A 56,764-nucleotide genomic window follows, 5' to 3' on the forward strand; every position below is an offset into this window, starting at 1 on the left:
GTTCAGCCGAACCCGGTCGGCAGCGGAAACCTCAAATGTGACACCTGTGCGCATGCAGGACCGTCGCATATTCATGCGAAAATTGGAATCCTAAATCGGACTCCTTTGTCTCGATCAAACCACTAGCGGGCCGTTACAGGCGGCAGGAACCGCTCCGACAGACTGCCAACGCCGCTGCTGCAAGCAGAATTGTAATTCTCAACTATAAAGTTTCATCAACGGCAAGCAAACATAGGAGAATACATTATTATTAGCCAATCAGGCCGTCAGCAACTTGATGGAGCGAATACTCCGCCGGCTGCCGCGGGCAAACCTGCACACCCGTCCCCACGGACACCTCGGCCTTGCCAGATGGAAGTTACCTTTTACCGGGGATTATCCTTAATTTTCATTGATTTATTCAGACATGCCGAAACAGGCCATGTCTGTTGAGACGGCATTAACTCTGCTGGACGATCAACGCCAATACGCCATCCACGAGTCCTCAGAATTTACCGGAACTTTCCATTCTCGGTTTAGCACTCGAGATAACGGGCCTTTCGCCAAGTAAAGGGATAGCAATGAGAAATAGAACAGCTTCGGCACTCCGCGCGGTGCAAATGCCCGCGACGGATGTCAGCTTCACGCTGGAAGCTGCTCGCAGCCAGGTCGAAAAGCGCTTTCTCGAAGGCGGTGCGGCGCTGTTTTCCATTCAGGAAGCCCTGAACAAGCTTTTGGCATCGCTGGAGCACGCAACGAAGGCGCGGGAGAGCGAGAGCGGTAGCAACGCTGCGGAGGACCTCCTGCAGACGGTCAATACGCTGCAGAAGTTGCCTGACATGGAAATGACGCGCCAGCAGCATTTTGCCGTCCTTTCCGACACCGGCGAGAAATTGCGCACGCATGTGTCCGACATGCAGGAGACCATGCGCTATCTCCGCACCTTCGCCATCACGGTGAAGATCACCGGAGCCGGTGTCCCCGAATTCGCTGGCTTCGCCCAGGAAATCCTCGAGCGCATCCATTCCGGCACCGATGAAGTCAACAGCTTCGGCAATCAGCTCAATGCACTCGAGAAGGACCTCAGACTTGCCATGGCTTCGGGCACGGCGACATCGAAGGCCTATGACGCGACGGCGCCACGCGTGATCGATGCGCTCGAAAGAGATGCGAAGACCATCAACGCCCATCGCAAGGACCTTGCTACGATCGCAAGCCAGGTCGGCGCTATCGCCAAGAGCATCCAGGATAAGGTGACGACGACGTTGTCGGCGCTGCATATCGGCGATCTCACCCGGCAGCGTATCGAACACGTCGAAGCCTCATTCGCACTCCTCCAGAAATTGCTTGACGGCGACGACGGGCGCAAGCTCAGCGCGGATGCGCGCCAGCGGCTGGAAAATGTCGTCCATCATCTCACCGCCGCGCAGATGCGAGCAGCAGCCGAGGATTTCGGGCGAAGCGCCCACGACATCGTGAAAACGATCGCAAGCTTCAGCGAGGACACGCAGGAGATTCTGAGGCTTCAAGACGAGATGCCGCACACGGGTGCGGTCAGCAAGCTCACCCAAACGCTCAGGGAAAGCATGTCGATCGCCCTTGACATCGTCAAGCAGGTCGAAATGGGGCACGTCCGGGCAGATGGGATCAATCGGTCAACGCTCAACACCGCATCCAGCCTGTTGAAGAGCGTCGAGACCATTCGAGTGGTGAAGACCGATATCCACTACATGGCGCTGAACACCAATCTTCGCTGTAGCAAAATGGGTGAGGCAGGTCGGTCCATCAATGTCGTCACCGCGGAACTGCGCATCTTTGCCGCGAAGCTCGATGATTCGGCAGACGCCATCGTCATCGGGCTGAAGGCCCTCGAGGAGACCGCCGGCAATGCCGCTTCGTCGAAGGATGAAAATGCGCATCGGCTGGACGAACGCCTGAACGCCGCAGCGGACAACATCCGAACGGACGCAGACGTCATGGACGGCGAACTGAAGGTTCTTTCCGAGCACGGTCGCGAGGCGGCAACAAAGATGTCGCTATCCCTCGGCCAACTCGATTTCCAGCATGGTCTTGGGGAAACTCTGACAGAGTGCGCCGACGCGCTAAACGATATGGCAGGTCCCTACCCGGCCGATGTCTCCGATCTCGGCGACATCTTCGGGCCGCTCGAGGCCCGGATATTTAGTCTCTACACCGCATCGCGGGAGCGCGAGGTACATCGCAACATCCTCCCCGCTCCGATCGCCGCCTCTCCGGCAGCCTTGAAGCCCGCAAAGAAGACCCGCGCCGCTCCTGTCCTTCGCCGGGCTTAGAGCAGTTCCAGCAAAAGTGCGCAGCGGTTTTGCATCCGGAATGCGTAAAAACAAAAAGTTAGAGCGTTTTCGCGATTCGAAGAAAAGCGGAAATCCTCTAAGCAATGCCTGTCATTTAGCCGGGTGATATTTATTGGCGGCGTCGATAGCGGTCTTCTGCTGATCGTCCTCGATGCCGAGGTAGAAATCCTCGAGCTCGGGATCCTTGAGGCCCGCCCGCCGCGAGATGACATACCAGGTCGCGGCCTCGATCGGTTGCTGCGTCGTCCCGATTGCATTGATGTAGAGATGGGCAAGCTTGTTCTGCGCAACGACGTTGCCGCGATAGGCAGCGACCTTCATCCAGTTGAAGCCGCCTTGCAGATCGACAGGCCCGCCGGTGCCGCTGATCAACCAGAGGCCCATGTCTAGCTGCGCGGTGTCGAAGCCGGCGTTTGCGGCCCTTGCGAGCCACATGCGGGCCTGCGCCTTTTTCTCCGGCGCCACATCCGGAAGACCTATATAGAGCTGCGACAACGCATATTGGGCATCCGCGATGCCCTGCTCCGCCGATTTCTCGTAGTACGGCAAAGCCAGTTCCAACCCCTTCGCACCGGGATTATCCGCCGTCAGGCTCTGGCCCCAATTGAATTGCGCCGACGGCTGGCCCGCATCGGCAGCCTTCTTCATCCAGACATCTGCCGCCTTGCGGTCACGCGGCACATCGCGGCCCTCGATCAGGATCAGGGCATATTTGAACATCGAGGTGGCATCGCCCCCCTCGGCAGCCTTGCTGTACCAGAAGGCGGCGTTCTTCGTATCGCGTCTGACGCCCAGACCCTGCGCCAGCAATTCCGCGATCATCGTCTGTGCGGCCGGATCGCCAAGCTGCGCACGCGGCAGCGCCTTCTGGAATGCCGTTAGATAAAAGCCGCGCTGAAACGCGCCATAGGCTTCGTCGATCGGCCCCGTATAGGGCTTTTCCGGGGGCAGTGGAGGCAGATCCGCGCCCATCCGATCAAACAGGCTGACGCCCGACGACGGTTTGACGTCATCCGCGGCAGCAGGAGGTTTTGCGGGCGCGGTTGTCTCTCCCTTGTGAAAGACCTCGGGCTTCGGCTCTCCCGAGGGCTCGATATGCTCGGTGCGGAAGGCGCCGACATCGGGAGAGGTCGTTGTCCCGTCGGCCGATTGCGCCTTTGCCATCGACGGCAAGGCTGCTAGCCCGGCAACGAGCGCGACAAGGACAGAGCGAGTACGGTAGCGGAGCAAAAGCGACATGGAATGCTATCAATCTTCAAACCGTGGCGCTTTTTCGTCAAGAAGTGCATTGACCTCGGTGACCCTGGCGGTAACCGCCGTTGGATCGGCGAAAATCGCTTCGCGCAATGCCACGAATTCGACGCCCGCGAGCGCGACGTCCACCACCGAGCTCGGATCGGTGCCGCCCATGACGACGCAGGGAATTTCGATCATCGAGGCCCACCATTCGCCAAGGGCGATATTCTTCGGATGCGCTTCCGGTTTGATGTCGCCCTCAAGCTTGCCGAAGAAAATATAGTCGGGCCGCAGCTCGCCGACTTCGAGCGCACCGTGCCTGTCGGTGGCGCTGCCGCCGCCGACGATCATCTTCGGAACATGGTTCTCCACGGCCTCGGCAAATTCCGGTAGTTTTCCGGCGATGTGCAATCCATCCGCCTTGACCCGGCCGGCCACGCGACTGTCCCCGGAAATCAGCGCTGCAGCCCCGGCTTCCTGCACCAGCGGCACGATCTTCTCCGCGTGTTTCTGAAAGCTGGCGTCGTCGAGCCCGTATTGCGGAATGATCACCGAGGCGACATCGCCGCCCTTGAGGGCATCGGCGACCATCGCCGCTTGACTGCTGGCATCCGCAATATCTGGCACGATCAGGACGAGGCGGCAGCGGTTTTCAGCGATGGTCATGACAAGCTTCCGGTTTCTGCGATGTCCAGCCACAAGTGGCGGCGCGCGCTATGCTGACCTGTGAGTAATTCCGTTGGCACCGGCTGACAAGAGCGGACGCCACGAAAACGAAGGCACATCTGCTCGCAACCGGCCTCACCGCGATCGGATTGGCGCGAATTCACGCGCAATGGATCAATTCTTACTGGCATCGCTGCGCTGCACAAATCACTTGCCGCAAATATGTCTTTGACGTAACTTTCGCCCATGTCGAACACGGATCCCTTCGCCGCGATTTCCGACCGTAACCGCCGGCATCTGCTGGAGGAACTCCGGCGCGCGCCGAAGACGGTAAACGAGCTGGCGCAAGGCCTGCCGATCAGCCGCCCGGCAGTGTCGCAACATTTGAAGGCGCTCCTCGACAGCAACCTTGTTTCGGTGACCTCGGAAGGCACGAAACGCATCTACACCGTCAACAACAGCGGCTTCGACAAACTCAATCTGTGGCTGGATCAGTTCTGGGCCTGAATAGGCGGAATGGCTGGAAGTCAGTTTGGTTGAGTTTGCGCCAACCCCCACACCTCACACTTGAAGTTGGCGCTCAGTCTCAATTTCTGTTGGATCACCGCATTCCCGGAAAATTGGGCTCTCTTGCCCTTTTTAATAGCTTTGCCGCGAACCTGTGCGCGGTGACCATCTCAACATCTCAAATCAGTGCACTGATATCGTCAGTTTCTGGATCTGGTCTTTGATCCGGAGCTTCATGCGTTTGATGTCCGCAATCTCACGGTCATCAATAGAAGGCGACGCCATCGCAAAATGCAATTTCTCCTCTAAGGCGATATGCTTTTTCTGGAGTGATTCAAGATGAGCTTGAACAGTCATTTTTGACCCTTCCTTCCTCTTGCCTTCCCCAGCCATCCATCGCTGGAGTTCTAGGCACTAACGTCATCAGTGTGTCATAATATCCCGCCGTTGTCGAAGGCGAAAACATGACTTGTCCGAGGCAAATTCGTGATCAAGGATAACTTCCCGTTACCACTATTTGGTGATAGGAGCTTGCGGAATTCATCGGCTGGGCGGACACGAATCCGTGGGCGTTATTGGGGATTGTGACATGCCGGATCAGGAACAGGCGGAAGTCAGGCTCATCGTGGCGCGGCTGCGCCAGGAGCATGAAGACTTCGACGTCGCCATAAATGCCATGATCCAGACCGGCTGCGACCAGTTGCGCGTTCAGCGCATGAAGAAGAAGAAGCTCGTCATCAAGGACAGGCTCAGCAAACTGGAAGATCAGATCATTCCTGACATCATTGCTTGAGAGGCCCGGCTTTATTGATTGAGAGGACGCACGCCGCCATGACAGAGAGACCGCCTGTAGCCATCATCATGGGCAGCCAGTCCGACTGGGAGACGATGAAGAACGCCGCCGATACGCTGGAAGCCTTGGAGATCAGCTATGACGCGCGCATAATCTCGGCACACCGCACGCCGGACAGGCTCGTGGCCTTCGCCAAGAGCGCCCGCGACGAAGGCTTCAAGGTGATCATCGCCGGCGCGGGTGGCGCCGCCCACCTCCCCGGCATGGCCGCCGCGATGACCCCGCTTCCGGTGTTTGGCGTTCCCGTTCAATCGAAGGCTCTTTCGGGCCAGGACAGTCTTCTCTCTATAGTGCAGATGCCGGCTGGTATTCCGGTCGGGACACTGGCGATCGGCAAGGCCGGCGCCATCAACGCAGCCCTTCTCGCGGCCGCCGTTCTCGCGCTTTATGACGAAGACATCGCCGAGCGGCTTGACAACTGGCGCGCCGGCCAGAGCGCTGCGGTCGCCGAATATCCGATGGATAACCTATGACCGCCAAGACGATCGGCATCATCGGTGGCGGCCAGCTCGGCCGCATGCTCGCCATGGCAGCGGCACGACTGGGCTTCCGCACTGTCATCCTCGAACCGCAGGCCGATTGCCCGGCGGCCCAGGTCGCGGATCGCCAGATCGTAGCCGCCTACGATGATCCAGCCGGGCTGGCAAAGCTGGCTGCTGCATCGGACGTTGTAACCTACGAATTTGAGAATGTGCCTGTCGAGGCAGCCGAGCGGCTCGCAACGGAGGTGCCCGTCTATCCGCCACCGCGCGCGCTGGAAATGGCGCAGGATCGCCTGACCGAAAAACGTTTCCTCAGCGACTGCGGAATCCAGACCGCCCGCTATCACGCGATCGACAGCCAGGCCGACCTAGAGGCAGCCTTGACTGATTTCGGCGGCCAGGGCGTCCTGAAGACGCGGCGGCTCGGTTACGACGGCAAAGGCCAGCGCGTCTTTCGCTCGGTGGACGACAACTCTGCCGACAGCTATGCAGACCTCGGCAGCGTTCCGCTCATTCTCGAAAGCTTCATCCCCTTCGTCCGCGAGATTTCGATCATAGCCGCCAGGAGTGCGGATGGTATGGTTGCCTGCTACGATCCCGCCGAGAACGTTCACCGTGCCGGAATTCTCCACACATCCACGTTGCCGGCCAAGCTGTCCTCGGACGCCGCCCAGGCAGCACGCAGCGCCGCCGAAAAACTGCTCGCCGCGCTCGACTACGTCGGCGTCATCGGCATCGAATTCTTCGTATTGGCCGACGGCAGCCTGATCGCCAACGAAATGGCGCCACGCGTCCACAATTCCGGCCACTGGACCGAGGCGGCCTGCGTTGTCTCGCAATTCGAGCAGCATATCCGCGCCGTTTCCGGCCTGCCGCTCGGAAATCCTGCACGCCACTCGGATTGCGTCATGCAGAATCTGATCGGCGATGACATATTATCGGTGCCGGACTGGCTGAAACGTGACAATGTGCTCGTGCATCTCTATGGAAAGACCGAGGCGAGACCCGGTCGCAAGATGGGCCATGTGACGCAGCTTCTCTAGGGCGGGAGCAAGGGTTATGCCCGGGAAAAAGCCCTGTTAGCCGGTTGACATGGCCAGAGCGACACGGTATTTGCTCCCCACCCTAAAAGAGCGCGCCGTGAGCGCGCTTTTGATTGTTAAAAGATACGGGCGAATGAGACATTCCCCCTAAACACCGCGGATCAAAAAAATGAAGATCAAGAATTCGCTGAAGTCGCTCAAGGCTCGCCACCGTGACAACCGTCTGGTTCGCCGCAAGGGCCGCGTCTACATCATCAACAAGCTGAACCCGCGCTACAAGGCTCGTCAGGGCTGATCAGCCGCTGATGACTTCCCCCGTACGCCTTGGCTTTCGGGCTGGTGCACGGGGTGCCCGGCCTGCGGCCGCTTGGGTATCACGTCAAATTTGCTTGGATCTTCAGTGCTGGCGGGCTATCATGCCCGCCATGCGCTTTTTTGCTTTGTCACGCTCGGCCCTGCCGATAATCCTGCTGCTGATTTCCGCAGCCCCGCATCAGGCCATGGCCGCCGATCCGGCAACTGTCGAGCAGAAGGACCCCGACGCCTCCCCCAAGCAGAGGCTCGATGATCTCTTCCTCGCTCTGAAACGCCAGCGTGATCCGGATCAGGCGAAGATGATTGCCGACCAAATCCGCGTGGAGTGGGCCGATTCGGGCAGCGCCACCATCAATCTCCTGATGCAATGGGCGACAAAGGCCGTCGCCGAAAAGCGCAACGCCGCCGCTCTCGATTTCTTCGACCAGGTGATCGCGCTGAAGCCGGACTATGTCGAAGGCTGGAACCAGCGGGCGACGCTGAACTATACGATGGGCGACTACGCAAGATCGATGGCCGACATCAACCAGGTGCTGAGGATAGAACCCCGGCACTTCGGCGCACTCGCCGGCATGGCTGCAATCCTCGGCGAAACCGGCAAGGGCGAGCTGGCGTTGAAGGCCTGGGAACGTTTCCTCGAGATCTATCCCGCCGACAAAGCAGCACAGGACCAGGTCAACACGCTATCCGAAAAACTGGCCGGCAGCCCGACCTGAGGGCACGAACCAAACCGCGCTGGCCTGCGCATAGATAGAAAATAAACGCCTCTCTCGACACGTCATCCGCCTCGCACATGCGTTTACCGCACATGATCGCTGTCCTATTCATTATCCTTTTGCTCATCGCCGTCGCCATCGGCTACTCCACCTATAAGGCGCGCGCCATCGAGCAGGCCTTTCCGAACGTCGGAGAGCTGACTGACGTCGGCGGATTCCGCATGAATGCGGTGCATCTGCTGCGCCCGCGGGGTGCCGATCTTCCGCCGCTGGTCTTCATCCATGGCGCCAGCGGAAATTTGCGAGACCAGCTGGAGGCCTTCGAGGGGCCCTTGCGGCGCCGGGCCGAAATGCTGTTCGTCGACCGCCCCGGCCACGGCTATTCCGAACGCGGTGGACCGGAAAATGCGTTTCCCTCCGGCCAGGCTGACGCGATCGCGCGACTGATGGACAGGCGCGGCATAGCGAATGCCATCATTGTAGGCCATTCCTTCGGCGGCGCGATCGCCGCCGCCTTTGCTCTTCGCCATCCGCAAAGGACCGTCGGCCTGCTCTTTCTTGCCCCGGCGACCCATCCCTGGCCCGGCGGCATCGACTGGTACTACACGCTTGCGGCAATGCCGGTCATTGGCTGGTTGTTCTCCCATGCCTTCGTCATCCCGGCCGGGCTCCGCCGCCTGGAGCAAGGAACGATCGGCGTCTTCCGTCCAAACGCACGGCCGGCCGGATATGTCGAAAAGACAGCCCCTGCCCTGGTGCTGCGGCCCCACACCTTCCGCAACAATGCCGCCGACGTCGCCAACCTGCTGGATTATGTGAAGACGGAAGCACCGCGATACCGCGAAATCACGGCGCCGACCGTCATCATCACCGGTGACAGCGACGACATCGTGCTCGAGGAATTGCACTCCCGCGGCCTCGCCCGCGATATTGCCGGAGCCGAGCTCGTCACCATCCACAATCTCGGTCACAAACCGGAATACATCGCAACCGACGTCGCGATCGCCGCCCTTGAGCGACTGGCGGGCAGTCCGCGCGACCTCCAGCATATTGCCCGAGACGCCGAGGAGCGTATCGCCGGCATCCTGCCGGCGACCTGAAGGCAGGCGTCGCGGATCGTCGACTAAGCCGCGAGCCGCAAACCTCCATCGCAGACGATCGTATGCCCCGTCATGAAGCCGTTCGAGATCAGGAATGTGATTGCCTTGGCGACATCGTCAGCCTGACCCACCCGACCGACCGGCGTCTTTGCTGCATACTCGGCAAACACGCCCTTCTTCTGATCCTCCGGCAGGAAGTCCCACCACGGCGTATCGATTACACCAGGCGAGACGCAGTTCACCCGCATCGGCTTTAGCTCGACCGCAAGCACCGGCACAAGCGCCTCGATTGCCGCATTTGCCGCCGCCAGACCGGCCGTGCCTGGAAAGGCGGCTTGCGCCGAGACCGCCGAAACGAAGGTGATGCTTCCGTCCCCAGGCAGGAATGGCAGCGCCGTCTGCGCCGTCGCGAAATGCGGAAAGACCTTCTGCTCGAAGCCGCCACGAACCTCCGCCACTTCGACGCTTGCGAACGGCCCGCCACCCCTTGCGCCGCTGAGTGCGAGGACGAGATGATCGAAGCTGCCGATCTCCGCAAAGCCGCTGCGGAGGCTTTTCGAATCGGCGCCGTCCATGACGATTGCTTGAGCCGCGCCTGCCAGCGAGTCATTTGCGGATCTCAGCCTCGCCGGATCCCGGCCGGTAATAGTGACCTTGAAACCAAGCCCGATGAGTCGGCCTGCGGTGGCAAGACCTACGCCCGATGATCCGCCGACGATGACCACGTGTTGCAATGACATGATTGCTGTCCTTTGAATGAATGTGAAAACCACGTGCGGAACCCAGTTTTCCTGGCCGCACGTCCCCAATTTGCACAGGGGGAAAACCGCAAACAGTTCTGCTTTTATCCTAGCATCAATCCTGATAGGATACCCGTATGAGCGAGAACTTGGCCACCATCGAAGCCCGTCGTCGAGAATCGGGAGATTTCCTGCGGTCGCGGCGCGAAAGACTGGCACCCGCAAGCGTCGGCCTGCCGGAAGGCTACCGTCGGCGAACCCCGGGACTTCGACGCGAGGAGGTTGCCATGCTCGCAGGCGTTGGGACCACCTGGTATACGTGGCTCGAACAAGGTCGCGACGTGAGGCCTTCCGCTGAGGTGTTGACGGCATTGGCCGATACCTTGCGGCTGGACACGGCGGAGCGACGCCACCTCTTCATCCTCAACGATCGCCCGCCGCCCGAGACCGCAGCAACCGACCCAGGCCGAGTATGCGAACCGCTGCAGAGGATGCTGGCGAGCCTCACGCAGCAGCCGGCCTATGTCGTCGGCAAGCGCTGGGATGTACTGGCGTGGAACCGCGCCGCGGCGATGCTCTTCGGCGACTACGGCAAACTGCAAGGCGACGAGCGCAACATCATGCATCTCGTCTTCGCCAACGAGGAACACCGGAAACTACTGGTCGATTGGGAAACGGTCGCCCGGATGTCGCTGGCGATGTTTCGCTCCGACAACGCTCGCTACGCAGGCGATCCGGATTTCGAACGTCTCGTCTCGACGCTGAAGAAGGCAAGTCCCGAATTTCGCGAATGGTGGCAACGCCATGAAGTCCTTCGCCCGCTGACCGGCCACAAACGCATTCGACACCCTGAACAGGGGTTGATGTCGTTCGAGCACACCAGCCTTTCTGTGACGGACCAGCCGGACATGAAGTTGGTGGTCTATACCCCTGTCGAAACGGATGGAACCATCGGCAAGCTTGCGGAACTGCTCGGCCAGGCAAGCCCCAGGGAAGCCCCGCCATGGGGCCAACCCTGGACACCATCGCAAAATTTGGAGCCGTGACGACGTCGCCGGTACGAAGCCCAAACCCATCGGACGCGCCCAATTTCAGAGGCTTTGAGCAGACATGCCGCTCACGGCCTCGAACGGAGCACGGCTGTATTCTCCGAGCGACTGGCGTACCGCCTGCAGCATGATGGTCGCCAGCCTTTCCGTCGCGGGGCTCTGCTCAGCCTCTGCCCGGTGCAGGACCAGATCAAGCTTCGGCAGCGGCGGCAGGCCGGCTTCCCCCGATGACATGGGCCTGACCCTGTCCGGCAGGCCGAGCGGCGTGCGAATGGTGATCCCGAGGCCGGCAGCCGTTGCTGCCCACAATCCGCCAAGGCTCGGACTGACGAAGGCTACTCGCCAGGCGATCCCCGCATGATCGAGCGCCCTGGTTGCGGCAGTCCGCAACAGGCACGGCATCTCCAGCGTTACGAGCGGCATCGGCTCGCTGCTACTCGCATTCCAGTCCACTCGCTCCGATGTAGGCGCCACCCAGCACATCGGCACCTCACCGATACGTTCGCAATGCGCTGTTCTGACGCCGTCGCTCCAGGCGAGCGCCAGATCCAGCCGGCCCGACGTCACGCGCTCGACGAGTTCCGCGTTGCGCACCACGCGCGCTTCGATCCGCACTTTCGGATGCGCCCGGGCAAAGCGCCCCAGCACCTCCGGCAACAGCCGTTCCCCGAAATCTTCCTGAAGGCCAAGGCGGACCCAGCCCTCCAGTTCGACGCCCTGGACCGCCGCTGCCGCCTCATCATTGAGCTCGAGCAGCCGGCGGGCATACCCGAGCATGGTCTCGCCGGCCTCGGTCAAGGCCAGCCCGCGACCTGCCTTCCGGAAGATCGGCGTTCCCGCTTGGTCCTCCAGCTTCTTGATCTGCGAGCTGACGGCAGAGGTAGAGCGGCCGACACGATCCGCAGCTTTGGCGAAGCTCCCAAGCTCCATTCCAACGACAAAACTCCGAAGCACATCAAGATCGAAGACAACGCGGCCCATGAAAACAGTCCGTATTTTTGGGACGGTTCGTCCACTATTATCTTATTTTCAGGATGATGATGACGTGGGATAGTCCGATCGTCAAGTTTTTGACGCGCCAACATAGGAGGCAGTCGTGCCCGTTACCCGCATTTCACTTCTCCGTGGCAAGTCGCCCGAATATCTGAAGGCACTGTCAGACAATTTCCATCGGGCGATGGTCGAGGTCTTCGACGTGCCCGAGGCCGATCGCTTTCAGGTGATTCATCAGCTTGAGCCGGGCGAACTCGTCTTCGATCGCAATTATTTCGGCGGCCCGCGTTCCGATGATTTCGTCTTCTTCGACGTCACCATCGGCAAGCCGCGCAGCGCCGAGGTCAAGAAGGAATTCTACCGCCGCATCGTAGCGCTTCTTGCCGACGCACCCGGCGTCCGACCTGAGGATGTCATGGTGGTCGTGACCACGACGCAGCGCGAGGACTGGTCGTTCAGCAACGGCCGCGCCCAGATGACCGAGCCGGCGTAAATCGATGAGCGGAGACTGGAAAATGAAACGGATCCACCGCGCCGGCGAAGCCACCCGACAATCCCCTGACGGCATCGCCAGCAAGTTATTCTGGGTCGAAATGCTCGCCGAGGGAGCAGGCGACAGCGAGCTCGGCGCCATGCGCGCAACGCTCGAACCCGGCACGGTGACGCGCTGGCACACCCACCCACGCGGGCAGATCCTTTATGCTCTGTCCGGTGTTGGACTGGCACAGCGCGACGGCGGCGAGATCGAGGAATTGCGGGCGGGAGACTGCATCACATTTGCGGCCGACGAGCGGCATTGGCACGGCTCTGCGCCGACCTCCACCTTCGCCTATATCAGCATTCAGGGCGCCCGAGACGGCAGTGCGGTGACGTGGCTCGAACCGGTCAACCGGAACCGACAGGAGGAAATATCATGATCGCGATGCAATACAGCTTCACTCTACCGGCGGACTACGACATGTCGATCATCGATCGTCGTATCGACGACAAGGGCCCGTTGCTCGATAATTTTCCGGGCCTCAAGTTCAAGGCATACCTGACCGCGAGGATAGGCGACACGACAACGGCAAGCCGGGAAAATCTCTACGCCCCTTTCTATGTCTGGGAAAAGGAAGCGGGCTTGAACGACTTCGTCTGCGGACCGGGTTTCGCCGCCGTCGCCGGCTCCTTCGGCCGCCCTCGGATCAGGACCTGGATCGCCTGGCAGACCGCCATCTCCACTCATATCAACGCCGCACGGTTCGCGACACGTGAGCTATTCGACATTGCGCCATACGACCCGCTGGACGAAATGCGAAAGCGCGAAAGTGAGGCGGTTGCGCAGGATGTGCAGGCCGGTGGCGCGCTGGCATCTGTGGCGGCATTCGAGCCGACCAGCTGGACCCGCGTGCGCTTCAGGCTTTGGGATGAACTCCCAGGCACCGCGTTGGCGGCAGGACCTCTCGCCTATCGGATAGGGCACCTGTCACTGCCCCAAAGCGTCTGAACGAGCGCGGGGAAAATTGGTGTCACCGGGACAAGGTCTTTCTTCCATCAGCAATCCGGGGCTTCTATGGATGGGAACATTCCAATCCTCTGCAGCAAAAGAGTGCCCCATGGTCGATATTGCAATGATCGAAGCCGCCCGCACCCGCATCGGCGGACGCGCAAAGCGGACGCCGCTTCTCTCCTCGCCATTCCTTGACGAGATTGCCGGCCGTCGCCTTTTCGTCAAGGCCGAGTGCCTGCAGCATTCGGGGTCTTTCAAGTTTCGCGGCGGCTGGTCGGCCGTCTCGGGGCTCGATCCCGCTGTCCGCGAAAAGGGCGTCATCGCATTTTCCTCCGGCAACCATGCTCAGGGTGTTGCACTTGCGGCAAGAATGCATGGCATCCCCGCGGTGATCGTCATGCCGATGGACGCCCCGAAGTTGAAGATCGACAACACACGCGCCTTCGGTGCCGAGGTTGTGCTCTACGATCGCCAGAACGAGGACCGCGACGCGATCGGCGCGGCGCTCTCGAGCGAGCGCGGCCTGACGCTGATCAAGCCATTCGACGAACCGCTTGTGATCGCCGGCCAGGGAACGACCGGGCTGGAGATCGCCGAGCAGGCGGCCGATGAAGATATCGGCGCGGCCGAGGTGCTCGTACCCTGCGGCGGTGGCGGCCTGACCGCCGGCATCGCGCTGGCGCTCGAAGCGCGCTCCCCTTCTTTCAGGGTGCGGCCTTGCGAGCCGGCGGGCTTCGACGACACGACGCGTTCCCTTGCCTCCGGAAAGATCGAGAGAAACGCCACCCTGCTCGGCTCGATCTGCGATGCCATCATCACCCCTCAGCCTGGCAACATCACCTTTCCGATCATGCAACGTCTTTGCGGTCCCGGCGTCGTCGTAACCGACCGGCAGGCCTTGGATGCCATGGCGCTCGCCTTCACGCGCCTTAAGATCGTCATCGAACCCGGCGGGGCTGTCGCCCTGGCAGCAGCGCTTTTCCACGGCAACGAGATTGTCGGGGACACGGTTATCGCTGTCGCCTCAGGGGGCAATGTCGATGCCAACGTCTTCATGGCAGCGCTTGACGGCTATCGCGATCGCTAAGTCAAAGACACAAAATTGGTTGTGCCGATGGAAATCGGCGCAACGCTGTTCCGAAGCTGGACAGCTTAGACCTGATATCCCGTGATCTTCCCGAATATCTCCAAAATCTGAAAACGATTTGATAAGTGCGACTTCCGAAAGCGGGTGGCACGTATATTAGTATTGCCTACAATATAGTAATAAACACCGCGCCGTGGGGCAAACAAACACATCGGAGATTTTGGAGCGATCTGAGGCATGAAGCCTCAGGCGGAGGAGGGAAATATGGCATTGCAACATCTGGATACTGGCGACAACAGCAACATTGATCTTGGTGACATACAGGGCGATATTCTGATCGGCCTGCAGAAAGACGCACAAGTCTTCGTCTTCTTCAAAATCGACGATATCCCGACATTCAAGAAGAAGCTGACGGCACTGCGCCCGTTGATCACCTCGACCAAGACCGTGATCGACCGCGAGCGACAGATTGGCGATGCCAAAGCCGCCAGCAATCATTCGAGGTTGCCGCTGTTCGGATGCAATGTCGGATTCACCTATCCCGGCCTCGGCAAGCTGATGGGCAATCCCAATTTCGGTGATGCCGCACCCACTCTGGATCCCTCGTTCAAGGGTGGCGCCAAGGCGAGCGCCGCGACACTGAAGGATGACACCAGCGTATGGAAGGTGCCGTTCACCAACGGCAGCATCGATGGTGTTTTCCTTGTTACCGGGCCGGGCCTTGCCGGAACCCGCGCCCATGCGGACGCCATCATCGCCGAGCTCGACGACACTGTCACCATTCTCTACGACGAACACGGCCAGACCCGCCCGCAACGCGGCCACGAACATTTCGGCTTCCTCGACGGGGTGTCGCAGCCCGGCGTTCGCGGCCTGACGAAGCGAGAGAACCCGCTCGACAAGGAGCAGGGTCTACCGGGCCAGGACCTTATCCATCCCGGCGAGTTCGTCTTCGGCTATCCGGGCCAGGTCCCACCGGTCGCCGGTGGCGGCATTACCAAGGAGACCATCGGCGATATCGTCGCGCCGCCCTTCCCTTGGATGCTGAACGGCTCCTACATGGTCTTCCGCCGGCTGGAGCAAAAGGTGCTGACGTTCCGCGATTTCGTCGAGACGGAAGCCGCGACGCTGCAAATGGATTCCGGAATGCTCGCTGCCCGCATGGTCGGCCGCTGGCCGAGCGGCGCTCCGCTATCCCTGGCACCACTGCAGGACGACCCGGCGCTCGGCGGCGACAAGATGGCAAACAACGACTTCGAGTTCGAACAGGATCCGTTCCAGCGGCGCTGTCCTTACGCTGCCCACATCCGCAAGACCTATCCCCGTGACGACCTGAATGATGCACCTGGTATACCCGCTCTTGCCGGCGAAGGTGGCGAAGCTTCCGTCCAGACCAGACGCCTGCGCCGCGCCGGCATTCCATTCGGGCCGGAAGTCTCCGATGACGACACCCTCGGCGCCGAGCAGTCGCGCGGATTGATGTTCGTCTGCTACCAGACGTCGATCGTCGAACAGTTCGAGTTCGTGCAGCAATCCTGGGCCAACAATCCCGACTTCGTCTTTGGAAAGGTCCGGCCCGGACCGGGTGGCGTCGCCGTTCACCCGGGACATGACCCGATCATCGGGCAGGCCGGTGGCCCTCGCCACATGGACGAGCCGATCCCCAACTATCCCATAGGCAGCAAGCACAAGACCATGGACATCCCACAGCAATTCATCATCTCCACGGCGGCGGGCTATTTCTTCATGCCGTCGCTCAATGCTCTGCTTTCGGGACCACTGGTTTCCTGACGTGCAATAACAGAAAGCCCGCCGTCTCGTTTGAGCCGGCGGGCTTTGCATTTGGTGGCGCTAGCGAGTGACCGGCTTAAATGCCGCTCTGCCCATCCGAGCCGATATAGGCGATCCGCAGCATGTTGGTGGCGCCGGGTGTTCCGAGCGGCACACCGGCCGAGATGATGACGCGATCGCCGGGCTTGCCGAAATCTTCATCGGCAACGATGCGGCAGGCGCGGTTGACCATGTCGTCGAGGTCGGTCGCATCATGGGTGACAACGCAGTGCATGCCCCAGACCACAGACAGGCGGCGCGCCGTCTGAACGCTCGGCGACAGCGCCAGGATCGGCACCTGTGGACGCTCGCGAGAAGCGCGCAGCCCGGTCGTTCCCGACGACGTGTAACAGACGATGGCCGCAAGCTTCAGCGTCTCGGCGATCTGTCGTGCAGCTAGCGAGATCGCATCGGCGCTGGTGGCTTCCGGCTGCGGGCGCTGGGCGTAGATGACGCCGGGATAATGCGGCTCCCGCTCGATAGTACGGGCGATCGACGCCATCATCGACACTGCTTCGACCGGATAGTCACCGGAAGCCGATTCAGCCGACAGCATGACGGCATCGGCGCCCTCAAAGACAGCGGTGGCAACGTCGGAGACTTCAGCGCGGGTCGGAACCGGCGCAGAAATCATCGATTCCAGCATCTGGGTGGCGACGACGACCGGCTTGCCCGAACGACGGCAGGCGCGGATGAGCTGCTTCTGGATGCCTGGAACGGCTTCGAGCGGCATTTCGACACCGAGGTCGCCACGGGCAACCATCAGCGCATCGGAAAGCTCGATGATTTCCTCGATATGTTCGATGGCCTGCGGCTTTTCGATCTTCGCCATGAGGCCGACGCGACCACGGACGATCTTGCGGACTTCGATGAGATCTTCAGGACGCTGAACGAAAGACAGCGCCACCCAGTCGACATCGTCAGTTGCCAGTACGGCATCGAGATCGGCCCGGTCCTTGTCCGTCAGGACGCCGGCGACCAGCAATGTGTCAGGCAGGCTGACGCCCTTGCGATCGGAAATGCTTGTACCCGCTATCACGGTAGTCACGATGCTCTTGCCATCGCACTTGTCAGCACGAAGGGCGAGCTTGCCATCGTCGATCAGCAGGCGGTCGCCCGCCTTGACCGATTCCAGAATTTCCGGATGTGGAAGGAAGACGCGGGTGCTGTCGCCGGGCGCATCGTTGTTGTCGAGCGTGAATGTCTGGCCGGGCTTCAATTCCACCTTGGTGGCGGCAAACTTGCCAACGCGAAGCTTCGGACCCTGCAAGTCGGCGAGGATGCCGATCGGCCGGCCACAGCGGGCTTCGACCGAGCGAATACGCTGGATCAGCGTGCGCATCATGTCATGGCTGGCATGGCTCATGTTGATGCGGAAAAGATCGGCGCCGGCTTCGTGCAGCTTCTGGATCATCGCCTCTTCGGAAGAGGCGGGTCCCAGCGTGGCGAGGATTTTTACTTTTCTATTGCGTTTCATTAGTTCTGGCTTTCTTGGGCTCCCGGAGTATCGGAAAGCTGAACCATCCAGCTAGCCTGACGCCCCGTGTCGTATTCCTTGAATCCCATTTTCTGGTGACCCCGGGCGTAGCAATCCTTCACGCCCGTGATCTTGAATTCATTCTCGGCCACGCACATTTCGACATCGCCCGTCCAGCGCCCCCCCCGGGCAGCGTCTTCAGCGTATAAATAGTAATATCGGGACTGCAGCGGCCCCTCGATCAACGTTGCGCACGTGGTCGCCGGAACCTGCCACCATCCCTCGGTAACCCAGCCCTCCTTGGCGCGATAACCGATCGCCACGCCCACAAGATTCTGCGTCCCATTACACACGCGAAAATCGGCAAGAGCGACATTCGGCAGGAAGAATGGCGAGGCAGCGGCAAGGGCGAAAAGGGCGAGCCGGGCAAGCGGCCGGGACCGCGAAACGAAACTAGGCGCGACTGGGCTGGACACGGCTTCCAATGGGCTCCATGGTTGATCGTTGTCTCGTCTTCTTGCGCTGCCATCCCCAGAATGTCAACGCAATGCTAATCGATTATATTGGTTTACCGGCCAGCGAAATGTTGCTGCGCCAACGGCGCCTGGCGAGCCTGAGCTTGCGCCCTCCGACGACACATGCGATCAAGCAGCGGCTGAAATGCGGCAAAACGGCAATCCCATATGAGCGATTTCAATTCTTTCGAAACGATACCCGGAGATCGTGACAAAGGCATGGTCATTCTCGGTGATCATGCGATGGCCCGGCTGCCGGAAAAATACGGTCGCCTGGGGCTGCCGGAGACCGCCTTCGCCCGCCACATCGCCTACGACATCGGTGTCGAGGGTCTTTGCCGGATGCTGGCCGAACAGCTTGGCGTCCCTGCCGTTCTCGGCGGTTTTTCTCGCCTGTTGATTGATCCGAACCGGGGCGAGGACGATCCGACACTGATCATGAAGATATCCGACGGCGCGATCATTCCGGGCAATCACCCGATCAGCGACGCGGAATGGAACCACCGTATCGAGACGTATCACCGGCCCTACCACGACGCGGTCGCAGACACGATTGCCGACGTGGCCAAGGCAACGGGCAAGGCCCCGCTGGTGTTGTCGCTGCATTCCTTCACCCCGTCCTGGAAGGGCGTGCCGCGGCCTTGGCATGCGAGCGTGCTTTGGGACACGGATCATCGCGCCGTCGCTCCGCTGCTTGAAAAGCTTCGCGCGGATAACGATTTGTTGATCGGTGACAATGAGCCCTATGACGGCGCCTTGAAGGGTGACACCCTCTATCGCCACTGCATGGTATCCGGCATACCGCATGCGCTGCTCGAAGTGCGCCAGGACCTGATCGGCGACGAAGCCGGCATCGCTGTCTGGGCCAGGCGGCTGGCGCCTATCTTCGAGGTGATGAACGCGGACCCTGCTTTGCACGAATACAAGGTGCATGCCTCGCGTACCGGCCCTTACGAGCAAGCCGGAGGAGAAACCCGATGACCACTCCCAGTAGAGAACAGCAGATCGAACTCGAGGCGGCCGCCTTCCGTAGGCTTATCATGCATCTGCGCGAGCGCAGCGACGTCCAGAATATCGACCTGATGAATCTCGCCGGCTTCTGCCGGAATTGCTTGTCCAACTGGTATCGCGAGGCCGCTGAGGAGGCTGGGCTCGAGGTCTCGAAGGACGAATCCCGTGAGATCGTCTACGGCATGCCCTATGAGATCTGGAAGAACCTGCACCAGGGCGAGGCCAGCCCTGTGCAAAAAGCCGCATTTGAGCTGAACAAGCCACAAGAATAGAACGGCGGCGAACGAAGAGGCTTGACCTCCGGCCCAGTTCGCGGCACGTCAACGGCCCATCGAATTTTTGAAATCTACGCAATCAGGAGACAATGATGTCTGATGCACATGGCGTCGCCCGCGACCAGCTTCGCGCTTTTGTCGAGCGCATCGAGCGGCTGGAAGAAGAAAAGAAAACCATCGCCGACGACATCAAGGATGTTTACGGCGAAGCCAAGGGCACCGGCTTCGACACCAAGATCCTCAAGAAGGTCATCGCACTCCGCAAGAAGGACGAGCAGGAGCGGATGGAAGAGGACGCGATCCTCGACACCTACCTTCACGCGCTCGGAATGATCGAAGCACCGCCGGAAGAATAAGCGGGGCTTTATCTGCCGACCGGCAGCCAAGCTGAAACGAAAAAACCGCCGGATCGCTCCGGCGGTTTTCATTTATATCAGCTCAATTCGATTACTGGACCGAGTTGAATTTCTTGACGGCCTGGAAATTCACGGCCGAACCGTTGAAGCGTGCCGGATCGATCGATGCGGTCTGCTGCTTGAAGCCTTCGGTATAGACGGCGGTCGGCTGGGCCCGCAGCGTCTGGCTGATAAAGCGCGGCGCCTTGACGGAACGCCCGCCGCTCGTCTCGAGGCGAGCCTTGGTCAGCGCCCACTGGGCAACCATCTTCTCCGTCAGCTTGGGCTCGGTTCGAAGCGTTGCACGTCCGGCGTCAGCAGCAGCAGCATCCTGCTTGCTCGGGCGGCCACCCTTTGTCGGGATTCCGGCTGCAACATTGCTCTCGTTGATTTCAGGCCGATCGAAAGCATCGTTGAAGCGTACGCCGGCCGTGCTCGGTGTCGGCAGGAGAGCCGCCATCTGCACCGGCGGCTTGGCCGGCTGCGGAACCTTTTGCGGCATGACAGCGTTTATGGCCTGCGCAGCATCGTTGGAAATGGTCGGCACGCTCGATTGGACATTCTGGTCGGCGCGTCGCTGCTCGAGTGCTGCGACGATCGACGGCGAAAGAGTTGCCTGATCAGCCGCGTCATCTTGCGCATCCGGGTCGGCGTCGGCCGACGCCAGCAGATTTTCCGCAACTTCCGGCCGTTCGACCGGGACCGGTACGGAAGCATCGGCCAGACGATCATCCTGGCCAGATGCCATCGGATCGGCAGCTGCCGTTTGGATTTCGGCATCGCCCGCAACGCGGCGCTGGCCAAGAAGCGATGGGACCGGAACGCTATAGGAGCTGAGATCGGCAAACTGCTGAGGCGGATTTGCACCGTTGGCAGGTAGCGCTGCTGCGAGCGCCTCCTGGCCGGGATTGGAGCCGGTCGACATCAGTGCATTCGCCACTTCGCTTCCGGCAGGCGGATTGCCGAAGGCCGGACGAACCAGCGGGATCGGCGCATTCACGCTTGCAACAAGGGTCGGCTGCTCGGCTGGTTCAGGCGCTTGCTGGGCAGGCGGAGCCTGCTTTGCAGTCGCCGGAGCCGACGTTGCCGGTGCTTCGCTATCCGAATTGTCCTCATCCTCGTCGGCACCGCCGCCGCCAAACAGCGTCGCGAAGAAGCCGCGATGCTTGGCAGGCGAAACGCTGGCAACCTGAATGTCTTCCGAAGCCATGCGGCGCTTATAGTCGGCAACAGCCTCCTGATAACCAGGCAAAGGCTTGCCGTCGGCAGGAATATGCATGGTCTTGCCGTTCGGGAACAGGCGAACCAGATCCTGGCGATCCATGCGCGGCCAAGCGCGAACGCCGCCGACATCCATGTGAACGAACGGCGAGCCTGACGTCGGATAGAAACCGACGCCGCCGACCTGCAGCTTCATGCCGATTTCGCGGAGCTTCGCCAGCTTGACGTCGGGAATGTAGAAATCCATCGCCCTGCCGAGCATATGCTGGCTCTTCTTCGCAACGCCGGTATGAGCAGTGCGGGTGCGCAGCATCTCGTTGGTATCGGGCGAACGGAAGCCGCAGACCACGTTGATGAATTCGTGCGAGCCGCTCTCCCGATAGACCTCCCAGATGAGGTCGAACAGGCGCGGATCCATTTTGGTCGGCTGATTCTTGCGCCAGTCGCGCAAAATGCGGTTCAGCTGCTCGAGGCCACGAGGGTCGAACTGGCCGTTTCGCTTATAGGTGATGACGGCTTTTTCGCCGGTGTGAACGTAATAGATCTTCAAGCTGCGGGTGTCGCCGGCCGCCTTGAGAGGCGTGCCGACAAAGACCGGAGTGGAAACGGCGGCCGCAAGCAGGCCGACAGTTACTGCCTTGGCCACCTTCCGGCATATCGCGGAGCACACAGAACTCCATATCAAGCCAAGAGGCTTGGTAGTTTCATTCAAATCCGACAACTCGATTCCCCGTCCGACAGCAAATGTCGCATCATGTTCCCAATGGCTGTCAATTGCGGTGACACCATGGCAAAAATGCCACACATGTTCAACCACTTATTACATAGTGAACGATGCACTAACAAGTACTTTACGAGGAGTAACAAAATATGCTTGCTCAATCCTTAAAAAATCATCAGGCGGCGTGCTTCTGAGGATCGTCTGGATCAATACCGTAGTCTTTCAACTTTCGGTAGAGCGTCGATCTTCCAATTCCCAACTTGCGCGCGACCTGGCTCATCTGTCCCCGATAGAATTTCAGGGCGAATCGGATGAGCTCCTCCTCCACGTCGGCAAGCTTGCGCACGTCCCCTGAGGGGCCGGTGCTCGCGATGATATTGTCCGGTCCGTAGAATTCGACGCCTTCTGCCGATGCATAGGAAGGCGTTGGTGTCTCTTGTGACGGATGTTCCAGGGTCGGGCGCTCATGCGAGGGAACGACAGAAAGCCCCCCTTCAGCCGGCACCGGACGACGACCGTCCCCTGCCAGTGCCAGATGGTCGGGCGTCAGATAGCCCGGCAGCTGCGCCGCGATCTGCGGAAAATCGGCTTCCAGCAGTTCCGGCCCCTGCGACAGGACGACGGCACGGAAGATGGCATTTTCCAGCTGGCGGATGTTGCCTGGCCAATCATAAGCCGTGAGCAATGCCATGGCGCCGGCGCTTATGCCAAGCGGATGACCGATCTTCTGCTCGGCCGAAAAGCGTTCGACGAAGACCCTGACAAGATGCGGAATATCTTCCTTCCGCCGACGAAGCGCCGGCATGGTGATCGGAAAGACGTTGAGGCGATAGTAGAGATCTTCGCGGAAACGCCCCGCCTTCACTTCCTCGATCAGGTCCTTGTTGGTGGCCGAGATCAGCCGGACATTGACCTTGTGCGGCATGCGCGCGCCGACGGTCTCGATTTCACCTTGCTGAACCGCGCGCAAAAGCTTGACCTGGACGTCGAGCGGCAGGTCGCCGATCTCGTCCAGAAACAGCGTGCCGCCGTCGGCTTCCATGAATTTGCCGACATGCCGCTCGTTGGCGCCGGTAAAAGCACCCTTCTCATGTCCGAACAGAATGCTCTCGACGAGATTATGCGGGATGGCGCCACAGTTAACGATGACGAACGGCTTGCCGGCGCGGTCGCTGCCGGCCTGGATCGCGCGTGCCACCAGTTCCTTGCCGACGCCCGATTCACCTTCCAGGACGACCGGAATGTTCGATTGTGAGGCGCGCTGGGCCAGGTCGATGATGCGGATCATCGCCGGACTGGACGAGACGATGTCGTCGAAGCCGATGGCGCCAGAGCGTGACTTGCGCCCGGCGCGAGCCTTGGCCTCGCGTTGATCGAGTTTGAGCGCGTTGGAGATCGCGCTGGAGATTCTTTCCGGCGAAACCGGTTTGACCACGAAATCGAATGCGCCGGCGCGCATGGCCTGAACCACCGTTTCGATGCCGCCCTGCCCCGTCTGCACGATCACGGGAATATCGGTCCCCATGACGTGTAGCGCCTCAAGGAATTCGAGCCCGTTCATTTCCGGCATCATCAGATCGAGAACGATAACGTTGATCTGGCCACTGTTGCGCTTCAGAACTTCCAGCCCCACGCGGCCATTCTCTGCCAGATGCGGGATATAACCGGCTCGCTCTACAGCGTTCTTAAGCAGACGTCGTTGAATGGGATCATCCTCAACGACAAGAATCTGCGCGCCCCCTTTGGCGTCATTATATATGGTCATCTTGCCTCACCTCATGCGAAACCTAAGATGAGACTTTGCCAGACAGGACTGAACATCCTGTTTTGAGAAATAATCGCATTTTAATCATTGTGACGAAGGTGGAATCCGTACCAGACCGGCGCTTTTAGCGGAAAAAACAGCCTTGCAGCCACCATTCCAGCCGATTAGACACTGACATGACCGTGTCAGATGAAGAAAACCAGAGGAACTCGAAGCCCATGAGCCCGCACTCGTTCCACGCCCGCCTTAACCTTTCCGCCGAAGCTTCGGCGGCAAATAACGACGCGGCACTCGGCGACCTGCCAACCTGGAAGCTGCAGGATCTCTACCCCTCGGCGACATCAACGGCCTTCGTTGCAGACATGGAAAAGGCCGGCAAGGCATCGATCGCCTTTGAGGAAAAATGGAAGGGCAGGCTTGCCGGCGCTGCTACGAGGATCGGCGAGGAAGGCATCGGCGCCGCGCTCAAAGAGTACGAGGCGCTGGACGATATGATGGGCCGCATCGCCTCCTTCGCCGGCCTCACCTATTTTTCCGACACCAGCAATCCGGCCAACGGCAAACTGTATGGCGACGTGCAGGCACGATTGACGGAATATGCCGCCCACCTGCTCTTCTTCGCCCTCGAGCTTAACCGCATCGACGACGCGGTAATCGACGCCTGCATGGCGCGGGACCCGCTCGCCGCGCACTATCGTCCATGGCTTGTGGACCTGCGGCAGGACAAGCCCTATCAGCTGGACGACAAGCTCGAACAGCTGTTCCTCGAAAAGTCGATGACTAGCAGCGCCGCCTTCAACAGGCTGTTCGACGAGACGATCGCCGAGCTGCGCTTCGAGATAGACGGCAAAAAGCAGCCACTGGAGGTCACGCTCAACCTGTTCCAGGACGCTGATCCGGAAACTCGCAAAAAGGCGGCGATGGCGCTGGCCGAAACCTTCAAGGCCAACATCCGCACGTTCACGCTGATCACCAACACGCTTGCCAAGGACAAGGATATTTCCGACCGCTGGCGCGGCTTCGAAGATATCGCCGACAGCCGCCATCTGGCCAACCGCGTCGAACGCGATGTCGTCGATGCGCTTGCCGCCGCCGTGCGCGACGCCTATCCCCGACTTTCTCATCGCTATTACAGGATGAAGGCGAAATGGCTCGGCATGGACCAGATGAACTTCTGGGACCGCAACGCGCCGCTGCCGGAAACGCCGACCGCACTGATCCCATGGAACGAGGCACGCGACACAGTCCTTTCGGCCTACGACCGCTTCGCCCCTGAAATGGCAGCGATTGCCAAGCGCTTTTTCGACGAGCGCTGGATCGATGCACCCGCACGGCCCGGCAAGGCGCCGGGCGCCTTCGCCCACCCGACTGTCCCATCCGCCCACCCCTATGTCCTGGTCAATTACATGGGCAAGCCGCGCGACGTGATGACGCTCGCCCATGAACTCGGCCATGGCGTGCACCAGGTGCTTGCCGGCGCCCAAGGGGCGTTGATGTGCCAGACGCCGCTGACCCTTGCCGAGACCGCCTCGGTCTTCGGCGAGATGCTGACCTTCCGAGCCCTCCTCGAGCGCACCACAGACAAGCGCGAGCGCAAGGCGATGCTGGCGCAGAAGGTCGAGGACATGATCAACACTGTCGTGCGCCAGATCGCCTTCTACGAATTCGAGCGCAAGCTCCATACGGCGCGAAAGACAGGGGAGCTGACCTCGGAGGATATCGGCGATCTCTGGCTGTCGGTGCAGTCGGAAAGCCTCGGCCCGGCAATCAAGATTTCCGAAGGCTATGAAACCTATTGGGCCTACATCCCCCACTTCATCCATTCGCCGTTTTACGTCTACGCCTATGCCTTCGGCGATTGCCTGGTGAACTCGCTCTATGCCGTCTACATGAAGGCGGAGAAGGGCTTCCAGGAAAAGTATTTCGAGCTGCTGAAGGCCGGCGGCACCAAGCACCACGCCGAGCTGTTGAAGCCTTTCGGCCTCGATGCGACTGATCCGTCGTTCTGGAGCAAGGGCCTGTCGATGATCGAGGGCCTCATAGACGAGCTCGAGGCGCTTGATAACTCCTGAGTGCAACGCCGAAAGGCAAAGGACAATCAAAGTCTGATATGGCCGACAGCAAGCCCTACGCTCTCTTCCGGGATGACACGACCGGCAAGGTGATGGTCTTTGCCGATCCGGCGGAGATCATCGTTGCGCGCACGCGCGCCGGCGTTTTCGAAAGCCTCGACCGGATGGAGCAAGCGAAGTCACGGGGCAAATGGCTTGCGGGCTACATGGCTTACGAAGCGGGCCACGTTTTCGAAGATAAGCTTGCAGGCTTTGCAGAGGAAAATCGAGAGACGCCGCTGATGATCTTCGGCGTCTTCGATGCGCCAGCGGAAAGCGACCACCCTCTTGCGGAGGCATCCCAGCGCATCGAGAACGACGAATTTCTGAGCGACGCCCGGGCCGCATGGGATTTCCCAAACTATAAGGCGCGCTTCGACAGGCTGCACCAGCATATCCGCCAGGGCGATTGCTATCAGGCCAACCTCACCATGCCGATCTCGGCAAGATGGAATGGCGACCCGCGTGCCGCCTTCTGGTCGCTGATCGAACGCCAGCCGGTCAAATACGGAGCACTCATCAATCTCGGCGGCCCGATCATACTGTCGCGCTCGCCCGAGCTGTTCTTTCGCACGGACGAGGACGGCTGGATCGAGACGCATCCGATGAAGGGAACCGCACCGCGCGGGACGAACCCAACGGAAGATGCCGCAATCGTCGAGGCGATGCGCAACGACATCAAGACCCAGGCTGAAAACCGCATGATCGTCGACCTGCTCCGCAACGACATTTCCCGCATTACCGAAGTGGGCACGCTCGACGTCCCCAAACTCTTCGACATCGAGACCTATCCGACGGTCCACCAGATGGTCAGCCATATCCAGGCCAAGCTTAGGTCCGGCCTCTCGATCCGCGATATCTTCGCCGCGCTCTTTCCATGTGGCTCGATCACCGGTGCCCCAAAGATGCGCGCGATGGAAATCCTCCATGATCTCGAGATCGGCCCGCGAGACGCCTATTGTGGCGCCATAGGGATGATCGCCCCCTCGGGCGCGATGCGCTTCTCCGTCGGGATCCGCACCATAACCCTGTTTGAAGATGGCCGGGCGATCTTCAACGTCGGCGGCGGCATCGTCTTCGATTCGACCGCTGAGGCCGAGTACGACGAATGCCTCCTGAAGGCGCGATTTGCCGTGGGGGATCGATGGATCGAACGCTAGGCGATTTTTCATTGATCGAGACGCTGCGTTTCGAGCCTGCGTCGGGCTTCGTTCGCCTGCGCCTGCATCTGGCCCGCCTCGACCGATCCGCCCGCCGGCTCGGATTTCCGGCCCCGAAAAATATCGCTATTAGGCTGGCCGAAGCGGTTGCCGGCGCCACCGGCCCGTTGCGCGTCCGGCTGACCTTCGACCGGGAGGGCCGCATCGACATCACGTCAGCCACCTTCACGCCGCTTCCCGCTGATACCGTCTGGCGCGTACAAATCGCGCGCACCCGTCTCGATTCGGCTGACAAGCTCCTGCGCGTAAAGACGACACGCCGCGCAGTCTACGAGGCGGCCCGCGCTGAATATCCGGCAGCCGATGCGGACGAAGTCCTGTTGCTCAACGAAAGGGACGAGATCTGCGAGGGCACGATCACGTCGGTCTTTCTCGACGACGGTTCTGGCCTGCTCAGGACACCCCCAATCTCCTCGGGCCTTCTCGCAGGTGTGCTGAGGACGGAGCTGATCTGCCAGCGTAAAGCCCGCGTCGGCCGCATAACCCCAGCCGATCTTGCAAACGGCAGGCTTTACGTCGGAAACTCGCTGCGCGGACTGATCCCTGCCCGGCTAATACAGAATATCGAACTCACACGGAATTGAAGAACCATGTTCATCCTCTCCCTGACCTATGTCAAAAGCAACGACGAAGCCGACAAACATATGGAAACCCATATGGCCTGGGTTGGCGAAGGCTATTCGAGGGGTTGGTTTCTCGCCTCAGGCCGCAAGGTACCACGCACGGGCGGCGTCATCTTTGCCCGCGGCGAGCGCGCCGAGCTCGAAGCCTATGTCGCAGCCGATCCCTTCACGGTCCACGGAATTGCGGAGTACGAGATAACCGAGATTGCGGTAACGAAGGTGGTTGAGGGGCTGGAGGTGTTCAAGGGGTGAGGTTGGAGCGAGGAGCCGCCTGCCTACCGTCAAATATCTCGATAATCTCAATGTCGCTTTCTCTGAGGCGGTAGATTATCGAATAGACCGAATTGCTGACAAGCAGTCGGCGGACATCGTCTCTGTGCGTGCTCATGCCGAGCTCGGGCCGCTCCGAGAGCAAATTTACGGTATGCAAGATGCGAACTGCCGTCAGTCTTGCCGCTTTGGGATTGTGTTGGGAAATGTAGGAGCGAATTGAGATCAGATCGTCTCGTGCGAAAGGTGCCCAGACAATTCTCATCGTTTTGCGCTAAATAAATCCGATTTCGGGGGTTCTATTTCGTCATCCGTTCCCCAAGATTCCAACCATCGCGACATTGCTTCGTGGGAAACGAATTCGCCGGCATCAGCAGCAAGAACTGCCTCATCGATTGCCGCGGATTGTATATCCTGCCGCAGCAAATAGTCTGCCAACGCCTCCTTAGCCAGGGCTGAGGCGTCACGTTTCACGGCACGCGAAAGTTCATCCAGCTTACGCATCATGGGATCGGGAACGTGAAATGAAACGACATTGCCAGCCATGAGGAACCTCTCGCCTGCTCTTGGAGCCGAACCGATATTCGGCATTCCATTTCTTTATACCTATCTGACTTGACGACATAGACGAAACAAACAAGTCAACGGGCCTATTCCATCAAGGCACTTTAATGCGCTAGAGAGTACCCGGTTGATCTAACAAACCGGAACGACCCTTTATTGTGACAGGCTTTTATGATTAGAGCCGTTCAGCTCGCATTTCGCGCGAAGATTCATTGAAATTCATAGGCCGAAGGGCCTTCGCTCTTCGAAGGAGAAAAGAATGACGGACGAAAACCATCCGGTATATGCCGAAATTACTGGTCCGATCGTGATGATCGGCTTTGGCTCTATCGGTCGCGGCACCTTGCCCCTGATCGAGCGCCACTTCAAATTCGACAAGAGCCGAATGGTCGTCATCGACCCGCGCGAAGAACCCAGCGACATGGAGATCTTGAAGAAGCACGGCGTCAGACATATCAAGGAATATGTCACCAAGGACAATTATAAGGACCTGCTGAAGCCGCTTCTGACCGAGGGTGAAGGCCAGGGCTTCTGCGTCAACCTCTCTGTCGACACTGGTTCGCTCGACCTGATGAAGCTCTGCCGCAAGCTCGACGTGCTCTATATCGACACTGTCGTGGAGCCGTGGCTCGGCTTCTACTTCGACAAGAACATGAAGAATGCCGACCGCACGAACTATGCGCTGCGCGAAACCGTCCGCCACGAAAAGAAGAAGAATCCGGGCGGCACGACTGCCGTTTCCACCTGCGGCGCCAACCCGGGCATGGTCTCCTGGTTCGTCAAGCAGGCGCTCGTCAACCTTGCTAACGACACCGGTCTCAAGTTTGAAGAGCCGGATCAGCATGACCGCGAAAGCTGGGCAAAGCTGATGAAGAAGCTCGGCGTCAAGGGCGTCCATATCGCCGAGCGCGACACCCAGCTCACCAAGCACCCGAAGCCGCTCAACGTCTTCTGGAACACCTGGTCGGTCGAAGGCTTCATCTCCGAAGGCATGCAGCCGGCCGAACTCGGCTGGGGCACGCATGAAGAGTGGATGCCGAAGAACGCCAAGAAGCACAAGAAGGGCAACAAGGCCGCGATCTATCTCGAGCAGCCGGGCGCCAACACCCGCGTTCGCACCTGGTGCCCGACCCCCGGCCCGCAATACGGCTTCCTCGTTACCCACAACGAATCCATCTCGATCGCCGACTATTTCACGGTGCGCGACAAGGACGGCGAAGTCACCTATCGCCCGACCTGCCACTATGCCTACCATCCGGCCAACGACGCCGTTCTGTCCCTGCACGAGATGTTCGGCAATGGCGGCAATCCGCAGCCTGTTCATCACGTTCTCGACGAGGACGAACTGGTCGAAGGCATCGATGAGCTCGGAGTGCTGCTCTACGGCCACGAGAAGAATGCCTACTGGTTCGGCTCGCGCCTGTCGCTTGAGGAAACCCGACGTATCGCGCCTTACCAGAACGCCACCGGCCTGCAGGTGACCTCGGCCGTCCTCGCCGGCATGGTCTGGGCGCTCGAAAATCCGAAGGCCGGCATCGTCGAAGCCGACGAGATCGACTACAAGCGCTGCCTCGAAGTGCAGACGCCCTATCTCGGCCCCGTCGAAGGCCACTATACCGACTGGACCCCGCTGACGGGCCGTCCGGGTCTCTTTCCGGAAGAGATCGACACCAAGGATCCCTGGCAGTTCAAGAACGTCCTCGTGCGTTGATTGCCTTTAATATTTGAACCTGAAAATACCCGCACCGGTCGTGCGGGTATTTTTGTTACGCCCTGCGGATAAATCTGCGCGTGTCGTCCTCAAGCCTTGCTTTCGACAGGTCGCCGCGCCATGTTTTCCGCAAATCGCGCGGCAAACCAACCGTTCAATAGCGGGAGACATCATGAAGACCACCACCAGCCTTGCCCTCTTGGCCGTATCGCTCTCACTCGCCTCTTGCGTCAATTTTGGACCCCCGCCAATTCGGCAGCAGGCAGCCATCCGTCCTGCGTCGCAGGGAGTCGAAGGCACCTGGGCCGATCCCAACGGCATCATTTCGACCTTCCAGGGCGGCGCCTTCAGCACCCGTACCACAGACACCAACCAGGTCCTGGCCTCGGGCACCTACACCAACACCTCCCCGGGTCTCGTCGAGATCAACATGACTTCCATGGTCCGCAAGACGCAGTCCAAGGTCAATTGTGCGCTGGTCAACTCGGCCCAGCTGAACTGCACGTCCGATTCCGGCGCTCAATTCTCGCTTGCACGTCGCAGCTAAGCGGAAATCACTCCAAACAAGACGAAAAGCTCCCGGACGGGAGCTTTTTTGTTTTACGCCCCTTGGAAAGAAGCCTGTTGGGGACAGCTTTCCCTTGCAGCGATGCAATTACGATGAAAACATCCAATCCGGAGATGTAGTCAGGCCGGTGAACCTACCTTCGACAACAGGAGAAACAGATGAGCAAATCCGTCGGGCTCGGACTTTTGACCCTATCGCTTCTGGCGCTGAACGCCGGCGCTGCATTCGCCGATTACCAGCTCAACATTCTGCACATCAACGATTTCCACTCGCGTGACGAATCGATCAACAAGTTCGACGCCACCTGCACGGCCGACGAGGAAACGAAGAAGGAATGCTTCGGCGGAGCCGCGCGTTTGAAGACGGAGATCGATGAGCGGCGCAAGGCGCTGGCCGGCCAGAACGTCATTCTTCTCGATGCCGGCGATAATTTCCAGGGCTCGCTTTTCTACACGACGTACAAAGGTGCGGCCGAGGTAGAGTTCCTGAACGACATGAAATTCGATGCCATGACCGTTGGCAACCACGAGTTCGACGATGGAGAGAGCGCGCTTGCGCCCTTCCTCGACAAGGTCCAATTCCCGGTCGTCACCGCCAACCTCGTGACCGATGATCAATCAAAGCTCGGCAACCGCATCAAGCCCTCGGTCGTCCTCGATATCGGCGGCCAGAAGATTGGCATCGTCGGCGCTGTCACCAACGATACCGCGGAACTCGCCTCGCCTGGCCCGCATGTGAAGATCACCGACGACGTCGCCGCGATAAATGCCGAGGTGGACAAGCTGAAATCACAGGGCGTCAACAAGATCATCGCACTGACCCATGTCGGCTACACCAGGGATATTGCCGAGATCGCCAAGATCCCAGGTGTCGACGTGGTCGTCGGGGGACACTCCCATACACTGCTGTCCAATACGGATCCTAAGGCTGCAGGTCCCTATCCGACAATGGTCGACAATCCCGGCGGCTACAAGGTGCCGGTGGTCACCGCCGCTTCCTATAGCCGCTATCTCGGCGACATCGTCATCACCTTCGACGACAATGGCGTGGTCAAGGAAGCCAAGGGCGACCCGATCCTGCTGGACGCCTCCGTCACCCCCGATCCGACAATGCTTGCCCGCGTGCAGGAACTCGCCAAGCCGATCGAGGAGATGCGCAAGAAGGTGATCGGTGCGTCGGAAGGCCCGATCGAGGGTGCGCGTGAGGTCTGCCGGGTCCAGGAATGCTCGATGGGCAATCTCGTCGCCGACGCCATGCTCGACCACACCAAGAACCAGGGTATCGCTATCGCCATCCAGAACGGCGGCGGCCTTCGCGCTTCGATTGGTGCCGGCAATGTGACGATGGGCGATGTGCTGACGGTTCTGCCGTTCCAGAATACCGTCGCCACATTCCAGCTGACCGGCGCAGACGTGCTTGCCGCCATCGAGAACGGCCTCAGCCAGATCGAAGCGGGAGCCGGCCGCTTTCCGCAGGTATCCGGCATGAAATTCAGCTTCGACAAGACGAAACCTCCCGGCAGCCGCGTGGTCTCCGCCGAGGTCAAGGAAGGTGACGGATATGTGTTGCTCGACCCGAAGAAGGTCTACGGCGTCGTCAGCAACAACTACATGCGCGCCGGTGGCGACGGCTACAGCGTGTTCGCGTCCAACGGCAAGAATGCCTATGATTTCGGCCCGGATCTCGAACAGGTCGTGGCGGACTATCTTGCCGCCCACAACCCCTACAAGCCATACCTCGACGGCCGCGTGACGCAGGTCGAAACGGCAGGCTCGACTGTCCAGCCGGAAGCCCTGCAACCGACCGAAAAGCTCATCGCGCCGTCTGGCGAAAAGCCGGCAGCGGCACCCGCTCCGAAAACGCCGACACCCGCCGTGACAACCCCGCCTCCAGCAGCGGCCAAGACGACGGTAATCGAGGCGGTCAAGACGCCGACCACGCATGTCGCCGCATCGGGCGATACGTTCTGGGTCCTCGCAAAAACCTACTATGGCGATGCGACGCTGTGGCGGAAGCTTGCGGCAGCCAACCGCAACATCAACCCCCGCCACCTGCCGGTCGGCCACGAATTGAAGATCCCGGCGAAATAGGGACGATTGGTCTCAATGCTCAAGGCCGGCCCGGGCTTTCCCGGGCCCGCTTTTGTTTCTAAAAGATAAACCGTTCGCCGCGTGCTGCGTAGAACGCTGGAGAACTTGAGAGCTTTGGGACCTATTTCGATGACAGCAGAATCCGCAGCGATGCCGGCCGACCATCCCTCGATCAACATCGGCAAAGTCGGCGTCCTCATCGTCAACCTCGGCACCCCCGACGGCACCGACTATACTTCGATGCGCCGCTATCTCAGGGAATTCCTGTCCGACCGCCGCGTCATCGAATGGTCGCGCTTTCTCTGGTACCCGATCCTCTACGGCATCGTGCTGAACACCCGGCCGGGAAAGGTCGGCAAGGCTTACGAGCTGATCTGGAACAAGGATCTGAACGAGAGCTACCTCAGGACCTATACTCGCAACCAATCGGACCGCCTGAACGAGGCCCTCGCGGACCTGCCGAACGTCACCGTCGACTGGGGCATGCGTTACGGCCAGCCGTCGATCGCCTCGCGCGTCGAGGCGCTGAAGGCTGCCGGCTGCGACCGCATCCTCGTCTTCCCGCTCTATCCGCAATATGCGGCAGCGACCACCGCGACTGTCAACGACAAGGCCTTCGAGACGCTGCTGGCGATGCGCTGGCAACCGGCACTTCGCACCGTGCCGCCCTATCACGATGACCCCACCTATATAGATGCGCTGGCAAATTCGGTGACCGCGCATCTGGCGACGCTCGACTGGGAACCAGAGATCATCCTGACCTCATTCCACGGCATTCCCCAATCCTATTTCAAGAAGGGCGATCCCTATCACTGTCAGTGTCTCAAGACGGCGCGGCTTTTGCGCGAGCGGCTCGGCTATTCGAAGGAAAAGCTGATGGTCACCTTCCAGTCCCGCTTCGGCCCCGAAGAATGGCTGCAGCCCTATACCGACAAGACAGTCGAACGGCTGGCGAAAGAGGGCGTGAAGCGCATCGCCATCATGAACCCCGGCTTCGTCTCCGATTGCCTGGAGACGCTGGAAGAGATCGCAGTGCAGGCCGAGGAAAACTTTCACCACAACGGCGGCGAGAAATTCACGCACATTCCCTGCCTGAACGACAGTGCGGATGGCATGCGCGTGCTCGAAAAGGTCGTCAGACGCGAGCTGATGGGGTGGGTTTAAAACAGGGCGAAACCGCGTTGCAAATAATGTAGTAACTACCCACATCTTATAAGTGTGAATTGCACAAGACCAATCCTGGTCTGAAGGAGTTTTTATGGGTGGTTTCGATATTGTCGTCGTTGCATTTGTCGTGCTTGTCATCCTTGTCCTGTTTTCAGGCATCAAGACCGTACCGCAGGGATATCGCTACACGATAGAGCGGTTCGGACGATACACCAGGACGCTCGAACCCGGCCTTAACTTGATCCTGCCCTTCGTCGACCGCGTCGGTGCAAAGATGAACGTCATGGAACAGGTCCTGAATGTTCCGACGCAGGAAGTCATCACGAGGGACAACGCCAGCGTCTCTGCCGACGCCGTGACATTCTTCCAGGTCTTGAATGCTGCCGAAGCCGCTTATCAGGTTTCCAACCTCCAGAACGCCATCCTCAACCTCACCATGACCAACATTCGTTCCGTGATGGGCTCGATGGATCTGGATGAGCTGCTGTCGAACCGCGATACGATCAACGACAAGCTGTTGCGGGTCGTCGACGAAGCTGTCCGACCGTGGGGCATCAAGGTTACCCGCGTGGAACTCAAGGATATCCAGCCGCCCCGCGATCTGATCGACGCGATGGGCCGGCAGATGAAGGCTGAACGCGAGAAGCGCGCCCAGGTTTTGGAAGCGGAAGGCTCGCGAAATTCACAGATTCTGAGGGCAGAAGGCGCCAAGCAGGCGGCTATCCTGCAGGCGGAAGGCCAGCGCGAAGCGGCGTACCGCAATGCCGAGGCCCGCGAACGTGCGGCTGAGGCAGAAGCCAAGGCGACCACGATGGTGTCCGCCGCGATCGCTGCCGGCGACGTGCAGGCAATCAACTATTTCGTCGCCCAAAAATATACCGAGGCGCTGACCGCGATCGGCTCGGCGCCCAATTCCAAGATCGTGCTCATGCCGATGGAGGCCTCCTCGATCATCGGATCGCTCGCCGGCATCGGCGCTATCGCGCGCGAAGTCTTCGGCAACGACAGCGACGGCAATCCGCAGCCGCCTCGCCCGCGACCGCAGACCGGACCGGTCCGCACCACGCCCTCCATCCCTCCCCAATCGACAACGCGAGGGAGCTGAGCCATGCTGCTAAGCCTGTTCATCAAGCTGGGGCCTTGGAGCTGGTGGGTGATCGGCCTCGTGCTGCTCGCAGCCGAGTTGCTCGTCCCCGGCGTCTTCCTGGTATGGGTCGGGCTTGCTGCCATCATTGTCGGCGCCCTGTCGCTGCTGCTCTGGGAAAGCGCATTCTGGGTGTGGCAGCTGCAGGCGCTGATCTTCGCAGCGCTCGCGGTCATCGCAGCCATTCTCGGCCGCCGCTACGTCTATAATAATCGCTACGCTTCGGATGAACCGTTCCTCAACCAGCGCAGTGCCGGCCTCGTCGGGCGAACGGCGACATTGCAGGAGCCGATCACCGAAGGCCGGGGCCGCATCCGTCTCGATGACACCTTCTGGTCTGTCATGGGGCCGGATTTGCCTGCCGGCACACAAGTCAGGATCGTCGCCAGCAATGGCCGCGACCTCACGGTCGAACCAGTCTGATCATCCCGTGGTCGGCGAGCCGATCCCGTGGTCGGCGAGCCGATCCACCCGCGGTTAGGCAACGCCGATCCGCAGGAGATCGTGGAAATGTACAAGCCCTATCGGTCGCCGATCTTCGTCGACCACGATCAGCGCGGAGATGTTGTTGTTGTTGAGCAGCGATAGCGCGCTTGTTGCGAGCGCTGTCGGCTTCACGGTTTTCGGCTCGCGCGTCATGATGTCGTCGACGTTGAGTTCCGAAAGGTTTCTCGTGAGATTGCGAGCCATGTCGCCTTCGGTGACTATGCCGCACAGGCGGCCGTCATCGTCAAGCACCCCGACGCATCCGAAACGCTTGCGCGACAGCGTGGTAATCGCCTCGGGCAATGGCGTACCGAGAGGCACAAGAGGCACCCGGTCGCCCTTGTGCATGATGTCGGCCACATGCGAAAGGCTGGCACCAAGCTTCCCGCCCGGATGGAATACGTGGAAATCGAGCGCCGTAAAGCCACGCGCCTCGAGCAAGGCGATGGCAAGAGCGTCGCCGATCGCAAGCTGCATCAAGGTCGAGGTGGTTGGCGCCAGGCCATGCGGGCAGGCCTCCTGTTCGCTCGGTAGCAGCAGCACGAGGTCAGCCTCGCGTGCAAGCGAGGACTTCTCGCCAGAGGTCACGGCAATCAGCGGAATCGAAAAGCGGCGCGTGTAGGTGATGATACTGCGAAGTTCAGCACTTTCTCCGCCCTTTGAAAGAGCGAGCACGGCATCGCTCGGGGCTATCATGCCGAGATCACCATGATTTGCTTCGGCAGCATGGACGAAGGAAGCGGGCGTGCCGGTCGAAGCGAACGTGGCGGCCATCTTTGCCCCGATATGTCCGCTCTTGCCGACACCAGTGACGATAACGCGGCCCGGAATGCCCGCTATCAGTTCCACGGCCTTGGCAAATGGCTCTGCAAGGCCGTTGCCCAGCGCATGCTCGAGCGCCTCAAGACCCCTTCGCTCGGTCTCGATGGTCCGTATCGCCGACTCGACCGCACCGTCTTTCACGAGTTTGACTGCTCTTTTATTCATGGGTGAGCGTTACCGCTTTTCTCGAAATCTGTCCACGCAGGAATGCCCGGCCTGCCTCCAGATGGCGTTTGGGGCCGCCAAATCAAGATTTCTGCACAGTTTTCCGCCGGATGGGCATCTTCGCTGCGACATCGACAGTATATTTCCCGTTCCTATCACAGTGATTCCACATCAGCCATTCGTCCCGCACCGCGGCATAATCTCAACGAAGCGTTAACCACATCACTTTACGGTTGGGTAACCACTTCGACGCATGCCGGATTAGGAACGCATGAGCATCTGGAACGACAAGGCGGGCGGACGCTCCCTGCGGCTGACGGCTTGCGCCGCATCGGCCCTGCTCGGCTGTAGCGTCCTCGCCATGCCTCGACAGAGCTTTGGCCAGTCCCTGACCTCGACCCAGGCAACGACGACGACCGCTCAATCCGCCAACCCGGATCCCTACGGAGCGTCTTCGACAGATGGCGAAATAGCACCGGGTTCGTCCGCCAAGTCAAAGACGACCAAGACTGCGGCGAGCACTGCCAGCGACACCGCGGATGCCCCGCTCAACCCGCGCCTTCGCCTTGATGGCACCGACACGTTGACGACCGGCTCGATCCTCGACGACGACATGCGGCGCATCAATACGCGGGACAGCAGTGTCGACAACGTCAACGTCAAGCAGCGAGCCGACCGGGATGATCCACAAGGCATCCAGCTCGGCAGCTTCACGCTCCGTCCATCCGTCAACCAGTCGATCAATGTCGAGGACGAGCGCACCGGCAGCACCGACGACAAGCGCACATACCTGCAGACCGACCTGCGCAGCACGCTGACCTCCGATTGGTCGCGGCATCAACTGACGATCACCGGCGACGGTCTATGGCAAAGGAATTTGAGCGGCACCGGCGAGGAGCAGCCGAATGTCGACATCAATGCCGATCTTCGTCTCGATCTTCCGTCCGAAACGACTGCGCATGTGACCGCCGGCTACCAGTTCTTCCGGGAGGATACCGACGATCCGAACGCGATCTCGGGCGCTGCAAAGCAATCGGGCGTCAACCAGTTCGACGGCGGCCTGTCGGTTGAACGCGACTTCGGCATCCTGCGCGGCACGACGGCGCTGGCATTGACGCGCACCATCTATTCCGACGCAGAGCTGTCCGACGGCTCCACGGTGACCCTCAGCGACCGCAACCAGACGGCAGGCGTCCTCAGAGGCCGTATCGGCTACGAGCTGTCGCCCGCGCTCATTCCGTTCGTTGAGGCTGACCTCGGACGCACGATCTACGACGACAAATTCGATTCCTCCGGATACCAGCGGTCCGGCCAAAGCTATGGCGGCAAGGCCGGCATCGAGCTCGATCTCGGCGAGAAGCTGAAGGGTGAGCTTGGGATAGGCTATCAGCAGACCAATTTCGACGACTCGCGTCTTGCCTCGATCGGCTCTCCCACCATCGACGGCAACATAGCCTGGTCACCGCAGCGCGGCACTAACGTCAATATCGGCCTCTCGACAAGCGTCCAGCCGTCAACGACAGCGGGCGACAGCGGCTACGTGGCCTACCAGCTGACGGAAACGATAACACACGAGATGACCGACGATCTTGTCGCCAAGCTGACCGGCGGCACGATCTGGCGTGACTATCCGTCCAACAGCACCTTCGATGACGAGACGGTCTATGACGCTGCTGCGGGCCTGACCTGGAGCGTCAACCGCTATCTCGATCTGACCGGCAATGTCGGCTATGAGCTGACCTCGAGAAAGTCCGGTGACGATACAAGGCAGTTGCGTGCGGGCCTCGGTCTTACCGTCAAACGGTGATTGCGCTTGCAGCAGGCCTGATGCGCCGCGCGATTCTTGTCGAATGCGCGACGCCTGTAATGCCTATTTCAGAGCCTTGAGCAGCGCCCGGAAACCTTCTTCGACCGTCGGTCGAATGTCGTCGCGGGCAAGTGCGAAAGCGACGTTGGCAAGGATGAAGCCATCCTTGGCGCCGCAGTCATAGGTCTCGCCCTTGAAGTGGAAGCCGGCGAAATCCTGCTTCTGGGCGAGCTTCAGCATGCCGTCGGTGAGCTGGATTTCGTTGCCGGCACCTCGCTCCTGGTGTTCCAGAATCGAGAATATCTCCGGCTGCAGGATGTAACGTCCGTTGATGAAATAGTTGGACGGCGCGGTGCCCTTGGCGGGCTTTTCCACCATTTCGGTAATCCGGAAGCCGGAACCGATGGTCTCGCCGACGCCGACAATGCCGTATTTGTGGGTCTGGTCAGGGGCGCATTCCTCCACGCCGATGACGTTGCCGCCGCTCTGCTCGTAAAGATCGATCATGCCCTTCATGCAGCCGGTCTCGGCGCGCATGACCATGTCTGGCAGGAGTAGTGCAAAAGGCTCGTCTCCAACGATTTCGCGAGCGCACCACACCGCGTGACCGAGGCCGAGCGGCTCCTGCTGGCGCGTGAAGCTGGCGGTGCCGGCCTTTGGAAGCAGGCCGCTCAGGAGTGTCAGCTCGGCCTTCCTGTTGCGCTGGCGCAACGTCTGTTCGAGCTCGAACTGGATATCGAAATAGTCTTCGATCACGTGCTTGCTGCGTCCCGTCACGAAGACGAAATGCTCGATGCCTGCTTCCATCGCTTCGTCGACGACATATTGAATGACGGGCTTGTCGACGACCGTCAGCATTTCCTTGGGCACTGCCTTCGTTGCCGGCAGGAAGCGCGTTCCAAGGCCGGCCACCGGAAATACGGCTTTACGCACTTTTTTATGCTGTCCCACACATACCTCCTGGGCCGAACGCATCGGGATAATTCAAGGCTCATCAGACACCCGGTAGTATAAAATTCCTACCGTTTTGCAAAGGGTGACCGTTACTCTGTTCCATGGTAAAGATTTTGTTGACATCATGCGAATAGAATAAGGCCCAGATGGAACGTCGCCGTTCCAAGGCCGAATGATTCGAGTGACGGACACGACCGCCGATGACCCAGAACAGCAAACGCTCCTTTCGAAGTCTTGCCCTGGCGCTCGCCCTTGGTGCCCTTGCGGGGTTGGTGCCCTATAACGCCAACGCCGACGCTGGGTTCCAGAAATGGATTTCCAACTTCTATGAAACCGCCGCCAGAGCCGGCATCAGCAAGGCGACATACAACAAGGCCTTTGCTGGAGTGAGCGACCCCGACCCGGTTGTGCTGGAAAAGGCGGCCAACCAGGCCGAGTTCAACACCCGGATCTGGGACTACGTGGATTCACGCGTGAACCCGTACACTGTTGCCGTTGGTCGCAAGATGGCGGTCAAATACGGTGCGACACTCAAGGCAGTCGAGCGGCAGTTCGGAGTGGACCGGAATATCCTGCTCGCGATCTGGTCGATGGAATCGAACTACGGTGAAATCCTTGCCAAGGACGACCGGCTCCATTACGTCCCCCGCGCGCTCGCGACACTTGGCTATGCTGACGCCAAGCGCGGCAAATATGCCCGTGCCCAATTGATCGCGGCGCTGAAAATCCTGCAGAACGGCGACATCTCGGCCGACGGCATGACCGGCTCGTGGGCCGGCGCCATGGGGCATACTCAATTCATTCCGACGAGCTACCTGCTCTATGCGGTCGACGAGGATGGCAACGGCCGTCGCGACATCTGGAATTCAATCCCAGACGCGCTGGCCACATCGGCCAATTTGCTGATGAAGAACGGCTGGCAGACCGGCAAGACCTGGGGCTATGAGGTCGTGGTGCCGAAGGGCGGCGGCGATCAGGCTGGCAAGACCCACACGCTTGCGCAATGGGCCGCACTCGGCTTCGCCAGGCCCAACGGCAAGGCCTTCCGCTTGCCGACCGACCGCGCGCAATTGAAAATGCCGGCCGGGCCGGATGGCCCCGGCTTCCTGATGGCGGCAAATTTTTTCACCATCAAGCGCTATAACGCAGCCGACAGCTACGCCATATCAGTCGGTCTTCTCGCCGACGAGATCGCCGGCTATGGCGGCATGCAGCAGACATGGCCGCGGCCCGACGGCACCCTCGACGTCAAGCAGAAGTTCGAGCTGCAGACCCGCCTGAAGGCGATGGGCTATTACAGCGGTGTCGTCGACGGCAATTTCGGCTCCGGCTCCAAGGCGGCAATTTCAGCCGTTCAGCAGCGCATGGGCCTGGACGCGGATGGCGAGCCGTCCATGGTCCTCTTGAATGCGCTCCGCCGCTGAACCGACGCCGCCCGATCGGAAATGACAGATGAAGAGCCCGCGCGCCTGCGAAAAAGTACCGTTTGCGAGAGCCTTTCTCGCGAGCTTTCTAGCGGTATGTTTCACCCTGTCGTGTCTCGTCTCCGCGGCAGAGGCGCAGCAAAGGGTGGAGCAGCGACGTTCGCTGCTGGAAATGTTGTTCGGCAGGCCCGCATCCCAGCCTGAATACATTCCCGAAGCTCCCCCGCCCCGACGCACTCAGCGTCCGCGCGTCAAGCGCAGCACACCGCCTCCGCCGCAGAAGACAGTTGTTGCCCGGCCGGAGGAGCCGGCACCTGCGGAAAAGCTCGATAGCGCAAAGAAGGTTCTCGTCATCGGCGATTTCCTGGCGAGCGGCTTGGGCGATGGACTGGCAGACGCCTTTGCCGCATCCCCCGGCGTCGTCATCGAGACGCATGGCAACGTCGCCTCCGGTCTTGTCCGCCAGGACTATTACGACTGGCAGAAGCAATTGCCGCAAATGCTCGACGAGGCAAACCCGGCGGTGGTCGTAATCATGATCGGCGCCAACGACCGGCAGCAGATGGTCGGCGACCAGCTCAACGAAAAATTCGGCAGCGACGTCTGGTTCATCGCCTACGAGGCACGCGTGCTGGCATTCGCCAAGATCGTCACCTCAAGGCATATTCCGCTGCTCTGGGTCGGTCTTCCCACCTTCGGTTCCCCTTCGATGACCGCCGATTGCGTAAAGCTCAACCAGATCTACCAGAGCCAGGTCGAAAGCGTAGGCGGCGAATTCATTGATATCTGGGACGGGTTCGCCGACGAAAACGGCAAGTTCATCGTCACCGGTTCGGACGTCAACGGCCAGCAGGTGCGTTTGCGGACCGCCGACGGCGTCAACCTGACCGCGCCCGGACGTCGCAAGGTCGCATTCTATGTTGAAAAGCCGGCCCGCAGGCTGCTCGGCGATCAGGCAAGCCCCGACATCACGCGCCTAGACACCGACAAGGCGGGCGACCTTGCAGGCCTTCCGCCATCCGAGACCAACCAGCCGCAGCGCACCCAGCCGATCAGCCTCTCGGACCCTGACCTCGACGGCGGCGCCGAGCTCCTGGGCGCAAAAGCGGCACCGGCAACAGTGACCTCATCGCCGCGCGATCTGCTGGTCGAAAAAGGCCAAACGGCCCCCGCTCCCGCCGGACGCGTCGATGATTACCGGCTCCTGGACACCAAGACGGCACACTGACCGACAATAAAAAGGGCCGCCTGAGCGACCCCTTTTGGAGATGAATGCGTTTCAACAACTACGCAGGCAGCACAGTCGAACCCATCAACGCTTCATCTATGGCACGGGCCGCCTGGCGGCCTTCGCGGATCGCCCAGACCACCAGCGACTGGCCGCGGCGAACGTCGCCGGCGGTCCAGAGCTTGTCGACCGAGGTCTTGTAGTCCTTGTCGTTGGCGACGACGTTGGTCGAGCCACGCTTGTCGGTGTTGACGGTCAATTTGCCTTCGAGTTCCTTCAGAACACTGTCTGCAAACGGACCGCGGAAGCCGATGGCGATGAAGGCGAGATCGGCACGGATGACGAATTCGGTGCCGGCGACAGGGCGCCGGCGCTCGTCGACTTCACAGCACTTCACCCCGGTCAACACACCGTCTTCACCGACGAATTCAAGCGTCGCAACCTGAAACTCGCGCACGGCGCCTTCTGCCTGCGAGGACGAGGTACGCATCTTGGTTGCCCAGAACGGCCAGACGGCGAGCTTGTCTTCCTTTTCCGGCGGCTGAGGACGAATGTCCAGCTGCGTAACCTTGACCGCACCCTGGCGGAAGGCTGTGCCAACGCAGTCCGAAGCTGTATCGCCACCGCCGACGACGACGACATGCTTGCCGCCGGCGATGATCGGATCCGAAGGCCAGCCGACGCTATCGATGTTTTCGCGGCCGATCCGGCGGTTCTGCTGCACCAGGTATGGCATCGCGTCATGGACACCAAAGAGGTCGATGCCGGGAATTCCCGCCTCGCGCGGCGTTTCCGAGCCGCCGCAATAAAGCACTGCATCGTGTTCGGCGAGCAGTTGCTCGATCGGCATATCCACGCCGACATTGACGCCGCAATGGAAGGTGACACCTTCGCCCTTCATCTGCTCGACGCGGCGGTCGATGAAGTTCTTCTCCATCTTGAAGTCCGGAATGCCGTAGCGCAGCAACCCGCCTGCCTTCGATTCGCGCTCATAGAGATGGACCTCATGGCCAGCACGGCCAAGCTGCTGGGCGGCGGCAAGGCCAGCCGGACCAGAACCGATGACTGCGACCTTTTTGCCGGTGTGTATTGTCGCCGGCTCGGGCCGGATAAAGCCCAGCTCGTAGGCCTTGTCGGCAATCGCCTGTTCGACCGTCTTGATGGCGACGGGCGCATCCTCAAGGTTCAGCGTGCACGCTTCCTCGCACGGCGCGGGGCAGACGCGGCCCGTGAACTCCGGGAAATTGTTGGTCGAATGCAGGTTGCGGATCGCCTCTTCCCAGTTGTTGTTGTAGACGAGGTCGTTCCAGTCCGGGATCTGGTTATGCACCGGGCAACCGGTCGGGCCATGGCAATAGGGGATGCCACAGTCCATGCAGCGCGCGGCCTGTTTCTGCACTTCCGGGTCCGACATCGGGATCGTGAATTCGCGGAAATGACGGATACGATCAGACGCCGGCTGATACTTGCCGACCTGCCGGTCAATTTCCAGAAAACCTGTAACCTTACCCATACTGCTGTCTTCCCTTGCCCTCATGACCGCCTCTCAGAGCAGCCAGTTTTCTACCTTCAATCCCGGCACGCGGGAGAATTCTCTTTCGTTATCCGTCACCAGAACGGCGTCCAGCGCGAGCGCATGCGCCGCAATCCAAAGGTCGTTCTGACCAATGTTCTTCCCCTGTCTCAGCGCCAATCGCACCTCACCGTAACGCTGATCGCTCGGCATATGGAGCGGAGCCACATAGAGCCGCCGCGTGACCGCCGAAACCTTTTTCGACAAAGCTTCCGACCCGTTCTTCTTGACGCCGTACCAGATCTCCCCGTGGGTAATGATACTGATAAAGACGTTCTCCTCGCCTACCTCGATCAATCTCTCGAGCACTTTGCCATGCGGATCGCGCACCATCGCCGAAACAATATTCGTGTCGAGCATGAAGCTTGTCACAGATCGATCTCCCGCAACGGGCCGACATCGTCGTCACCGGTCACGAAATCGTCTCCATCCCACGCTTCGGCCCGCTTCAGATAATCAATCAATCCAGCCGTGACCGCGGTCCTCATCAGGATTGATCCATCCGGCTGCCGAACGAGCACAGCCTTGTTGCCTTCGAGCTCAAACTCCTTTGGTATACGGACTGCACGACTGCGACCATTCTTGAAAACGCTGACGGTCACGTCACCGCTCTCTTGCGAACCCTTTACATGCTCGTTCATTGCCAACCTCCATCGCTGCCATATGCCGTCAGCATATCACAGCGATGGCACCCAGCAAAATCATTCCGCCGCCACGCCCATTCGGCTGCGCTCCATCTCCTCCAGTGCACGACGGTATTCGACCGGCATGACCTTGCGGAACTTGGGGCGGTACTCGGTCCAGGCGGCGAGGATAGCCTCGGCGCGCGTCGAGCCGGTGTAGTGGAAGTGGTTCGAGATTAGCTGGTATAGCCGCTCCTCGTCGTGGCGCGTCATGTCGCCGGAGACGTCGACGCGTCCCTTGTGCATGAGGTCGCCGCCGTGATGATGCAGCTTTTCCAGCATGTCGTCTTCTTCCGGAACCGGTTCCAGCTCGACCATTGCCATGTTGCAGCGCTTGGCAAAATCGCCGGTCTCGTCAAGAACGTAGGCCACGCCACCGGACATCCCCGCCGCGAAGTTCCGTCCCGTCTCGCCGAGCACGACGACGACGCCACCGGTCATGTATTCGCAACCATGATCGCCCACGCCTTCGACGACCGCGATGGCACCGGAGTTGCGAACAGCGAAGCGCTCTCCCGCGATCCCACGGAAATAGCATTCGCCCTCGGTAGCGCCATAGAGCACGGTGTTGCCGACGATGATCGACTCCTCGGCAAGAATGCGCGAGTTCTCAGGCGGACGAACGATGATCCGGCCGCCGGAAAGGCCCTTGCCGACATAGTCGTTGCCGTCGCCGATCAGCTTGAAGGTGATGCCCCGGGCTAGGAACGCGCCGAACGACTGCCCGGCCGTGCCCCGTAGCGTCACGCTGATCGTATCGTCCTTCAAGCCCTTGTGACGATAGCGCTTGGCAACTTCGCCCGACAGCATCGCGCCGGCCGAACGGTCGACGTTTTTGATGCCGACCTCGAAGGCAACCGGCATCTTGGATGTCAAAGCCGGCATTGCCTGCTCGATCAGCTTGCGGTCGAGGATGTCGTCGATCGGATGCTTCTGCCGCGAAGTCCAGTAGGTAGCCTCCTTCGGCGCCTCGACCTTGTGGAAGATGCGCGAGAAATCAAGCCCGTTCGCCTTCCAGTGCGAAAGCATCTCGTTCTTCTCAAGCAATTCGGACGCACCGATGATGTCATCGAGCTTCGCCACCCCGAGGGAGGCGAGGATCTCGCGAACCTCTTCAGCAACGAAGAAGAAGTAGTTGATGACATGCTCCGGAGCACCCTTGAAGCGCTTGCGAAGGACCGGGTCCTGCGTCGCGACGCCCACCGGACAGGTGTTGAGATGGCACTTGCGCATCATGATGCAGCCAGCCGCGATCAGCGGAGCCGTCGCGAAACCGAACTCGTCCGCACCAAGCATCGCGCCGATGATAACGTCGCGCCCGGTCTTCAGGCCGCCGTCGACCTGGAGTGCTACCCGCGAGCGCAAGCCGTTGAGGACCAGCGTCTGCTGGGTCTCGGCGAGACCGATTTCCCAGGGGCTGCCGGCATGCTTCAGCGAGGTCAGCGGCGATGCACCGGTGCCGCCGTCGAAGCCGGAGATTGTGATGTGGTCGGCGCGCGCCTTCGCAACGCCGGCGGCAACCGTGCCGACGCCGACTTCCGAGACCAGCTTGACCGATACATCGGCTTCCGGATTGACGTTCTTCAGGTCGTAGATCAGCTGCGCCAGATCTTCGATCGAGTAGATGTCATGGTGTGGCGGCGGTGAAATCAGGCCGACGCCAGGGGTCGAATGCCGGGTCTTGGCGACAGTCGCATCGACCTTGTGGCCAGGCAACTGGCCACCCTCGCCGGGCTTGGCACCCTGCGCCACCTTGATCTGCAGCATATCGGCATTGACGAGATATTCGGCAGTGACGCCGAAGCGACCGGAGGCGATCTGCTTGATCGCCGAGCGTTCCGGGTTGGCCGAGCCATCGCGCAGCGGAAAGTAACGGTCGGATTCCTCGCCGCCCTCGCCGGTGTTCGACTTTCCGCCGATGCGGTTCATGGCGATGGCGAGCGTCGTATGCGCCTCTCTCGAGATCGAGCCGAACGACATGGCGCCCGTCGAGAAACGCTTGACGATGTCGACGGCCGGTTCGACTTCGTCGATCGAGATCGGCTTGCGGCCAACCGCTTCGGCACCCTTGATCGTGAACAGGCCGCGGATGGTGTTCATCCTGAGGTCCGACTGGTTCACCATTTCCGCGAACTCGCGGTAGCGATCCTCGGCATTGCCGCGCACGGCATGCTGCAGGGAAGCGATGGCATCCGGCGTCCACGCATGGGCCTCGCCGCGCATACGGTAGGCATATTCGCCGCCGATATCGAGCGTGGTCGCAAGGATAGGATCCTTGCCGAATGCCGAGCTGTGACGCGCGACGGTTTCCCTGGCGATCGCGTCAAGGCCGACGCCTTCGATCATCGTCGCCGTGCCGAAGAAATACTTGTCGACCAGCTCGGACTGCAGCCCGATGGCATCGAAGATCTGCCCGCCGCAATAGGACTGGTAGGTCGAGATCCCCATCTTCGACATCACCTTGAGGATGCCCTTGCCGACAGCCTTGATATAGCGCGAAACGATTTCGTAGGCGTCGACTTCCTTCGGAAATTCGCCCTTCGCATGCATGTCGAGCAGCGTATCGAAGGCGAGATAGGGGTTGATCGCCTCGGCACCATAGCCGGCCAACAGGCAGAAATGATGAACTTCGCGCGGCTCGCCGGTCTCGACGACAAGGCCGACCGAGGTCCTAAGCCCCTTGCGGATCAAATGATGGTGCACGGCAGCCGTCGCCAGCAGCGCCGGGATCGCAATGCGGTCCGGCCCCATCTGGCGATCCGAGAGCACGATGATGTTGTAGCCGCCCTTGACCGCTGCCTCCGCGCGCTCGCACAGACGATCGAGCATCTCGGGCATGCCTTCGGCCCCACGCTCCACGTCATAGGTGAAGTCGAGCGTCTTGGTGTCGAAACGATCTTCCGTGTGGCCGATCGAGCGGATCTTTTCGAGATCGCCATTGGTAAGGATCGGCTGACGGACTTCGAGGCGCTTGGCCTTGGCAGCGCCCTCATGGTCGAGCAGGTTCGGCCGCGGGCCGATGAACGAGACAAGGCTCATGACAAGCTCCTCGCGGATCGGATCGATCGGCGGGTTCGTCACCTGCGCAAAGTTCTGCTTGAAATAGGTGTAGAGCAGCTTCGACTTGCTGGACATCGCCGAGATCGGCGTATCCGTCCCCATCGAGCCGATCGCTTCCTGGCCCGTCGTCGCCATCGGCGACATCAGTATCTTGGTGTCCTCTAGCGTATAGCCGAACGCCTGCTGCCGATCGAGCAGCGACACGTCACGACGCAACGCCCGCGGCTCTACGGGCTTCAGCTCTTCTAGAATGAGCTGCGTGCGGTCGAGCCACTTGCGGTAGGGATGCTTGGTGGCAAGCTCCGACTTCACCTCGTCGTCGGAAACGATGCGGCCCTTTTCCATGTCGATCAGAAGCATCTTGCCCGGCTGCAGGCGCCACTTCTGGATGATGCTCTCTTCAGGCACGGGCAGCACGCCGGCTTCCGACGCCATGATGACGCGGTCGTCGTTGGTGACGAGATAGCGGGCCGGACGCAGGCCGTTGCGGTCCAACGTCGCGCCGATCTGCTTGCCATCGGTGAAGGCCACAGCTGCTGGACCGTCCCACGGCTCCATCAGCGCAGCGTGATATTCGTAGAACGCCTTGCGGTCAGGCGCCATCGACTGGTTGCCGGCCCAGGCCTCAGGGATCAGCATCATGACGGCATGCGCCATGGAATAGCCGCCGCGCACGAGGAATTCGAGCGCGTTGTCGAAGCAGGCCGTATCCGACTGGCCTTCATAGGAGATCGGCCACAGCTTGGAGATGTCGTCGCCGAACAGGGGCGATGAGACCGAAGCCTGACGGGCAGCCATCCAGTTGACGTTGCCGCGCAGCGTGTTGATTTCGCCGTTGTGGGCGACCATCCGGTAAGGATGCGCCAGCTTCCACGACGGGAAGGTGTTGGTCGAGAACCGCTGGTGCACGAGGCAGACGGCGGACTCGAAGCGTGGGTCCGACAGGTCCTTGTAGTAGGCACCGACCTGATACGCCAGGAACATGCCCTTGTAGACGATGGTCTTGCTGGAAAGCGAGACCGGATAGAAGCCGCTCTCCTCGCCTTCATACTCCGCGTAGATGCGGTTGGAGATCACCTTGCGCAGCGTGAAAAGCCGGCGCTCGAACTCGTCATGGCTGTCGGCGTCACGGCCGATGCCGATGAACACCTGCACGTGATGAGGCTCGGTCGCAGCGATATCGGGAGCCTTCGACAGCGAGGAATTGTCGACCGGCACGTCGCGGAAACCCAGGAAAACCTGTCCTTCCTCGGCGATCACGTCCTCAACGGTCTTCTTGAAATGTTCGATCAGGGCCGGGTCCTGAGGCAGGAAGAAGTGGCCGACGCCATACTCTCCAACAGCTGGCAGCACGACGTCCTGCTTCGCCATTTCCTCGCGGAAAAACCGGTCGGGAATCTGCACGAGGATACCGGCGCCATCGCCCATGAGCGGATCGGCGCCGACGGCGCCGCGATGCGTCAGGTTCTCAAGGATGAACAGCCCGTCGCGCACGATCTGATGGGACTTCTGGCCCTTCATATGCGCGACAAAGCCGACGCCGCAGGCATCATGCTCGTTGCGCGGGTCGTAGAGGCCCTGTTTGCGCGGAAGACCTGACGCGAATTTGGGTGTGTTGGCCATAGCTTCGGCATTCGCCGCGCTGGCCTGACCCAATATCGTGGATGGCGTCTTGTTCGTCATCGTCTTCCCTCCAGTGAAACCCGCGTCGCGGGCGACCTCTCGTCCCGCGTCTACCCCATATTAGGTTCGACGCGCGACAACGCTGTTGCATTTTAAAGATCCGGCCGCAGACCATTGCTTGAGCGAAGCAAGTCAGTCAGCGTTCCGCGCCTGCTGTCGTCTCCGCCGCGCAGCCCTCGGGCGCGCTCTGGAAAACTATAACGTGAAATCCCGGCATCGCTAGGATTTTTGGCGCCTCTTCGGCCTCAAAGACCAAAATAGGACAGCAACCCTGTCCTAATTCATCAGTTCTATGCCAGAAAGTGCGTGCTTAGGCAAGAGCGTCAAATGAAAATTTCGACGGAAGATTGCCGCTGGCCCTATCTTCGCGAAAGAAAATTTCCTTTAGGGCTATAATTTTGTTGCTAGCTTGCGTAATGCGAGATTGAAGGTGCGGTCGGCCCGCATCGAGGTTGATCGCGTCGGCCTTTTCCGTACTGTCTCGCCGACCCCGAAATCACCTCTTTCAATGCGCGGTACATTTCATGTTCTTTGCTTCCGACAACTGGGCCGGTGCCCACCCCAAGATCGCCGAACGTCTGATGAAAGAGTCCGGCGGCTTTGCCGCAGCTTATGGCACGAGCGATCTCGACCTGAAGGTTGAAGCGCGATTTTCCGAAATCTTCGAGCGCGAGGTATCGGTCTTCTTCGTCGCCACCGGCACGGCGGCCAATTCGCTCGCCCTCGCCAGCGTCCAGCGCCCCGGCGGCATCACCTTCTGCCATTCGGAAGCGCATGTGATCGAGGACGAATGCGGCGCGCCTGAATTCTTCAGCGACTCCGCCCGGTTGGCGCCTGTCGACGGTGCCGGCGGCAAGATCGATCCGAAGGCCCTCGCCGCCAAAGTCGCCCGCTTTCCCGAGGACGCCGTGCACCACGGCCGCGCCACCGCGGTTACCATCACCCAGGCAACCGAAATCGGCACGGTGTACTCACTCTCCGAGATCGACGCGATTGCCGCCATCTGCAAGCAAGGCTCGCTTCCGCTCCACATGGACGGCGCCCGCTTCGCCAATGCGCTCGTGGCGCTCGATGCGACCCCTGCCGAAATGACCTGGAAGCGCGGCGTCGATATCCTCTCTTTCGGCGGTACCAAAAACGGTTGTTGGTGCGCCGAGGCCATCGTCTTCTTCGATCCTGAGAAGGCGAAGGAAATGCACTTCATGCGCAAGCGCGCCGCCCAGCTGTTTTCGAAATCGCGCTTTATCGCAGCCCAGTTCGACGGTTATTTCGAGAATGACCTCTGGCTTGACCTCGCCCGCCACTCCAACCATATGGCCGACCGCCTGCGCGCCGGCATCGAAAGCGCACCCACTGCCAAGCTCGCCTGGCCGACCGCATCCAACGAAGTCTTCGCCGTCGTCGGAAAACCGGCCATCGAGAAAGCGCGGGACAACGGCGCAAAATTCTACGACTGGCCAATTCCGGAATCCAACCAGAGCCTCGTTGGCGAAAACGAAGGCCTCATCCGGCTGGTCACCAGCTTCGCGACGACGGCGGCGGATGTGGAGGAGTTTCTGGGGTGTCTGGCTTAGGCGATAAGCCCCGGTCCTCATGGTGAGGTGAGATGCTGCCGAAGCGAAGGCGGAGGTAGCGGGCCTCGAACCACGAGGCCCGGCCCCGGGGTTCGTGGTTGTCACAAAGCCGCTAATTTCGGTGCAAGCGCCCTCGCCCTTCGAGGCAACTCTGCGAATTGCACCTCAGGATGAGGGCTTAACGTCCAGCCCGATTTTTCAATCGCCATTGACAACGGGGTGGCTCCGCGCCCTTTGGATGCTCTCCATCAATTCCGGCAAAGCCTCGGCAAATGGCCTGGCTTGCGCAAGATCTAAGTCTGTAGCCTCACCGTCATCGGGATCGGAAGCAATCTGCTTTTGGACTTCGGCTTCCTCGGCATCATCAAGCCCGCGATGTTCATCGAAAATACGGTTCATAAATTGCTCCTTTCTTCTCGACCGGCCTCCTTCAACCAGCCCGTAAACTCCTGACCTTCGCCAAAATATCCTCTGACAATGCGCTGACCAACAGCTGATCAGCCCCTTTCCGCGGCACGAGCACGAACTCAACGTCCTCAAGCAGCGGCAGCCAGCCCGGAGCGATCTCGGTAAGTCCTGACGGCGCCATGCTGCGCGGCTGAACCAGCACGCCCATTCCGGCGCGTGCGGCCGCTGTTAGACCGCTCAAGCTGCCACAGGTGCAGACGATCCGCCACGGCACCTGCTGGCGGCGCAGCGCCTCCAGCGCCACGGCGCGGGTAACGCTCGGCGCAGGAAACGCGATCAGCGGCAAAGGTGCCGTTGAAGCCCGGATTCGCTCAGGATCACGCGCCAGCCAGATCAAGGGTTCGCGATAGACCAACCGCCCTCTGACATCGCCGAGCCGTCGCTTGGCGAGAACAAGGTCGAGCTCGCCATTGTCCTGCATCTCGTAAAGCCCGCCGCTGAGCGCCACCGTCAGTTCGAGATCGACGGAGGGATGCGAGCGTACGAACTCCTCGAGCACGGCCGGCAGCTGGCTGGTGACGAAGTCTTCGGAGACGCCGAGCCTGAGGCTGCCGCGAAGGCTATTGTCGGCAAAGAGCGACTGCACCTGCCCCTGGATCGACAGCATTGTTCGGGCATGGCCGAGCAGCGCCTCACCGTCGCCGGTCAGAACCACGCGGTGCGTATCCCGCGCCAAAAGCTTCCGCCCCAGCGCGGCTTCCAATCGTTGAATATGCTGGCTGACAGTCGATTGCCCCAGGCCCAGCCGCTCGGCCGCCAGCGTGAAGCTCCCCATTTGTTCGACAGCGACGAAACTCTGCAACTGGGTCAGGTCGAGCATGGCAATCCCATTTCATGATAACTGTTATTCCTTGCATCGTGGATCGCGATGAGGCAATCAGCAAGGAGAATTTTTCGACGGGATTGGCAACATGCGCCGCTTTCTACCTGACACCTTTACCATTCTGCTCGTGTTGACCGTTCTGACGGCATCCTTGTTACCCGTGCATGGTGCTGCCGCCGGCTACTTTGGAATAGCGACCGACATTGCCATCGGCCTGCTGTTTTTCCTGCACGGTGCCCGCCTGTCGCGCGAGGTGGTGATATCAGGTGCGCTGCATTGGCGGCTTCACCTCGCCATCCTTCTGACGACCTTCGGTCTCTTTCCTCTGCTCGGTCTCGCCATGGGCGCCCTGGTGCCGACCGTGCTGCCACAGGCGCTCTATACCGGAATTCTCTTCCTCTGCGTCCTGCCCTCGACCGTGCAGTCGTCGATCGCGTTCACGTCGATTGCCGGCGGCAACGTACCAGCGGCGATCTGCTCGGCGTCGGCATCGAATATCTTCGGCATGTTCCTGACCCCGCTTCTGGTCGGCCTGCTCTTTTCCGTCGGCGGCCATGGTGGCGGATTCTCGTGGACTGTGCTGGAGCAGATCATGCTGCAGCTCCTTGCCCCCTTTATTGCCGGCCAATTGCTGCAGCCGTGGATAGGAAACTGGATCCGCTCGAAGAAGAAGATCCTGATGCCGGTCGATCGCGGCTCGATCCTGATGGTCGTCTATTCCGCATTTAGCGCCTCGGTCGTCGAAGGCTTGTGGCACACATTCTCGATCGCCGACATCGCCGCCGTCATCGTCGCCGACATGCTTCTGCTGGCGCTGGTCCTCTGCATCACCATGTTCGGCAGCCGCTGGCTCGGCTTTTCCCGGGCGGACGAGATCACCATCACCTTCTGCGGCTCGAAGAAGAGCCTCGCCAGCGGCGTACCGATGGCAAGCGTCATATTCGCCGGGCAGGGCATTGGCGCGATCGTGTTGCCGCTTATGCTGTTCCACCAGATTCAACTCATGGCCTGCGCCGTCATCGCGCAGAAATATGCGGACGCTGCCCACCGCGCGTCAGCCCGCAGCGTCGCAGAAGCCGAACGTCTGCAGGAAGAAGCCGAGGCCATCAGCCCCACCTGAACCAACCCAGCTTCGAACATAAAAAAAGCGGCGCCTTGCGAGCGCCGCTCTTTCAGTCTTCAGTCCTGGGAGGGATTAGTTGACGTGGGCTTCGATTGCCTTCGGTGCCTCAACGGGCTCGGCGGCGATGGCAATCTTGCGGGGCTTCATGGCTTCCGGAATGTTGCGCAGCAGGTCGATGTGCAGCAGGCCATTCTTCAGCGATGCAGCCTGAACCTCGACGTGATCGGCAAGCTGGAAGCGGCGCTCGAATGCGCGCTTTGCGATGCCGCGATAGAGGTATTCGCCGGTCTCGGCGGGCTCTTCGCTCTTCTCACCCTTGACGGTCAGGACATGGGCATGAGCTTCGAGGCTGAGTTCCGTCTCGTCAAAGCCAGCGACCGCCATGGTGATGCGATAGGTGGTCTCGCCGGTCCGCTCGATATTGTAGGGCGGGTAAGTCTGTGCCTGGTCCGGCTGGGCCAAGCTGTCGAGCATGGTGAAGAGACGGTCGAAACCGACGGTGGAACGATAAAGGGGGGAAAAGTCAACGTGGCGCATGGTGTCCTCCTGTGAGCGACGATTGCGGTTAAGTTGCCCCGAAGCCCCGTTTTGGCGGCTTCTAGGCGGTTCAACGGACCCTTTCGGCGTCCGTGAAATGAAGATGGGAATGGCCGAGAGCGAGTTCAAGACCCTGCTAATTTCGTGTTGAAAACCAGCTGAACGGCGGATGAATGCCCAGTTCGGCATGCGTTCAGGCTTCAGACCGTATCGATAAGGACACCGGATGGATGACTGTCCGTGACTGAAGTGTATCGTCCCTTCTTCTTCAGTCATTGCTCGGCCGGCCCTGCGGGCTCCTCAAAATCCCCGCACCGCCGGCCCTTTTTTCTTTTGATTTCTATCCCTCATGCGCTATCCCGATCTGGAGAAGCATTGCAGCAGCGAGGCAGAAGCCGCCATGGAGCAGATCCTCTTCTCGACGCCTGATAATCCGGTTCCCGATAACCGGACCGAAGGCTATTTCGAGACCCATGATGGGCACAAGTTGCGCTACGTCGTCTTCCGCTGCAAACAGCCGGTCGCCAAGGGTACCGTGGTTATCCTCCAGGGGCGAAACGAGTTCATCGAGAAGTATTTCGAGACAGTCCGCGATCTCACCGCAAAGGGGCTGTGGGTCGCGACCTTCGACCTGCGCGGACAGGGAGGATCGGCGCGCATGCACAAGGATGCAAGCCGCGGCCACGTCCGCCGCTTTTCCGACTACGAGCGGGATCTGACCAGCTTTCTCGACCAGATCGTTCTCCCCGACACCCGCCTGCCCTTCTACCTCTTGGGGCATTCGACCGGCGGTCTCATTGCGCTTTCGGCAGCGCCGCGACTTTCGAGCCGCATCGAGCGCATGGTGTTGTCGGCGCCATTCGTCGGCCTCACCGGCCATGGTGCCTCGCCGCGCATGATCCGCCTGCTGGCGGGCACCGCCTGCGCTGTCGGCCTCGGCTCCATGCAACTCACCAGGAAATTCAAGGCGCTGCCGTTCGAGCAGAACCCGCTGACATCGGATGAAGCCCGCTATCAGCGCAACACTGACGTCGCCACCGCTTTTCCGCAGCTTTTCCTCGGGCCGCCCACCGCGCGCTGGCTCTCGGAAGCCTTCAAGACGATCAGGCGCGTTTCCGAGCCGGAGCACCTGTTCTCGATCGCCATTCCGACGATCCTCATCGCGCCGACCCGCGACGGGGTCGTGCCCTATGCCAACCAGGAACGGTTGTCGCGTTATTTCCGCGCCGCCCAGCTTGTCCCCATTCCAGGTGCCAAGCACGAGCTGTTTCAGGAAAAGGACGTCTATCGCGCCGCAGCCCTTGCCGCCATCCACTCCTTCATTCCCGGCAGCGACGCGGAAGCGAGCAACGAAGTGGTCAGCGTCGGAATATGAGGTGGCCAGGCCCAGCGCCTAGCGCGACAGGATCGCCAGTGCCTGCTCATGCACCGCGCGGCTGCCGGCAGCGATAATCGAACCACCCTGTTCGGGCCGGCCGCCGTCCCAGGTGGTGATGATGCCGCCTGCCTGTTCTATGACGGGAATGATGCCGCCGACGTCATAAGGCTTCAGCACATTCTCGACCACGAGGTCGACATGGCCCGCGGCAAGCAGCGCATAGGCATAGCAATCCGTGCCATAGCGGAAAAGCCGCACCTGATTTTCGATTTCGCGGTATTTCGTCATCTCGTCGCCGACAAACAGGTGTGGCGAAGTGGTGAAGAGAATGGCATTGGCAAGCGTGCCGCAATCCCGGACCTTCAGCCGTTTTTCTCCGCCTGGCCCTGTGTAGGTCGATGTCTTGCCGTCCGCGAAATAGCGCTCGCCGGTGAACGGCTGGTCGATCAGCCCCATCACAGCGCGGCCTTTTGTCTGCAGACCGATGAGGGTCCCCCAGACGGGTACGCCTGAAATGAAGGCGCGCGTACCGTCGATCGGATCGATGACCCAGACATGCTCGCGATCGAGACCGACATTGCCGAATTCCTCGCCGAGAATGCCGTGGTCGGGAAACTGTTCTTCGATCAGGGCTCGGATCGCTGCCTCGGCGGCGCGATCACCCTCGGTCACCGGATCGAACCCGCCGGCTTCCTTGTTGACCACATCCAGACCAGAACGAAAGCGGGGAAGGGTCTCTGCCTTGGCCGCTTCGGCAAGGCGGAAGAAGAAGGAACGGTCAGGAAGCATGGTCAATCCGATCAATGGCTGGACGGCGATGTCTTAGCTCAAAACCCAACGAATGCAAATGGATGAGGCAAAAATGCGCCAAATGCACAATAATTGTGCAGCACAATAATATGCTTGACATTTGTGCAGCGCAATATTAGATTCGGCATACAGTCTTTGACTGTAAATACCCTCCTTGGGTGTTTCCTCCCTAGACTTAACCGCGCCAAAAGCGCGGTTCTTTTTTGGAGTGACCTCTCGGAGGCATTACGCTGGCCTATTCGGCCGCAAGCGCCGTATCGCCGGCGAATTTCTCGACATAATCTGCCATCTGCCGCATGAAGGCGGTAATGGCCCCGGCAACGACGTCGAAATCGGGGCGCTTCTGCAGCGTCGCTTCATCGATGTAGAGCGAACGGTTGACCTCGATCTGCAGCGCATGCAGTCCGCGCGCAGGCCGACCGTAATGCTCGGTGATGAAGCCGCCGGCATAGGGCTTGTTGCGCACTGCCGTGAAACCCATCTCCTCGAGAATATGCATGGCAAAGCGCGAAAGGTCGGTCGACGCGCTGGTTCCGTAACGATCGCCGATGATGAAATCCGGCCGGATATTGCTGCCGCTCACGCGAATATTGCCTGGCATCGAATGACAGTCGATCAGCACCCCGAACCCGAATTTCACGTGAGTGCGGGCGATCAGACCCCGCAGCGCCGCATGATAGGGTTTGTAAATCTCGTCGATCCGCTTCAGCGCGTCCTCGACCGGGACCCTGCGCGCATAGATTTCCATATTCTCGGCGACGATGCGCGGGATGGTTCCCAAGCCGCCGGCGACGCGAATCGAATTGATGTTGGCATAGGCCGGAAGAGCGCCATCAAACATGCGTGGATCGAGCTCGTAGGGCTCGCGATTGACGTCGATATAGGCGCGGGGGAAATTGG

54 protein-coding genes and 2 pseudogenes (1 of these 56 cut by a window edge) are annotated in these 56,764 nt (G+C 60.3%); 33 read left to right on the forward strand and 23 right to left on the reverse strand.

The genetic code is table 11. The features are described from left to right. Positions 1-560 precede the first annotated feature (560 nt). Positions 561-2,291, forward strand: coding sequence for a methyl-accepting chemotaxis protein (locus CPY51_RS23390; RefSeq protein ID WP_111162630.1), 1,731 nt, complete (start codon positions 561-563; stop codon positions 2,289-2,291). Between the two features lie 111 nt (positions 2,292-2,402). On the opposite strand, the gene CPY51_RS23395 is transcribed toward CPY51_RS23390, so the two are convergent. Together CPY51_RS23395 and CPY51_RS23400 are read right to left on the reverse strand one after the other, a co-directional pair. Then, a complete protein-coding gene (locus CPY51_RS23395; RefSeq protein ID WP_111162631.1) occupies positions 2,403-3,551 on the reverse strand; it encodes a tetratricopeptide repeat protein in 1,149 nt (382 codons plus the stop codon). Positions 3,552-3,560: 9 nt separating this feature from the next. After that, positions 3,561-4,214 carry a thiamine phosphate synthase gene (locus CPY51_RS23400; protein ID WP_111162632.1) on the reverse strand — a complete coding sequence of 218 codons (654 nt, stop codon included), beginning with the start codon at positions 4,212-4,214 and terminating at the stop codon, positions 3,561-3,563. A gap of 246 nt (positions 4,215-4,460) precedes the next feature. Here CPY51_RS23400 and CPY51_RS23405 point away from each other — a divergent pair, with 246 nt between their 5' ends. After that, entirely contained in the window at positions 4,461-4,721 is a 261-nt protein-coding gene (locus CPY51_RS23405) for an ArsR/SmtB family transcription factor (RefSeq protein ID WP_111162633.1), read from the forward strand. A gap of 183 nt (positions 4,722-4,904) precedes the next feature. On the opposite strand, the gene CPY51_RS23410 is transcribed toward CPY51_RS23405, so the two are convergent. Then, complete coding sequence (locus CPY51_RS23410; protein WP_111162634.1) at positions 4,905-5,078, reverse strand: YdcH family protein; 174 nt, start codon at positions 5,076-5,078, stop codon at positions 4,905-4,907. Between the two features lie 232 nt (positions 5,079-5,310). On the opposite strand from CPY51_RS23410, the gene CPY51_RS23415 reads away from it, so the two are divergent. The 6 genes from CPY51_RS23415 (at position 5,311) to CPY51_RS23440 (ending at position 9,230) form a co-directional block, all read left to right on the forward strand. Continuing rightward, positions 5,311-5,514, forward strand: a complete 204-nt coding sequence (locus tag CPY51_RS23415; RefSeq protein ID WP_111162635.1) for a YdcH family protein — start codon at positions 5,311-5,313, stop codon at positions 5,512-5,514. 38 nt (positions 5,515-5,552) lie between these two features. Further along, positions 5,553-6,047: a 5-(carboxyamino)imidazole ribonucleotide mutase gene (gene purE / locus CPY51_RS23420; RefSeq protein ID WP_111162636.1), complete on the forward strand. Its 495-nt coding sequence runs from the start codon at positions 5,553-5,555 to the stop codon at positions 6,045-6,047. Further along, positions 6,044-7,099, forward strand: a complete 1,056-nt coding sequence (locus CPY51_RS23425; RefSeq protein WP_111162637.1) for a 5-(carboxyamino)imidazole ribonucleotide synthase — start codon at positions 6,044-6,046, stop codon at positions 7,097-7,099. Before purE ends, CPY51_RS23425 begins: the two co-directional genes overlap by 4 nt. A gap of 169 nt (positions 7,100-7,268) precedes the next feature. Next, complete coding sequence (gene ykgO, locus CPY51_RS23430; protein ID WP_111162638.1) at positions 7,269-7,394, forward strand: type B 50S ribosomal protein L36; 126 nt, start codon at positions 7,269-7,271, stop codon at positions 7,392-7,394. A gap of 121 nt (positions 7,395-7,515) precedes the next feature. Next, on the forward strand, positions 7,516-8,130 hold the full coding sequence (locus CPY51_RS23435; protein WP_111162639.1) for a tetratricopeptide repeat protein: 615 nt from the start codon (positions 7,516-7,518) through the stop codon (positions 8,128-8,130). 92 nt (positions 8,131-8,222) lie between these two features. Continuing rightward, positions 8,223-9,230 (forward strand): alpha/beta fold hydrolase, encoded by a 1,008-nt coding sequence (locus tag CPY51_RS23440; protein WP_111162640.1) that lies wholly within the window; start codon positions 8,223-8,225, stop codon positions 9,228-9,230. Between the two features lie 23 nt (positions 9,231-9,253). On the opposite strand, the gene CPY51_RS23445 is transcribed toward CPY51_RS23440, so the two are convergent. Continuing rightward, positions 9,254-9,970, reverse strand: a complete 717-nt coding sequence (locus CPY51_RS23445; RefSeq protein ID WP_111162694.1) for an SDR family oxidoreductase — start codon at positions 9,968-9,970, stop codon at positions 9,254-9,256. Between the two features lie 137 nt (positions 9,971-10,107). Here CPY51_RS23445 and CPY51_RS23450 point away from each other — a divergent pair, with 137 nt between their 5' ends. Next, on the forward strand, positions 10,108-11,016 hold the full coding sequence (locus tag CPY51_RS23450) for a helix-turn-helix transcriptional regulator (RefSeq protein ID WP_111162641.1): 909 nt from the start codon (positions 10,108-10,110) through the stop codon (positions 11,014-11,016). 45 nt (positions 11,017-11,061) lie between these two features. Here the strand turns inward: CPY51_RS23450 and CPY51_RS23455 are convergent, their stop codons facing one another. Beyond that, complete coding sequence (locus CPY51_RS23455; RefSeq protein WP_111162642.1) at positions 11,062-12,000, reverse strand: LysR substrate-binding domain-containing protein; 939 nt, start codon at positions 11,998-12,000, stop codon at positions 11,062-11,064. A 115-nt stretch (positions 12,001-12,115) separates the two neighbouring features. Here CPY51_RS23455 and CPY51_RS23460 point away from each other — a divergent pair, with 115 nt between their 5' ends. From CPY51_RS23460 to CPY51_RS23480, 5 genes are all read left to right on the forward strand, one after another. Beyond that, positions 12,116-12,505, forward strand: a complete 390-nt coding sequence (locus tag CPY51_RS23460) for a tautomerase family protein (RefSeq protein WP_111162643.1) — start codon at positions 12,116-12,118, stop codon at positions 12,503-12,505. A 22-nt stretch (positions 12,506-12,527) separates the two neighbouring features. Further along, complete coding sequence (locus CPY51_RS23465) at positions 12,528-12,929, forward strand: cupin domain-containing protein (protein WP_244598766.1); 402 nt, start codon at positions 12,528-12,530, stop codon at positions 12,927-12,929. Beyond that, the gene (locus CPY51_RS23470) at positions 12,926-13,498 is read left to right on the forward strand and encodes a DUF4865 family protein (protein WP_111162645.1); all 573 of its coding nucleotides are present in this window, start codon (positions 12,926-12,928) and stop codon (positions 13,496-13,498) included. Before CPY51_RS23465 ends, CPY51_RS23470 begins: the two co-directional genes overlap by 4 nt. A gap of 109 nt (positions 13,499-13,607) precedes the next feature. Continuing rightward, positions 13,608-14,588, forward strand: coding sequence for a threonine ammonia-lyase (locus CPY51_RS23475; RefSeq protein ID WP_111162646.1), 981 nt, complete (start codon positions 13,608-13,610; stop codon positions 14,586-14,588). A gap of 264 nt (positions 14,589-14,852) precedes the next feature. Continuing rightward, entirely contained in the window at positions 14,853-16,379 is a 1,527-nt protein-coding gene (locus CPY51_RS23480) for a Dyp-type peroxidase (RefSeq protein ID WP_195909612.1), read from the forward strand. Positions 16,380-16,455: 76 nt separating this feature from the next. Here CPY51_RS23480 and pyk read toward each other — a convergent pair whose 3' ends face one another. After that, positions 16,456-17,895: a pyruvate kinase gene (gene pyk / locus CPY51_RS23485; protein ID WP_111162648.1), complete on the reverse strand. Its 1,440-nt coding sequence runs from the start codon at positions 17,893-17,895 to the stop codon at positions 16,456-16,458. Next, complete coding sequence (locus tag CPY51_RS23490; protein ID WP_111162649.1) at positions 17,895-18,380, reverse strand: DUF1036 domain-containing protein; 486 nt, start codon at positions 18,378-18,380, stop codon at positions 17,895-17,897. Before CPY51_RS23490 ends, pyk begins: the two co-directional genes overlap by 1 nt. Before the next feature lie 198 nt (positions 18,381-18,578). Here CPY51_RS23490 and CPY51_RS23495 point away from each other — a divergent pair, with 198 nt between their 5' ends. The 3 genes from CPY51_RS23495 to CPY51_RS23505 all read left to right on the forward strand — a co-directional run bounded on the left by CPY51_RS23495 (position 18,579) and on the right by CPY51_RS23505 (position 20,052). Beyond that, a complete protein-coding gene (locus CPY51_RS23495; RefSeq protein WP_111162650.1) occupies positions 18,579-19,391 on the forward strand; it encodes an N-formylglutamate amidohydrolase in 813 nt (270 codons plus the stop codon). Next, the gene (locus CPY51_RS23500; protein ID WP_111162651.1) at positions 19,388-19,693 is read left to right on the forward strand and encodes a DUF1244 domain-containing protein; all 306 of its coding nucleotides are present in this window, start codon (positions 19,388-19,390) and stop codon (positions 19,691-19,693) included. The genes CPY51_RS23495 and CPY51_RS23500 overlap by 4 nt, the downstream gene beginning before the upstream one ends. 95 nt (positions 19,694-19,788) lie before the next feature. Then, positions 19,789-20,052, forward strand: coding sequence for a DUF2312 domain-containing protein (locus CPY51_RS23505; protein WP_111162652.1), 264 nt, complete (start codon positions 19,789-19,791; stop codon positions 20,050-20,052). Positions 20,053-20,143: 91 nt separating this feature from the next. Here the strand turns inward: CPY51_RS23505 and CPY51_RS23510 are convergent, their stop codons facing one another. The 3 genes and pseudogenes from CPY51_RS23510 to CPY51_RS23515 all read right to left on the reverse strand — a co-directional run. Further along, on the reverse strand, positions 20,144-22,033 hold the full coding sequence (locus CPY51_RS23510; protein ID WP_111162695.1) for a peptidoglycan L,D-endopeptidase MepK: 1,890 nt from the start codon (positions 22,031-22,033) through the stop codon (positions 20,144-20,146). Between the two features lie 175 nt (positions 22,034-22,208). Then, positions 22,209-22,412, reverse strand: a pseudogene (locus CPY51_RS34145) (helix-turn-helix domain-containing protein); the annotation flags it as partial. A gap of 137 nt (positions 22,413-22,549) precedes the next feature. Further along, positions 22,550-23,798 (reverse strand): annotated as a pseudogene (locus CPY51_RS23515) (sigma-54-dependent transcriptional regulator); the annotation flags it as partial. A 218-nt stretch (positions 23,799-24,016) separates the two neighbouring features. Between CPY51_RS23515 and CPY51_RS23520 the strand changes: the two are divergent. The 4 genes from CPY51_RS23520 to CPY51_RS23535 are packed head-to-tail and all read left to right on the forward strand — an operon-like array spanning position 24,017 to position 28,004. Then, positions 24,017-25,870: a M3 family oligoendopeptidase gene (locus CPY51_RS23520; protein ID WP_111162654.1), complete on the forward strand. Its 1,854-nt coding sequence runs from the start codon at positions 24,017-24,019 to the stop codon at positions 25,868-25,870. 38 nt (positions 25,871-25,908) lie between these two features. Further along, complete coding sequence (locus CPY51_RS23525) at positions 25,909-27,069, forward strand: aminodeoxychorismate synthase component I (protein WP_111162655.1); 1,161 nt, start codon at positions 25,909-25,911, stop codon at positions 27,067-27,069. Then, complete coding sequence (locus CPY51_RS23530; RefSeq protein ID WP_111162656.1) at positions 27,054-27,713, forward strand: aminotransferase class IV family protein; 660 nt, start codon at positions 27,054-27,056, stop codon at positions 27,711-27,713. Before CPY51_RS23525 ends, CPY51_RS23530 begins: the two co-directional genes overlap by 16 nt. 6 nt (positions 27,714-27,719) lie before the next feature. Beyond that, complete coding sequence (locus CPY51_RS23535) at positions 27,720-28,004, forward strand: YciI family protein (RefSeq protein WP_111162657.1); 285 nt, start codon at positions 27,720-27,722, stop codon at positions 28,002-28,004. On the opposite strand, the gene CPY51_RS34150 is transcribed toward CPY51_RS23535, so the two are convergent. Both CPY51_RS34150 and CPY51_RS23545 read right to left on the reverse strand, forming a co-directional pair. After that, positions 27,994-28,287 carry a type II toxin-antitoxin system RelE/ParE family toxin gene (locus CPY51_RS34150; protein ID WP_111162658.1) on the reverse strand — a complete coding sequence of 98 codons (294 nt, stop codon included), beginning with the start codon at positions 28,285-28,287 and terminating at the stop codon, positions 27,994-27,996. The two genes, CPY51_RS23535 and CPY51_RS34150, sit on opposite strands and share 11 nt — an antisense overlap. Further along, positions 28,284-28,568: a CopG family ribbon-helix-helix protein gene (locus CPY51_RS23545; protein WP_111162659.1), complete on the reverse strand. Its 285-nt coding sequence runs from the start codon at positions 28,566-28,568 to the stop codon at positions 28,284-28,286. Before CPY51_RS23545 ends, CPY51_RS34150 begins: the two co-directional genes overlap by 4 nt. A gap of 277 nt (positions 28,569-28,845) precedes the next feature. On the opposite strand from CPY51_RS23545, the gene CPY51_RS23550 reads away from it, so the two are divergent. The 6 genes from CPY51_RS23550 (at position 28,846) to CPY51_RS23575 (ending at position 35,689) form a co-directional block, all read left to right on the forward strand. Further along, on the forward strand, positions 28,846-30,297 hold the full coding sequence (locus CPY51_RS23550) for a homospermidine synthase (protein ID WP_111162660.1): 1,452 nt from the start codon (positions 28,846-28,848) through the stop codon (positions 30,295-30,297). A gap of 172 nt (positions 30,298-30,469) precedes the next feature. After that, positions 30,470-30,844, forward strand: coding sequence for an outer membrane lipoprotein Omp10 (gene omp10, locus CPY51_RS23555; RefSeq protein WP_111162661.1), 375 nt, complete (start codon positions 30,470-30,472; stop codon positions 30,842-30,844). A gap of 179 nt (positions 30,845-31,023) precedes the next feature. Further along, positions 31,024-32,955 (forward strand): bifunctional metallophosphatase/5'-nucleotidase, encoded by a 1,932-nt coding sequence (locus tag CPY51_RS23560; protein WP_111162662.1) that lies wholly within the window; start codon positions 31,024-31,026, stop codon positions 32,953-32,955. A gap of 129 nt (positions 32,956-33,084) precedes the next feature. Then, a complete protein-coding gene (gene hemH, locus CPY51_RS23565; RefSeq protein ID WP_111162663.1) occupies positions 33,085-34,119 on the forward strand; it encodes a ferrochelatase in 1,035 nt (344 codons plus the stop codon). Between the two features lie 94 nt (positions 34,120-34,213). After that, positions 34,214-35,227 (forward strand): SPFH domain-containing protein, encoded by a 1,014-nt coding sequence (locus tag CPY51_RS23570; protein ID WP_111162664.1) that lies wholly within the window; start codon positions 34,214-34,216, stop codon positions 35,225-35,227. A 3-nt stretch (positions 35,228-35,230) separates the two neighbouring features. Next, entirely contained in the window at positions 35,231-35,689 is a 459-nt protein-coding gene (locus CPY51_RS23575; protein WP_111162665.1) for an NfeD family protein, read from the forward strand. Positions 35,690-35,743: 54 nt separating this feature from the next. On the opposite strand, the gene CPY51_RS23580 is transcribed toward CPY51_RS23575, so the two are convergent. Beyond that, complete coding sequence (locus CPY51_RS23580) at positions 35,744-36,739, reverse strand: KpsF/GutQ family sugar-phosphate isomerase (protein WP_111162666.1); 996 nt, start codon at positions 36,737-36,739, stop codon at positions 35,744-35,746. 271 nt (positions 36,740-37,010) lie between these two features. Here CPY51_RS23580 and CPY51_RS23585 point away from each other — a divergent pair, with 271 nt between their 5' ends. Further along, complete coding sequence (locus CPY51_RS23585; RefSeq protein WP_111162667.1) at positions 37,011-38,546, forward strand: outer membrane beta-barrel protein; 1,536 nt, start codon at positions 37,011-37,013, stop codon at positions 38,544-38,546. A gap of 63 nt (positions 38,547-38,609) precedes the next feature. Here the strand turns inward: CPY51_RS23585 and galU are convergent, their stop codons facing one another. Continuing rightward, complete coding sequence (gene galU, locus CPY51_RS23590; RefSeq protein ID WP_111162668.1) at positions 38,610-39,497, reverse strand: UTP--glucose-1-phosphate uridylyltransferase GalU; 888 nt, start codon at positions 39,495-39,497, stop codon at positions 38,610-38,612. 203 nt (positions 39,498-39,700) lie between these two features. Between galU and CPY51_RS23595 the strand changes: the two genes are divergently transcribed. Together CPY51_RS23595 and CPY51_RS23600 are read left to right on the forward strand one after the other, a co-directional pair. Next, positions 39,701-40,924: a lytic murein transglycosylase gene (locus tag CPY51_RS23595; protein ID WP_111162669.1), complete on the forward strand. Its 1,224-nt coding sequence runs from the start codon at positions 39,701-39,703 to the stop codon at positions 40,922-40,924. 28 nt (positions 40,925-40,952) lie between these two features. Then, positions 40,953-42,152: an SGNH/GDSL hydrolase family protein gene (locus CPY51_RS23600; RefSeq protein ID WP_111162670.1), complete on the forward strand. Its 1,200-nt coding sequence runs from the start codon at positions 40,953-40,955 to the stop codon at positions 42,150-42,152. Between the two features lie 58 nt (positions 42,153-42,210). On the opposite strand, the gene CPY51_RS23605 is transcribed toward CPY51_RS23600, so the two are convergent. Genes CPY51_RS23605 through gltB form a run of 4 tightly spaced genes read right to left on the reverse strand, consistent with a single transcriptional unit; the run spans position 42,211 to position 49,151 of the window. After that, positions 42,211-43,665, reverse strand: a complete 1,455-nt coding sequence (locus tag CPY51_RS23605) for a glutamate synthase subunit beta (RefSeq protein WP_111162671.1) — start codon at positions 43,663-43,665, stop codon at positions 42,211-42,213. A gap of 33 nt (positions 43,666-43,698) precedes the next feature. Next, positions 43,699-44,097, reverse strand: a complete 399-nt coding sequence (locus tag CPY51_RS23610) for a type II toxin-antitoxin system VapC family toxin (RefSeq protein WP_244598768.1) — start codon at positions 44,095-44,097, stop codon at positions 43,699-43,701. Then, a complete protein-coding gene (locus tag CPY51_RS23615; RefSeq protein WP_111162672.1) occupies positions 44,094-44,366 on the reverse strand; it encodes an antitoxin in 273 nt (90 codons plus the stop codon). Before CPY51_RS23615 ends, CPY51_RS23610 begins: the two co-directional genes overlap by 4 nt. Before the next feature lie 60 nt (positions 44,367-44,426). Then, positions 44,427-49,151, reverse strand: coding sequence for a glutamate synthase large subunit (gltB, locus tag CPY51_RS23620; RefSeq protein ID WP_111162673.1), 4,725 nt, complete (start codon positions 49,149-49,151; stop codon positions 44,427-44,429). A gap of 524 nt (positions 49,152-49,675) precedes the next feature. On the opposite strand from gltB, the gene CPY51_RS23625 reads away from it, so the two are divergent. After that, a complete protein-coding gene (locus CPY51_RS23625; protein WP_111162674.1) occupies positions 49,676-50,725 on the forward strand; it encodes a threonine aldolase family protein in 1,050 nt (349 codons plus the stop codon). Between the two features lie 198 nt (positions 50,726-50,923). Here CPY51_RS23625 and CPY51_RS23630 read toward each other — a convergent pair whose 3' ends face one another. Further along, positions 50,924-51,124 carry a hypothetical protein gene (locus CPY51_RS23630; protein ID WP_111162675.1) on the reverse strand — a complete coding sequence of 67 codons (201 nt, stop codon included), beginning with the start codon at positions 51,122-51,124 and terminating at the stop codon, positions 50,924-50,926. 31 nt (positions 51,125-51,155) lie between these two features. Further along, positions 51,156-52,013, reverse strand: a complete 858-nt coding sequence (locus CPY51_RS23635) for a LysR family transcriptional regulator (RefSeq protein WP_111162676.1) — start codon at positions 52,011-52,013, stop codon at positions 51,156-51,158. A gap of 91 nt (positions 52,014-52,104) precedes the next feature. Here CPY51_RS23635 and CPY51_RS23640 point away from each other — a divergent pair, with 91 nt between their 5' ends. Beyond that, on the forward strand, positions 52,105-53,136 hold the full coding sequence (locus CPY51_RS23640) for a bile acid:sodium symporter family protein (RefSeq protein WP_111162677.1): 1,032 nt from the start codon (positions 52,105-52,107) through the stop codon (positions 53,134-53,136). Between the two features lie 75 nt (positions 53,137-53,211). On the opposite strand, the gene CPY51_RS23645 is transcribed toward CPY51_RS23640, so the two are convergent. Next, a complete protein-coding gene (locus tag CPY51_RS23645) occupies positions 53,212-53,676 on the reverse strand; it encodes an Hsp20 family protein (RefSeq protein ID WP_111162678.1) in 465 nt (154 codons plus the stop codon). A gap of 400 nt (positions 53,677-54,076) precedes the next feature. On the opposite strand from CPY51_RS23645, the gene CPY51_RS23650 reads away from it, so the two are divergent. Next, entirely contained in the window at positions 54,077-55,051 is a 975-nt protein-coding gene (locus tag CPY51_RS23650) for an alpha/beta fold hydrolase (protein WP_111162697.1), read from the forward strand. Positions 55,052-55,069: 18 nt separating this feature from the next. Here the strand turns inward: CPY51_RS23650 and hisN are convergent, their stop codons facing one another. Both hisN and CPY51_RS23660 read right to left on the reverse strand, forming a co-directional pair. Continuing rightward, the gene (gene hisN, locus CPY51_RS23655; RefSeq protein ID WP_111162679.1) at positions 55,070-55,843 is read right to left on the reverse strand and encodes a histidinol-phosphatase; all 774 of its coding nucleotides are present in this window, start codon (positions 55,841-55,843) and stop codon (positions 55,070-55,072) included. 256 nt (positions 55,844-56,099) lie between these two features. Beyond that, positions 56,100-56,764, reverse strand: the 3' portion of a protein-coding gene (locus CPY51_RS23660) for an N-formylglutamate amidohydrolase (protein WP_420820731.1). It continues 235 nt past the right edge of the window; the window shows 665 of its 900 coding nt (coding positions 236-900); its start codon lies off the right edge, out of view; the stop codon is at positions 56,100-56,102.

Source organism: Arminella tubonensis, assembly GCF_003240585.1.
Lineage (GTDB): Bacteria > Pseudomonadota > Alphaproteobacteria > Rhizobiales > Rhizobiaceae > Rhizobium > Rhizobium tubonense.

Coding starts and splice junctions, on each gene's coding strand:
- CPY51_RS23390 (WP_111162630.1), top strand. CDS start 561: ATGAGAAATAGAACAGCTTCGGCACTCCGCGCGGTGCAAATGCCCGCG.
- CPY51_RS23395 (WP_111162631.1), bottom strand. CDS start 3,551: ATGTCGCTTTTGCTCCGCTACCGTACTCGCTCTGTCCTTGTCGCGCTC.
- CPY51_RS23400 (WP_111162632.1), bottom strand. CDS start 4,214: ATGACCATCGCTGAAAACCGCTGCCGCCTCGTCCTGATCGTGCCAGAT.
- CPY51_RS23405 (WP_111162633.1), top strand. CDS start 4,461: ATGTCGAACACGGATCCCTTCGCCGCGATTTCCGACCGTAACCGCCGG.
- CPY51_RS23410 (WP_111162634.1), bottom strand. CDS start 5,078: ATGACTGTTCAAGCTCATCTTGAATCACTCCAGAAAAAGCATATCGCC.
- CPY51_RS23415 (WP_111162635.1), top strand. CDS start 5,311: ATGCCGGATCAGGAACAGGCGGAAGTCAGGCTCATCGTGGCGCGGCTG.
- purE (WP_111162636.1), top strand. CDS start 5,553: ATGACAGAGAGACCGCCTGTAGCCATCATCATGGGCAGCCAGTCCGAC.
- CPY51_RS23425 (WP_111162637.1), top strand. CDS start 6,044: ATGACCGCCAAGACGATCGGCATCATCGGTGGCGGCCAGCTCGGCCGC.
- ykgO (WP_111162638.1), top strand. CDS start 7,269: ATGAAGATCAAGAATTCGCTGAAGTCGCTCAAGGCTCGCCACCGTGAC.
- CPY51_RS23435 (WP_111162639.1), top strand. CDS start 7,516: ATGCCCGCCATGCGCTTTTTTGCTTTGTCACGCTCGGCCCTGCCGATA.
- CPY51_RS23440 (WP_111162640.1), top strand. CDS start 8,223: ATGATCGCTGTCCTATTCATTATCCTTTTGCTCATCGCCGTCGCCATC.
- CPY51_RS23445 (WP_111162694.1), bottom strand. CDS start 9,970: ATGTCATTGCAACACGTGGTCATCGTCGGCGGATCATCGGGCGTAGGT.
- CPY51_RS23450 (WP_111162641.1), top strand. CDS start 10,108: ATGAGCGAGAACTTGGCCACCATCGAAGCCCGTCGTCGAGAATCGGGA.
- CPY51_RS23455 (WP_111162642.1), bottom strand. CDS start 12,000: ATGGGCCGCGTTGTCTTCGATCTTGATGTGCTTCGGAGTTTTGTCGTT.
- CPY51_RS23465 (WP_244598766.1), top strand. CDS start 12,528: ATGAAACGGATCCACCGCGCCGGCGAAGCCACCCGACAATCCCCTGAC.
- CPY51_RS23470 (WP_111162645.1), top strand. CDS start 12,926: ATGATCGCGATGCAATACAGCTTCACTCTACCGGCGGACTACGACATG.
- CPY51_RS23475 (WP_111162646.1), top strand. CDS start 13,608: ATGGTCGATATTGCAATGATCGAAGCCGCCCGCACCCGCATCGGCGGA.
- CPY51_RS23480 (WP_195909612.1), top strand. CDS start 14,853: ATGGCATTGCAACATCTGGATACTGGCGACAACAGCAACATTGATCTT.
- pyk (WP_111162648.1), bottom strand. CDS start 17,895: ATGAAACGCAATAGAAAAGTAAAAATCCTCGCCACGCTGGGACCCGCC.
- CPY51_RS23495 (WP_111162650.1), top strand. CDS start 18,579: ATGAGCGATTTCAATTCTTTCGAAACGATACCCGGAGATCGTGACAAA.
- CPY51_RS23500 (WP_111162651.1), top strand. CDS start 19,388: ATGACCACTCCCAGTAGAGAACAGCAGATCGAACTCGAGGCGGCCGCC.
- CPY51_RS23505 (WP_111162652.1), top strand. CDS start 19,789: ATGTCTGATGCACATGGCGTCGCCCGCGACCAGCTTCGCGCTTTTGTC.
- CPY51_RS23520 (WP_111162654.1), top strand. CDS start 24,017: ATGAGCCCGCACTCGTTCCACGCCCGCCTTAACCTTTCCGCCGAAGCT.
- CPY51_RS23525 (WP_111162655.1), top strand. CDS start 25,909: ATGGCCGACAGCAAGCCCTACGCTCTCTTCCGGGATGACACGACCGGC.
- CPY51_RS23530 (WP_111162656.1), top strand. CDS start 27,054: ATGGATCGAACGCTAGGCGATTTTTCATTGATCGAGACGCTGCGTTTC.
- CPY51_RS23535 (WP_111162657.1), top strand. CDS start 27,720: ATGTTCATCCTCTCCCTGACCTATGTCAAAAGCAACGACGAAGCCGAC.
- CPY51_RS34150 (WP_111162658.1), bottom strand. CDS start 28,287: ATGAGAATTGTCTGGGCACCTTTCGCACGAGACGATCTGATCTCAATT.
- CPY51_RS23545 (WP_111162659.1), bottom strand. CDS start 28,568: ATGGCTGGCAATGTCGTTTCATTTCACGTTCCCGATCCCATGATGCGT.
- CPY51_RS23550 (WP_111162660.1), top strand. CDS start 28,846: ATGACGGACGAAAACCATCCGGTATATGCCGAAATTACTGGTCCGATC.
- omp10 (WP_111162661.1), top strand. CDS start 30,470: ATGAAGACCACCACCAGCCTTGCCCTCTTGGCCGTATCGCTCTCACTC.
- CPY51_RS23560 (WP_111162662.1), top strand. CDS start 31,024: ATGAGCAAATCCGTCGGGCTCGGACTTTTGACCCTATCGCTTCTGGCG.
- hemH (WP_111162663.1), top strand. CDS start 33,085: ATGACAGCAGAATCCGCAGCGATGCCGGCCGACCATCCCTCGATCAAC.
- CPY51_RS23570 (WP_111162664.1), top strand. CDS start 34,214: ATGGGTGGTTTCGATATTGTCGTCGTTGCATTTGTCGTGCTTGTCATC.
- CPY51_RS23575 (WP_111162665.1), top strand. CDS start 35,231: ATGCTGCTAAGCCTGTTCATCAAGCTGGGGCCTTGGAGCTGGTGGGTG.
- CPY51_RS23580 (WP_111162666.1), bottom strand. CDS start 36,739: ATGAATAAAAGAGCAGTCAAACTCGTGAAAGACGGTGCGGTCGAGTCG.
- CPY51_RS23585 (WP_111162667.1), top strand. CDS start 37,011: ATGAGCATCTGGAACGACAAGGCGGGCGGACGCTCCCTGCGGCTGACG.
- CPY51_RS23595 (WP_111162669.1), top strand. CDS start 39,701: ATGACCCAGAACAGCAAACGCTCCTTTCGAAGTCTTGCCCTGGCGCTC.
- CPY51_RS23600 (WP_111162670.1), top strand. CDS start 40,953: ATGAAGAGCCCGCGCGCCTGCGAAAAAGTACCGTTTGCGAGAGCCTTT.
- CPY51_RS23605 (WP_111162671.1), bottom strand. CDS start 43,665: ATGGGTAAGGTTACAGGTTTTCTGGAAATTGACCGGCAGGTCGGCAAG.
- CPY51_RS23615 (WP_111162672.1), bottom strand. CDS start 44,366: ATGAACGAGCATGTAAAGGGTTCGCAAGAGAGCGGTGACGTGACCGTC.
- gltB (WP_111162673.1), bottom strand. CDS start 49,151: ATGACGAACAAGACGCCATCCACGATATTGGGTCAGGCCAGCGCGGCG.
- CPY51_RS23625 (WP_111162674.1), top strand. CDS start 49,676: ATGTTCTTTGCTTCCGACAACTGGGCCGGTGCCCACCCCAAGATCGCC.
- CPY51_RS23630 (WP_111162675.1), bottom strand. CDS start 51,124: ATGAACCGTATTTTCGATGAACATCGCGGGCTTGATGATGCCGAGGAA.
- CPY51_RS23635 (WP_111162676.1), bottom strand. CDS start 52,013: ATGCTCGACCTGACCCAGTTGCAGAGTTTCGTCGCTGTCGAACAAATG.
- CPY51_RS23640 (WP_111162677.1), top strand. CDS start 52,105: ATGCGCCGCTTTCTACCTGACACCTTTACCATTCTGCTCGTGTTGACC.
- CPY51_RS23645 (WP_111162678.1), bottom strand. CDS start 53,676: ATGCGCCACGTTGACTTTTCCCCCCTTTATCGTTCCACCGTCGGTTTC.
- CPY51_RS23650 (WP_111162697.1), top strand. CDS start 54,077: ATGGAGCAGATCCTCTTCTCGACGCCTGATAATCCGGTTCCCGATAAC.
- hisN (WP_111162679.1), bottom strand. CDS start 55,843: ATGCTTCCTGACCGTTCCTTCTTCTTCCGCCTTGCCGAAGCGGCCAAG.